The 57,671-nt window shown below is 44.6% G+C and carries 59 protein-coding genes, 1 tRNA gene and 1 other RNA gene (2 of these 61 running past the window's edge); 48 read left to right on the plus strand and 13 right to left on the minus strand.

Annotated features, from left to right (window positions below; all coding sequences use genetic code 11):
* The 25 genes from J3L18_RS09705 to J3L18_RS09825 all read left to right on the plus strand — a co-directional run.
* Positions 1–50 carry the 3' end of a phosphoadenosine phosphosulfate reductase domain-containing protein gene (locus tag J3L18_RS09705; protein WP_129569911.1) on the plus strand. 1,150 nt of this gene lie to the left of the window's left edge, so 50 of the gene's 1,200 nt are visible here — the last part of the coding sequence; the start codon falls outside the window, past its left edge; it ends in the stop codon at positions 48–50.
* Positions 50–877 carry a DNA adenine methylase gene (locus tag J3L18_RS09710; protein ID WP_129569912.1) on the plus strand — a complete coding sequence of 276 codons (828 nt, stop codon included), beginning with the start codon at positions 50–52 and terminating at the stop codon, positions 875–877. Before J3L18_RS09705 ends, J3L18_RS09710 begins: the two co-directional genes overlap by 1 nt.
* A gap of 4 nt (positions 878–881) precedes the next feature.
* Positions 882–1,163 carry a hypothetical protein gene (locus J3L18_RS09715; protein WP_129569913.1) on the plus strand — a complete coding sequence of 94 codons (282 nt, stop codon included), beginning with the start codon at positions 882–884 and terminating at the stop codon, positions 1,161–1,163.
* A gap of 4 nt (positions 1,164–1,167) precedes the next feature.
* Positions 1,168–1,530 carry a hypothetical protein gene (locus J3L18_RS09720; protein ID WP_129569914.1) on the plus strand — a complete coding sequence of 121 codons (363 nt, stop codon included), beginning with the start codon at positions 1,168–1,170 and terminating at the stop codon, positions 1,528–1,530.
* Between the two features lie 463 nt (positions 1,531–1,993).
* Positions 1,994–2,293: a hypothetical protein gene (locus J3L18_RS09725; protein WP_129569915.1), complete on the plus strand. Its 300-nt coding sequence runs from the start codon at positions 1,994–1,996 to the stop codon at positions 2,291–2,293.
* Between the two features lie 69 nt (positions 2,294–2,362).
* Positions 2,363–2,899, plus strand: coding sequence for a hypothetical protein (locus tag J3L18_RS09730; protein WP_129569916.1), 537 nt, complete (start codon positions 2,363–2,365; stop codon positions 2,897–2,899).
* A gap of 134 nt (positions 2,900–3,033) precedes the next feature.
* On the plus strand, positions 3,034–3,471 hold the full coding sequence (locus J3L18_RS09735) for a hypothetical protein (RefSeq protein ID WP_129569917.1): 438 nt from the start codon (positions 3,034–3,036) through the stop codon (positions 3,469–3,471).
* A 77-nt stretch (positions 3,472–3,548) separates the two neighbouring features.
* The gene (locus J3L18_RS09740; protein WP_129569918.1) at positions 3,549–4,949 is read left to right on the plus strand and encodes a S49 family peptidase; all 1,401 of its coding nucleotides are present in this window, start codon (positions 3,549–3,551) and stop codon (positions 4,947–4,949) included.
* Between the two features lie 59 nt (positions 4,950–5,008).
* Positions 5,009–6,088, plus strand: a complete 1,080-nt coding sequence (locus J3L18_RS09745) for a hypothetical protein (RefSeq protein ID WP_129569919.1) — start codon at positions 5,009–5,011, stop codon at positions 6,086–6,088.
* Between the two features lie 84 nt (positions 6,089–6,172).
* Positions 6,173–6,553: a hypothetical protein gene (locus J3L18_RS09750; RefSeq protein ID WP_129569920.1), complete on the plus strand. Its 381-nt coding sequence runs from the start codon at positions 6,173–6,175 to the stop codon at positions 6,551–6,553.
* Positions 6,554–6,591: 38 nt separating this feature from the next.
* A complete protein-coding gene (locus tag J3L18_RS09755) occupies positions 6,592–7,134 on the plus strand; it encodes a hypothetical protein (RefSeq protein ID WP_129569921.1) in 543 nt (180 codons plus the stop codon).
* Between the two features lie 65 nt (positions 7,135–7,199).
* Positions 7,200–7,415 carry a hypothetical protein gene (locus tag J3L18_RS09760; protein ID WP_129569922.1) on the plus strand — a complete coding sequence of 72 codons (216 nt, stop codon included), beginning with the start codon at positions 7,200–7,202 and terminating at the stop codon, positions 7,413–7,415.
* 127 nt (positions 7,416–7,542) lie between these two features.
* Positions 7,543–8,295 carry a hypothetical protein gene (locus J3L18_RS09765; RefSeq protein WP_129569923.1) on the plus strand — a complete coding sequence of 251 codons (753 nt, stop codon included), beginning with the start codon at positions 7,543–7,545 and terminating at the stop codon, positions 8,293–8,295.
* The gene (locus J3L18_RS09770; protein ID WP_129569924.1) at positions 8,292–8,918 is read left to right on the plus strand and encodes a hypothetical protein; all 627 of its coding nucleotides are present in this window, start codon (positions 8,292–8,294) and stop codon (positions 8,916–8,918) included. The genes J3L18_RS09765 and J3L18_RS09770 overlap by 4 nt, the downstream gene beginning before the upstream one ends.
* Entirely contained in the window at positions 8,905–10,578 is a 1,674-nt protein-coding gene (locus tag J3L18_RS09775; RefSeq protein WP_129569925.1) for a hypothetical protein, read from the plus strand. The genes J3L18_RS09770 and J3L18_RS09775 overlap by 14 nt, the downstream gene beginning before the upstream one ends.
* 233 nt (positions 10,579–10,811) lie before the next feature.
* The gene (locus J3L18_RS09780; protein ID WP_129569926.1) at positions 10,812–11,000 is read left to right on the plus strand and encodes a hypothetical protein; all 189 of its coding nucleotides are present in this window, start codon (positions 10,812–10,814) and stop codon (positions 10,998–11,000) included.
* A gap of 44 nt (positions 11,001–11,044) precedes the next feature.
* Complete coding sequence (locus tag J3L18_RS09785; protein WP_129569927.1) at positions 11,045–11,350, plus strand: hypothetical protein; 306 nt, start codon at positions 11,045–11,047, stop codon at positions 11,348–11,350.
* On the plus strand, positions 11,347–12,690 hold the full coding sequence (locus tag J3L18_RS09790) for a hypothetical protein (RefSeq protein ID WP_129569928.1): 1,344 nt from the start codon (positions 11,347–11,349) through the stop codon (positions 12,688–12,690). The genes J3L18_RS09785 and J3L18_RS09790 overlap by 4 nt, the downstream gene beginning before the upstream one ends.
* Complete coding sequence (locus J3L18_RS09795; RefSeq protein WP_129569929.1) at positions 12,690–13,685, plus strand: DUF6712 family protein; 996 nt, start codon at positions 12,690–12,692, stop codon at positions 13,683–13,685. The genes J3L18_RS09790 and J3L18_RS09795 overlap by 1 nt, the downstream gene beginning before the upstream one ends.
* Positions 13,679–14,236: an N-acetylmuramidase family protein gene (locus J3L18_RS09800; protein WP_129569930.1), complete on the plus strand. Its 558-nt coding sequence runs from the start codon at positions 13,679–13,681 to the stop codon at positions 14,234–14,236. The genes J3L18_RS09795 and J3L18_RS09800 overlap by 7 nt, the downstream gene beginning before the upstream one ends.
* Positions 14,237–14,240: 4 nt before the next feature.
* Positions 14,241–14,591 (plus strand): hypothetical protein, encoded by a 351-nt coding sequence (locus J3L18_RS09805; RefSeq protein WP_129569931.1) that lies wholly within the window; start codon positions 14,241–14,243, stop codon positions 14,589–14,591.
* A 10-nt stretch (positions 14,592–14,601) separates the two neighbouring features.
* Positions 14,602–14,814: a hypothetical protein gene (locus tag J3L18_RS09810; protein ID WP_129569932.1), complete on the plus strand. Its 213-nt coding sequence runs from the start codon at positions 14,602–14,604 to the stop codon at positions 14,812–14,814.
* 1 nt (position 14,815) lies between these two features.
* Positions 14,816–15,271: a hypothetical protein gene (locus tag J3L18_RS09815; RefSeq protein WP_129569933.1), complete on the plus strand. Its 456-nt coding sequence runs from the start codon at positions 14,816–14,818 to the stop codon at positions 15,269–15,271.
* Positions 15,268–16,083: a hypothetical protein gene (locus J3L18_RS09820; protein WP_129569934.1), complete on the plus strand. Its 816-nt coding sequence runs from the start codon at positions 15,268–15,270 to the stop codon at positions 16,081–16,083. The genes J3L18_RS09815 and J3L18_RS09820 overlap by 4 nt, the downstream gene beginning before the upstream one ends.
* Positions 16,083–16,598 (plus strand): hypothetical protein, encoded by a 516-nt coding sequence (locus J3L18_RS09825; RefSeq protein WP_129569935.1) that lies wholly within the window; start codon positions 16,083–16,085, stop codon positions 16,596–16,598. Before J3L18_RS09820 ends, J3L18_RS09825 begins: the two co-directional genes overlap by 1 nt.
* A 28-nt stretch (positions 16,599–16,626) precedes the next feature.
* On the opposite strand, the gene J3L18_RS09830 is transcribed toward J3L18_RS09825, so the two are convergent.
* Complete coding sequence (locus J3L18_RS09830; RefSeq protein ID WP_129569936.1) at positions 16,627–16,911, minus strand: helix-turn-helix domain-containing protein; 285 nt, start codon at positions 16,909–16,911, stop codon at positions 16,627–16,629.
* A gap of 78 nt (positions 16,912–16,989) precedes the next feature.
* Positions 16,990–17,190 carry a hypothetical protein gene (locus tag J3L18_RS09835; RefSeq protein ID WP_129569937.1) on the minus strand — a complete coding sequence of 67 codons (201 nt, stop codon included), beginning with the start codon at positions 17,188–17,190 and terminating at the stop codon, positions 16,990–16,992.
* A gap of 312 nt (positions 17,191–17,502) precedes the next feature.
* Here J3L18_RS09835 and J3L18_RS09840 point away from each other — a divergent pair, with 312 nt between their 5' ends.
* The 7 genes from J3L18_RS09840 (at position 17,503) to J3L18_RS09870 (ending at position 31,261) form a co-directional block, all read left to right on the plus strand.
* Positions 17,503–19,173: a hypothetical protein gene (locus J3L18_RS09840; protein ID WP_129569938.1), complete on the plus strand. Its 1,671-nt coding sequence runs from the start codon at positions 17,503–17,505 to the stop codon at positions 19,171–19,173.
* Entirely contained in the window at positions 19,163–20,119 is a 957-nt protein-coding gene (locus J3L18_RS09845; RefSeq protein ID WP_129569939.1) for a phage baseplate protein, read from the plus strand. The genes J3L18_RS09840 and J3L18_RS09845 overlap by 11 nt, the downstream gene beginning before the upstream one ends.
* Before the next feature lie 12 nt (positions 20,120–20,131).
* The gene (locus J3L18_RS09850; protein WP_311085921.1) at positions 20,132–24,514 is read left to right on the plus strand and encodes a hypothetical protein; all 4,383 of its coding nucleotides are present in this window, start codon (positions 20,132–20,134) and stop codon (positions 24,512–24,514) included.
* 5 nt (positions 24,515–24,519) lie between these two features.
* Positions 24,520–26,568, plus strand: a complete 2,049-nt coding sequence (locus J3L18_RS09855; RefSeq protein WP_129568017.1) for a hypothetical protein — start codon at positions 24,520–24,522, stop codon at positions 26,566–26,568.
* A 3-nt stretch (positions 26,569–26,571) separates the two neighbouring features.
* Positions 26,572–27,027, plus strand: coding sequence for a hypothetical protein (locus J3L18_RS09860; protein ID WP_129568018.1), 456 nt, complete (start codon positions 26,572–26,574; stop codon positions 27,025–27,027).
* Positions 27,027–30,311 (plus strand): hypothetical protein, encoded by a 3,285-nt coding sequence (locus tag J3L18_RS09865; protein WP_129568019.1) that lies wholly within the window; start codon positions 27,027–27,029, stop codon positions 30,309–30,311. The genes J3L18_RS09860 and J3L18_RS09865 overlap by 1 nt, the downstream gene beginning before the upstream one ends.
* A gap of 125 nt (positions 30,312–30,436) precedes the next feature.
* Positions 30,437–31,261, plus strand: coding sequence for a 3'-5' exonuclease (locus J3L18_RS09870; RefSeq protein ID WP_129568020.1), 825 nt, complete (start codon positions 30,437–30,439; stop codon positions 31,259–31,261).
* 114 nt (positions 31,262–31,375) lie between these two features.
* Here J3L18_RS09870 and J3L18_RS09875 read toward each other — a convergent pair whose 3' ends face one another.
* The gene (locus J3L18_RS09875) at positions 31,376–32,560 is read right to left on the minus strand and encodes a site-specific integrase (RefSeq protein WP_129568021.1); all 1,185 of its coding nucleotides are present in this window, start codon (positions 32,558–32,560) and stop codon (positions 31,376–31,378) included.
* Between the two features lie 151 nt (positions 32,561–32,711).
* Positions 32,712–32,785: transfer RNA gene (locus tag J3L18_RS09880), tRNA-Ile, on the minus strand.
* A 65-nt stretch (positions 32,786–32,850) separates the two neighbouring features.
* Between J3L18_RS09880 and J3L18_RS09885 the strand changes: the two genes are divergently transcribed.
* Positions 32,851–33,483, plus strand: coding sequence for an HAD family hydrolase (locus J3L18_RS09885; protein WP_189549061.1), 633 nt, complete (start codon positions 32,851–32,853; stop codon positions 33,481–33,483).
* A 25-nt stretch (positions 33,484–33,508) separates the two neighbouring features.
* On the opposite strand, the gene J3L18_RS09890 is transcribed toward J3L18_RS09885, so the two are convergent.
* Positions 33,509–34,717, minus strand: coding sequence for a proline dehydrogenase family protein (locus J3L18_RS09890; RefSeq protein WP_129568023.1), 1,209 nt, complete (start codon positions 34,715–34,717; stop codon positions 33,509–33,511).
* Positions 34,718–34,775: 58 nt separating this feature from the next.
* On the opposite strand from J3L18_RS09890, the gene J3L18_RS09895 reads away from it, so the two are divergent.
* From J3L18_RS09895 to J3L18_RS09940, 10 genes are all read left to right on the plus strand, one after another.
* Entirely contained in the window at positions 34,776–34,982 is a 207-nt protein-coding gene (locus tag J3L18_RS09895; protein WP_091176598.1) for an RNA-binding S4 domain-containing protein, read from the plus strand.
* A gap of 2 nt (positions 34,983–34,984) precedes the next feature.
* Complete coding sequence (gene aroB, locus J3L18_RS09900; RefSeq protein ID WP_129568024.1) at positions 34,985–36,043, plus strand: 3-dehydroquinate synthase; 1,059 nt, start codon at positions 34,985–34,987, stop codon at positions 36,041–36,043.
* A 1-nt stretch (position 36,044) separates the two neighbouring features.
* Complete coding sequence (locus tag J3L18_RS09905) at positions 36,045–36,971, plus strand: sterol desaturase family protein (RefSeq protein WP_129568025.1); 927 nt, start codon at positions 36,045–36,047, stop codon at positions 36,969–36,971.
* A gap of 42 nt (positions 36,972–37,013) precedes the next feature.
* On the plus strand, positions 37,014–37,886 hold the full coding sequence (locus J3L18_RS09910) for a PH domain-containing protein (RefSeq protein WP_129568026.1): 873 nt from the start codon (positions 37,014–37,016) through the stop codon (positions 37,884–37,886).
* Positions 37,887–38,134: 248 nt separating this feature from the next.
* Positions 38,135–39,043 (plus strand): prephenate dehydratase, encoded by a 909-nt coding sequence (locus J3L18_RS09915; protein WP_129568027.1) that lies wholly within the window; start codon positions 38,135–38,137, stop codon positions 39,041–39,043.
* A gap of 91 nt (positions 39,044–39,134) precedes the next feature.
* Positions 39,135–40,265: a chorismate mutase gene (locus J3L18_RS09920; protein WP_129568028.1), complete on the plus strand. Its 1,131-nt coding sequence runs from the start codon at positions 39,135–39,137 to the stop codon at positions 40,263–40,265.
* Between the two features lie 8 nt (positions 40,266–40,273).
* Positions 40,274–41,590 (plus strand): 3-phosphoshikimate 1-carboxyvinyltransferase, encoded by a 1,317-nt coding sequence (gene aroA, locus J3L18_RS09925; RefSeq protein WP_129568029.1) that lies wholly within the window; start codon positions 40,274–40,276, stop codon positions 41,588–41,590.
* A gap of 183 nt (positions 41,591–41,773) precedes the next feature.
* Positions 41,774–42,868: a chorismate synthase gene (gene aroC / locus J3L18_RS09930; protein WP_129568030.1), complete on the plus strand. Its 1,095-nt coding sequence runs from the start codon at positions 41,774–41,776 to the stop codon at positions 42,866–42,868.
* 151 nt (positions 42,869–43,019) lie between these two features.
* Entirely contained in the window at positions 43,020–44,252 is a 1,233-nt protein-coding gene (locus tag J3L18_RS09935) for an MFS transporter (RefSeq protein ID WP_129568031.1), read from the plus strand.
* 9 nt (positions 44,253–44,261) lie between these two features.
* Entirely contained in the window at positions 44,262–44,888 is a 627-nt protein-coding gene (locus tag J3L18_RS09940) for an HAD family hydrolase (protein ID WP_129568032.1), read from the plus strand.
* On the opposite strand, the gene J3L18_RS09945 is transcribed toward J3L18_RS09940, so the two are convergent.
* Complete coding sequence (locus tag J3L18_RS09945; protein ID WP_129568033.1) at positions 44,875–45,390, minus strand: DinB family protein; 516 nt, start codon at positions 45,388–45,390, stop codon at positions 44,875–44,877. The genes J3L18_RS09940 and J3L18_RS09945 overlap by 14 nt on opposite strands.
* Complete coding sequence (locus J3L18_RS09950) at positions 45,390–46,400, minus strand: glycosyl hydrolase (RefSeq protein WP_129568034.1); 1,011 nt, start codon at positions 46,398–46,400, stop codon at positions 45,390–45,392. The genes J3L18_RS09945 and J3L18_RS09950 overlap by 1 nt, the downstream gene beginning before the upstream one ends.
* A 225-nt stretch (positions 46,401–46,625) precedes the next feature.
* On the opposite strand from J3L18_RS09950, the gene J3L18_RS09955 reads away from it, so the two are divergent.
* On the plus strand, positions 46,626–48,068 hold the full coding sequence (locus J3L18_RS09955) for a L,D-transpeptidase scaffold domain-containing protein (RefSeq protein WP_243771461.1): 1,443 nt from the start codon (positions 46,626–46,628) through the stop codon (positions 48,066–48,068).
* A 63-nt stretch (positions 48,069–48,131) separates the two neighbouring features.
* Here J3L18_RS09955 and J3L18_RS09960 read toward each other — a convergent pair whose 3' ends face one another.
* From J3L18_RS09960 to J3L18_RS09970, 3 genes are all read right to left on the minus strand, one after another.
* The gene (locus J3L18_RS09960; protein ID WP_129568035.1) at positions 48,132–48,923 is read right to left on the minus strand and encodes a murein L,D-transpeptidase catalytic domain family protein; all 792 of its coding nucleotides are present in this window, start codon (positions 48,921–48,923) and stop codon (positions 48,132–48,134) included.
* Between the two features lie 222 nt (positions 48,924–49,145).
* Positions 49,146–49,724, minus strand: a complete 579-nt coding sequence (locus tag J3L18_RS09965) for a nitroreductase family protein (RefSeq protein ID WP_129568036.1) — start codon at positions 49,722–49,724, stop codon at positions 49,146–49,148.
* A gap of 70 nt (positions 49,725–49,794) precedes the next feature.
* Positions 49,795–52,230: an alpha-ketoacid dehydrogenase subunit alpha/beta gene (locus J3L18_RS09970; RefSeq protein ID WP_129568037.1), complete on the minus strand. Its 2,436-nt coding sequence runs from the start codon at positions 52,228–52,230 to the stop codon at positions 49,795–49,797.
* A 136-nt stretch (positions 52,231–52,366) separates the two neighbouring features.
* On the opposite strand from J3L18_RS09970, the gene J3L18_RS09975 reads away from it, so the two are divergent.
* From J3L18_RS09975 to J3L18_RS09990, 4 genes are all read left to right on the plus strand, one after another.
* Positions 52,367–52,765, plus strand: a complete 399-nt coding sequence (locus tag J3L18_RS09975; RefSeq protein ID WP_091168388.1) for a DUF1573 domain-containing protein — start codon at positions 52,367–52,369, stop codon at positions 52,763–52,765.
* A gap of 135 nt (positions 52,766–52,900) precedes the next feature.
* Positions 52,901–54,130, plus strand: a complete 1,230-nt coding sequence (locus J3L18_RS09980) for a pyridoxal phosphate-dependent aminotransferase (RefSeq protein WP_129568038.1) — start codon at positions 52,901–52,903, stop codon at positions 54,128–54,130.
* A 128-nt stretch (positions 54,131–54,258) separates the two neighbouring features.
* Positions 54,259–54,627: a transfer-messenger RNA gene (gene ssrA / locus J3L18_RS09985) on the plus strand.
* Positions 54,628–54,884: 257 nt separating this feature from the next.
* Positions 54,885–55,028 (plus strand): Arm DNA-binding domain-containing protein, encoded by a 144-nt coding sequence (locus J3L18_RS09990; protein ID WP_189549063.1) that lies wholly within the window; start codon positions 54,885–54,887, stop codon positions 55,026–55,028.
* 422 nt (positions 55,029–55,450) lie between these two features.
* Here the strand turns inward: J3L18_RS09990 and J3L18_RS09995 are convergent, their stop codons facing one another.
* The 3 genes from J3L18_RS09995 to J3L18_RS10005 form a co-directional block, all read right to left on the minus strand.
* Entirely contained in the window at positions 55,451–56,632 is a 1,182-nt protein-coding gene (locus J3L18_RS09995) for an MFS transporter (protein ID WP_129568039.1), read from the minus strand.
* A gap of 64 nt (positions 56,633–56,696) precedes the next feature.
* Positions 56,697–57,152 carry a heme-binding domain-containing protein gene (locus J3L18_RS10000; protein ID WP_129568040.1) on the minus strand — a complete coding sequence of 152 codons (456 nt, stop codon included), beginning with the start codon at positions 57,150–57,152 and terminating at the stop codon, positions 56,697–56,699.
* Positions 57,153–57,161: 9 nt separating this feature from the next.
* Positions 57,162–57,671 carry the 3' portion of a VIT1/CCC1 transporter family protein gene (locus J3L18_RS10005; RefSeq protein ID WP_112652532.1) on the minus strand. 192 nt of this gene lie beyond the right edge of the window, so 510 of the gene's 702 nt are visible here — the last part of the coding sequence; the start codon falls outside the window, past its right edge; its stop codon occupies positions 57,162–57,164.

The raw sequence follows: 57,671 nt of genomic DNA on the forward strand, positions 1-57,671 counted from the left end.
ATACAGTTTATGCCGATGGTAGTGTTCAACCCTTATTATTCGGAAAGTAATGGCAAGGATAAAGGTAGACGCCTACAGCAGCTATTTCGGCGGGAAATCCGGTTCGGGGACTTACCAAAGTATCATAAACCGGATACCCCCGCACGAGGTATTCTTTAGCCTGTGCCTGGGCAATTGCGGCATCACACGGCATATCAAACCGGCCAAGCTTAATTATCTCAATGATATCGACCCGCAGGTAATAGCATCGTGGCAAAATGCGGTACGTGATCATGATCATTACCATCTGCTGAATATGGATGCCGAAGACGTGATCCGGTACCTCATCGCACATAAATACGATACTGCAGCCACGTTTATTTACATTGATCTGCCTTATTTATTCAGCACCAGGAAAGGCCAGCGCCCTGTATACCGCTTTGAATCCGATGAGTTTAAGCATATAGCGGTGATCAAAGCGGCCAGGGCCTTGAAACATACCCGGGTAATGTTTAGCCATTATCCAAATGATCTGTACGATGAACTATTGGCCGGATGGCAAACGTTTGACTTTCCCAGCACCACCCGTAAAGGCCAGGTTTTGGAGCGGATCTATTATAACTATGAGCTTACCGATCAGCTGCATGATTACAGCTATATTGGCGAAGACTTTAGGGAGCGTGAAGCATTAAGCCGGGTAAAGAAAAACTTTATCCGTAAGCTAAAGCGCCTCGATCCGCAATTACGCAACGCCATATTGCAAGATCTCACATCGCAAAAAAATGCGCTGGCAGCTGTACCCAAAAAGATAGGCGAAAATTTAAACGGGTACTCAATTGATTTCATCTACGTTGACGAAGCCCGTCACCTGGTTTCATCGCAAAAAAAGGAGGTGTGATATCATGAGTAACCAGGGCTTATTATTCAACGTGCCGGAGAAACTCATTTTCAAGGCCAATAAAAAGAAACCGGCCGATGTGGAGATCAACCGGATAAACCGGAAGGTGGCCCGGCGGCGCTACTACCTGCATAAGCAGTTACCGAATGAGTTTACAGTGTTTGCTGCCGAGCGCCGGATCAAATGCCAATACGAAAGCTTTATGGACATACCTGTCGGCCCGCGGTGGTATGTAAGCGAACTGATCAAAATGGGCTACGAAATACAGTTTAAACTTAATTTTTAATTATATGAGCGAGATCAACAAAAGAGCATTCACAACAATCATCCCAGGGCACCACTATCAGGTACCGGTTTACGAAGTAGCACCCAACATCGGTATCCAGGCAACCGGCGAAATGTGGGATATCGGCTTTGTAAGGGGCAGTAAAGTGATCAACGAAAACCGGGAGCCCGCACTGGAAGGTACATTGCATGAACACCTGGTTACCGTAATGATTGAAGACCTGAAGCTAAAGCACGCCGAATTTCCGTCGAAAGAAACTGCCTGCGCTATCACAAACCTTGAACAGGCCCGCCAATGGATGGAAGAGCGCGAAAAGGCCCGCGCTGCCCAGGGCGTGTTAGGCACCTATCAACCGCATAAATATTGACAAGTATGCCCCTATAAAATAAGAGCCCCGAAAGGGGCTTTTTTATTTTATAAAAATAAAGACTACCAAGTTTGTAGGCAATCAGCTTTTTTCCTGAAAACCACCCAAAATGCCGGTTTCACTCCAACAGCTCCAATAAAATAGCCCCTGTTTCCAATCAAATTGGAAATTTGCTACTGTGCCGTTTTTTATACAAAAGTGCGTTTTTAGCCAAAAAACAGGGGTATAGAGAGAAAAACGTAAAAGCTGATAAAAAAGTAAAAAAGCACTCCAATCGCTCCAACAGCTCCAATAATAATAAAAAAGTTTGTTTTTAATATATATAAGGCACTTTTTACCTGTTAAAAGCTGTTGGAGTAAATTGGAACTGTTGGAACTGTTGGAGTGTTGGAGTGAAAAATCATAAAAAAGGGTGTGCCCTCGGTTTCCGAAAAAAAAACTTGAAATTTGATACCCTAAAAGCATGGAATCAACGCAAACAGGAACCAGCGGAGCGCCCACTTGGTGGACGTACCTGCAATATAATTTCCGGGATAAAACCAGGATTTGTCATATGGCTGTGGTCACCTGCCAGGGCGGGCCTTATTATTTCTTTTCGTTTAAAAAATACACACCCGCGTCCCTGGTTAAAAAGGATGGCCTTTGGTACGATGGATTAGTCCCGATTGCCGATAGGTTTAACGCTTCATTGCTTCAGGCATTAGCCGCCGCCATTGATGCCGGTACATACGGCGACAACTATACGCCTGATGCAGCCGTTTAAAGGGTGTTTTTAGGGTATTTTTTTTGTTATAATTAAAATTTACCTTTAAGCAGCTAATTAATTGGACTCATGGATGTAACCCTGCACATACCTGTACGCAGGTATGTATTTAAGTACTGCAAAACCTTATTTGGCGATCCCTGGCGCTTAACTACCAGGCATAAAGAAGGCATCGTTTTACACGCTATGTTAAAGCGGATGCCCCATCGGTATGAAAAGTACCATCGCGATGACGAAATACTATCGCTTCAAATCCCTGCAAAAATTGTCTGCCAAAAAGGTGTTTACCTCACCCAGGAAGATATCGATGCTTTTAACGACTATATCAAACAGGTAATACTGGATGAAATATTTCAATTTCATACGGCTATCCAGTCTCGTGTAGGTCTAAAAGCAATCGACAAAGTTTCGGTTAACCAATACATGGCAGATAAGCGGGTACGATTGATCCGTTTGCAGCCAGCCGAGGCTACTAAATTCTTTTGGCAAAAGCAGATCATAACCGACATTTTGAGCAAGTATGACATCACCGAAGACGATTTAAGCAGCGATTCAGTGGTAAAACACTTGCAGCGATATAGCTCTGCACGCTATTTAGCCTCATAATGAGTTAGTTGCAAATGTTTTTACCTTTTTGTCCTCTGCCTGACAGCCTTAACCCGGCTGCCAGGCTTTTTTTTGCGTCAAAGTTTCGTTTACGTGTCCTTTATCTGCCCCTCTTATGCCCGCAACTTAAGGGCATGGAAATTATCACCAACAATCAGGACGACAACATTGGCGGCATTGCTACGCTCCGTTTCGCCCCGGGCTATTTCTTCAGCTCGTTAAACCCGCTAACCTTCAATACCGGTTACGATTGGATCACCGTAGAGGTAACGACCGAAAGCGTAAGCTTCACCGAAAAAGCTTCGGACAGCGTTAACCTCACCTACCAGGATACGCAGATCAGTTACACCCTGCCTAAAATCCGTCCCGAAGTACATACCATATTAAATAAGTATCGCGGGCAGCGCTGCATAGTGGAGTGTGAGGATAATAACGGTTACCTGCGCCGCGCCGGCATAACCGGTTTGCTTACACTGCTTGATCAAAGCGCATCAGGTCAGCAAGCAGCCGACGTCAATGGTTACGGCATCACCTTCGCGGGCCAGCAACTACAACCGGCTATTTTCATATAACCGCGCCCTTTTTCCTGTCCTTTATAGGGCTCCCCATCGCCCCGAACATTGGATCACGCTATCGCGGTACGTATCCAATGATCAATGAACTAATCGTAAATGAAATTTTATTAAGCCCCCTGTGCATCGAACCCCACTTTGCACAGGCGTTGGCTATGTCGCATTTATTGTCGTTTAGCCAGCCGAAATCTTCAGCCGCTCCCGGCTACATAAAATACTACACCGTAAACGCCGCCACCGGCAAACAGCAGACAGCGCCGCAACCCGGCGCCGTTGGCATTGTGGTGATCGAGGGCGCTATCGTTAGCGCCTCTGATCCCTGGTATGGCTTAAAAGGTACGCTCGAGGCCGCACAGGAATTGCAGGCGTTTGAGGCCGATCCTAATATCATCGGTACGGTACTGGTGCTCGAGAGCGGCGGCGGGGCCGTTTACGCTATCAAGCCTATTGCCGATGTAATGAACCAGCTTACTAAGCCGGTGGTTACCTACAGCCGCACCATTTTGGCCAGTGCAGCCTATCGCATCGCTGCTAATACCGATTACATCCTGATGTATCATCAGCATGGCATTGTTGGCAGCCTGGGCACAATGGCCAGCTTCAGCGACATGCAACCCATGTTTGAAAAATGGGGCATGAAGTTCAACGAGTATTACGCCTCAGCTTCCGTCCTTAAAAACAAAACCTACAACGACGCCAAAAACGGCGACGGTAAAGCACTGATCGAAAAAGTGCTTAACCCGATGAACGACCAGTTTATCGGCGATATCAAAAGTTTACGGGGCGATAAGCTCGACGCTAAAACCCCTGCCATTTACCAGGGCGAAACCTTCATGGCTTCCCCACAAGCGATAAGCCTCGGCCTGATCGACGCGCTCGGCAACCTCTCGGATGCCATAGCAATGGTTTCGGCCCTGGCAAATGGCGATACCTCATCCAGCATCAATTCAACTCACACCAAATCAAATAATCCAATGTGGTCAATTAAAAACAAATTTTCGGCACTTGCCGGCATGTCCGGTTTAGCTACCGAACAGGTAACAGCGGCTCATGTCGAGGCTGTTAACAAAGAAATAGCGGAGCAAAAAATCCCGGGTGTAACCCTTGCATTAGACAGCGATTTATCTGCCGCAGATGACGCCGTTAGTGCAAACGCCTCGGCCTTAACCGCTTTAAACGCCGTTTTAGGCAAAGGCAACGAAAAGCAAACCCTTGCTGAAGCCGTAACCGCAGTTACTGCCTTAAACCTTACCGCTACCGAGGCTACCGCCGAAATCGTGGCTTTGAAAGCCGATCGCGACCAATGGAAAGCTAAAGCGGTTTCATACGGCGCCAAACCTGATGCAGAGCCAACAGGCGGCAAAAAGGACGGTACAGACGTGATTGAGCAAACCAACGCTAAACCAAGCTTCTACAGCGAAGCCGATGCAGAGCTCGACGCCATTCGCGCCAAAATGCCAAAAATGCCGGCTAAATAAGGCCAACGCCCCACTAATCAGACTATCAACAAGTTTTTAATACCCCTAAAAATTTAACCATGCCTAACCCTACCAACAATGTGGCCGCGCTTGAAACCTACGCGGGCACATACAGCCAGGCGCTTATCGGCGGATTACTTAACGGCCTGGACATTGCCCAGGACATTTATGTAATGCGCAATGTGCGCGGCCCGGTAAACCTTACCAAACTGACTATCACCAAAGGCATCCGTCCGTTGGATTTATCCATTGATGACGTAGATGAAACCGGCCGCGTTTGGAGCGGTCGTAAAATTTCGGTTCAACCCGCAATGAAAGTGTTTAAAGTGATTCCTGATGAATTGCTGAAAACATGGATGAGCGAGATGCTCGATATCAACGCCATCCAGGAGCCTTTCGCGCAATGGTGCTGGAACCAGGAATTTGCTACCGTTGCCGAAGAGATCAACGAAAGCGTTTTTTATGCCGAATATCACGCTGATGCGGCCGCGTTTAACGCCGGTACAGTTTATAATGCCGGCGATGTAATTGTTTTTACCGACAAAAACTTTTACAAAGCCAACGCCACTACCACCGCGGGTCAGTCGCCATCTACTACCCCTGCAAAATGGGATAATATCAACGCGTCTGCCATTTGCGACGGTTTAGGTACCATCATCAAAGATGAGATCACCGGCGGCGGCATAGCAGCTGATCACATCATAGCTACCAACACCTTCAGCACTACCAACGCGGTAGCTGAGCTGCGCAAATTATACCTGGGCGCACCGGTAAAATTCCGCAGCAAAAAGGCCATCATGTACATAAGCCCGGCGGTAATGGAAATGTACCGTACCGACTATGATACCCGCTATGGTAAAGGCAATAGCATCAACGACAATACCGAGGATGCACCGGTAATTTACCTGAAGGGTACCCAACAGCGTGTATTGCTGAAGGAATGTACCTGGATGGGCGACAGCCAGCGCGTGATCTACACGTTCGATAAAAACCTGGTGATGGCGACTGATCAGTTAGACGCCGCTAACAGCATCGGCAAGATGATCCCGATCCTGCACGGTTACAAAGCTGTAATGAAATACCTGATCGGCTTCCAAATTCAGGATCTCGAAGTATTGTACGTGAACGACAAACTTTAAACTTTTCTCCTAAACCATAACACCGGGGTGGCCGCAAACGCTGCCGCCCCTTTTTGCAACAATTAACCCTTAAACACCATAGTCATGGATAAAAAAGAACTTTTAAGCGCCAAAGCATTACAGGACGCTTTAGCCGCTGCCAAAGGTGACCCCGACAAAATCGTGCAGATCACCACAAACGCAATCGCCGCACTGGCTAACCAGGAAAACAATGTTGAATCGGCCACACAGGTGATCAACGAGCTTCAGACGGCCAATGAGCGCCAAAAAAAGGCAGATAAAAATTATCGCCCTGAAGTAGCCATCAAAAACGATGTATACCGCGTGGTACATGGCATCACCGTTCACAAGGATGGTGCCGTGAAAGTGCTGGGCATAGATGAGATTGCCGGTGATCAAAAGCTGATTTTGGCACTTGTTAAAGAAGGCTCAACGGCTATAAAACAGCTGCCCAAAGCCGACTAAGTGAATTAACCCGATTTTTTACCCCTATTATAATAACAATGGATTTAACTACTGATGTGTTATTCGCCGATGGGCAGGATAACATGGCCGGTTTAACAAGGCGGTTGTTTTTAGCTTTTGCAAGCTCCTTCACAACCTTATCTACACCCGCTGCCAATCCTACAACCTACGCAGGCCGCGTAACAATCGCTGATGATCACGTTTTGGCCACAGGTAAAAAAGTTATCGAAGTGTACATCATGTACGACAAATCGATGCTTGAATCACCATCCGTAGGTGGCCGTAAAGGAAAAAGCTGGAAACCGAAAATCACGGCTTTTGCTCCAGGTACCGATATGGATACTACCGGCTTACTGGATACTATCAAAAATGCCGATTTGATTGGTTTTGCTGAACCGCAGGAAGACGCAGCCTATTACCTACAGGTGGGCACCAAGAAACTGCCGCTTAGCCTGGTTAACGGATCATGGAAAAGCGGTACCGGCCCTGAAGGCGAAAAAGGCATCACCTTTGAACTGGAAGCACCGAGCCAACGCCCTGTTTACTTCTACACCGGTGACCTGCCTCGCGTAGGCGCTTAACCTCATCCCCTGCCATAAGGCTGGGGCTTTTAATTAACTGATTTTTTCATTTAATAACCATAACAATGGACGCTCCAAAATTTGAACTAAACCCGGAGGTAGCTAAAAACTACAATGTGGTCGATGGATGCCCACCGGTATTTGAAAACCCAGTGCACGGCACCATCGATATCCGCACGGTATCAACCTCAACTGTTGACGCCCTGATCAAGGCCGGCAACAATAAATTTTCGGTAAAAGCTTTAGTAGCCGCCAAAGGCAAGGCCGATGCCGCCGCTTAATAAGCTAATTAGTTAATGTTTTCATAAGTAGATTTAGTTGTAAATCCCCCGGGGCGCGAGGCTTCCGGGGGATTTTTGTTTGTTAACTGTCCTTTATTAAAAATACCGCAGCGCCCTTTTTTGGGGCATGTTTGAAGCGATACGAAACTGGCTAAATAACGGCCGCAACTACCAGGAAGGGCTAAGCATTTATTGCCATTACGGCGATAATGATTTTCTCAAATCCATGCTCCAACGGAGCGAAACCCCATACAATCGGCAAAAACTTAGCGATCTGCTTACGGAGCTGATGGAAGGCGCTGCACCTGGTAACATCGCAGATCAGAGCGATGATCATCCCTCGCAAAAAAATGAGGTGCCGGATCTGATTGATCCGCCTGCAGCATCGCAAAATAACGCGGTGCAGGCCTTGGTATCACCGGTAACACCGCAAAAAAATGCGGTGCAAGCAGCTACTAACCCCGCCGAACTGCCGGCAGTGCTCAATGTTACCCGCCAACGCGATCAAACATTTGCCGAACTACGAGCCCTGCAACCTCATTTAGACACCACACCCGAAGGTGAGCCGCTCCGTATCCTGGCTACGCGCCTGGTTAAGTTGGCCAAAAAGAACGCCGAGTTATGGCAGCGCTACAACTACATGACCGAAACCGGCATCGATCCACACGCGCCGAAGCCGAAAGCTGAGCCAGTGAATATTGACCTTAACCTGGTTAATGAACGCGAAAATGTACGTAAAGCGCTGAATAAAGCCGAGCAGCGCCTCAAAAAGCAGGATAAACCCAAACAGAAAACGCTCGATCTGATCCAGCTTAAGCGCCAATTACTTGCCGATATCGACCTGAAGATCGCTAACATAAAAGCCGGAGGTAAGCCATGAGCGACACCGGATTAACCCCATTTAACGACAAACGCCGCGATGACGCACTCGACCGTATTTACAAAGCCTGGTTAGCGCACCGGATTGAGGAGGATTTAAGCCTTCAGGATCTTTGGATACTCGAGCGTATGGAGTTCATCGATGCGCGGTTAAGGTATGGCGGCAAAAGGGCTATTTATAAGAACCTGGTCGAAGATACTTACGAGTATTTTAAAGGTACTCATGGCATAACCAGGCGTACTATTGAAAGCGATATAGCACGTACACGTCGTTTTTTCCTGGTTACACGCCCACGCGCTGACAAAGAGTATGGACGCGGCATAGCCATCGAACAAGGCCGGCGAATGCTTGCCAAAATGGAGAAAGCCGAGAAATTTAAAGAGTGGGCGATGCTATACAAAGAGCTCAATCACCTCGAAGGCTTTTACGACAAGGATATCGACGTGCCTAACATGGCCGAAATTCAACCGCCGCCGCTTATGGTGGTTATGGATCCCGGGCAGATCGGCATTCCTGTCATCGATAACCTGGATGAAGAGATCCGCATTTTATCGATCCCGAAAAGCAAGCCCCGCAATGCTGATAACATAGAAGACGTGGAGGCTGAAGATGTTAGCGAATGATATTTACTACCATCCCGGGCAGCTGCGCTCTATTTTAGCCAGTACAAACACCGAATACATCGTTTGCGGTCGTGGTTGGGGCAAGTCTGAAGGCCCCGGCGCTCGCCGTACGGCCGATTGGGCTAACAACATGCCCCGGGCGTCGATAGGCATCGTCGGCGCTACTTACATGCAGTTGCTTGACCGTACGCTCCCGCCGCTCTTCCGCGCCTGGGAGCGCATCGGCTATAAACGAGGGGTACATTTTTGGCCACGCGTTAAACCGCCAAAAGAGCTCAAAATTCCGCTCCCTTACTATGCACCGGATACCGATCAAAATACCATTTACTGGTATAACGGGGCGTGTTTTAAACTGATCAGCCAGGACAGGCCTGGATCAGCCAACGGTACAACGCTCGACGCGCTGTATGGTGATGAGGCCAAATTGTTGAACAAAGTAAAATTCGACCTCGAGATCGACAAGGCTAACCGTGGTAACGTGCGTGAGTTTGGCGACTACGCCGGGCATCACGGCATATTGTTCATGACAGATATGCCCACAACGCCCGATGCCAAATGGATCCTCGAGAAAAAGAACGATCTGAACCTCGATATACTGAAGGGTGACAAGCTGATTAAAATGCAGGAATTGGTTCACCTGATCCAAAACTGGCAGCTGTACATCAATAAGCTTTACTATTTCCGTTACCAGGCTAAGGATAAAGAAACGGTCGATAAGTATTCGAGTCAAATCCGCTCAGCTGAGCGCAAGATCAACGAGCTCCGCAAAGAAACAGTTAACTACACGGCCGGGCCTTCCCTCGAAAACATTCACTTCCTGGGCCTCGACACGGTAAAGAAGTGGAAGCGTGATAACCTGGACGTCGACTTCCGTACCCAGGTGATGAATGAGCAGATATACATGGTGCCTGATTCATTCTATGCCCGGTTCGATGACGCGGTACACTGTACCCAGGATAACTATAACTATGGCTACATCGAAACCCAGGGCTTGTATCTACCCACCGGCCTGATCAAAGATAGCCGCATTGATGCGGATTGCATCAGCAATCAACCCCTTGATATTGGCATGGACGCTAATGCCTCTATCAATAGCTTGGTGATAGGTCAGGAGAAACCGGATCATTACCGCTTCCTTAAGAGCATGTTCGTTAAGAAGCCTAAGCTTATCCAGGATGTAATCGAAGACTTCTGCAAGTACTATGAGCATCACGCTTGCAAGGTGGTTAACTTCTACTATGACCACACCTTTAATCATGTCGATGCTACCCGTACCTACACCTACGCCGATGCGGTAACCGAGGTGCTGCGCAAACACAAATGGACTGTTAACCATTGCTACATCGGTCAGCAGCCCGGCCATAAGACACGCTATGACATGTGGGGCGCCGTATATGAGGGCACCGGTGAGCGGGTGATGCCGGTACGTTACAACCGCAATGGCTGTGCCCAGCTCATCATCGCAGTGCAATGCACCGGCAGCCGTGAAACCAGGAACGGGATCACTAAAGACAAGCGCCCCGAGTTACGCTCCGATGTTAACCAGGAAGACGCTCCCCACTTAACCGATGCCATGGACACCCTGTACATAGGCAAATACCAAACAACCCTGGGCTATGCCCTGCCTTCTCTCTCTGCTTTCTTCTCTGATGCTGCCTAACCCTGGGCAGCATCAAACCTAATCCCCTCAAACCTTAATGGCAGATATCGGGATCGAACGGGTGTGCGCAGCGCACTTTTTCGATAGTGCGTGTCGTGGTCAAACCTGTGACCGGGTGATTGCTAAAAAAAATATAAGGGGTTAAATGGTTTATTTTAAGCTTTTTAGCTTTTTTTCGCTTTCGGTGAGCTGTTTGTGATTTTAAAGCTCATTTTGTCGCCCTATTTTTGTGTATGGATAAAGATCACTGCATTAAATTTTTTAACGGTTCAGAATACATAGATCTGCTAACCGAAAAAAATGCGAGGGGGAATGATCCCTCTGATAAATTCATCCATCCCCGCACATCCGGCATCAACCTGGAAGAAATCCGCGCCCAACTTCAGGAGCTGCACCGCAGCAATATGAAGGTTATATCCTGATCCCTGTCCTTTATTAGATAGCCCTGTCCGGCCATGTTTGGAACATGGAAGGATTTATCTTTTTAAGCGATGTGCTCCGGATCATGGCCATGGTCGACGAGCAGGGAAACTTCATCCCGTTCAGCATCACATTCATTACCTGCAACCTTACCGAAGAAACTGGCGGCAAGCGGATGACCTGCGATAATGTCACCCTGGCCGGGCACCCGTTCGGCAAAAAGAACAGCCCCAAAAATGCCAATCACTGGATGAACGGCACCCGCAATATGCTCATTCCAGGCAGGCCGCGCCCTACAACTGTCCATAATGTACTGATAACCCGGTTCAACGGAGAAAGGGTGATCATATGACAGATGAACTACTGATCGAAGACAACGTCGCGCTAATGAGCGGCGTCGGTGTGGCTGTCCACATGGAGCCGGCCGCAAAGCCTACCAGCGGTACGGTTTCCGATATCAATTCGATGGGCGGGCCTTTTAAGGTAGCCTATTGGGGCGCTGATAACAATTTCCCCAATACTATCCGCGATATCCTGGCTAAAGATGCCGAGATGAAAGAGCTAATCAACTGGTGTGTTCGCTCATCAATGGGCAAAGGATTGGTTTGTTTGAACGAAATCGACAGGGATAACCAGGGCAATCCTATCTACGAGGCCATTAAAGACCGCGCTATAACAGACTGGTTTTACTCCAAACAAACCCGTAAATACTGCCTTGAGGCCTTTATCGACCTGTTTACCTACTTCAACGTATTCCCGGAAATGATCGTAACCAAAGATCGTTCCCGCATCTACAGTATCGCCACAAACGAGGCCATACACTGCCGTTGGGAGCTGATGGGCGATGACGGTCGGTTAAAAAACGTGATCCATAACAAAAACTGGCCTTACGTTAATCTCGAGGATACCTTTCAAACCACCCGAATACCAGCTATTGACCCTTACGATTACGATATCGTAAACAATGTCAAGTCCGATCCGAGCCAAAAGAAGTTTATATATCCCCTCAACTATCCCACCATTGGGTCTACCTATTACCAGGTAGCCCATTGGGATGGCTTGCGTGTGAGCGGTTGGCTTGATATCGCCGCCAAAATCCCCGAGTTTAAGATGGCTTTGCTTAAAAACCAAATGACCATCAAATACCTGATCCGAATCCCGAATGCTTACTGGCCATCAGTCTACAAAAATTGGGATAGACTGGACGAAAAAGCCCAGGCAGGTTTGAAAAAGGCAAAGCTTAAAGAAATCAACGATAGCCTGAGCGATGTAAAGAACGCCGGCAAATCGATACTTAACGAGGTCGGTATCGATCCGGTGACAAAAGAGAAAATCCCGGGATGGGAGATCGTGGTTATTGATGATAAAACCAAAGCCGGAGCGTTCCTGGAAGATTCAAGGGAAGCATCATCTCACAAGATGCGGGCGCTCGGTCTCGATCCGGTATTACCCGGCTCATTGCAAACCGGCAGCTCCATGGGGGCAGGTTCGGGATCAGACAAACAGGTTGCACAAAATATCAGTCTGTCAATGATCGACCCTTACCGCGATATCGTGCTCGATCCACTGCACTTCGCTGCTCAGTTCAACGGGCATTATGACCAATACCCTGGCTTTACCATCAAATTCCGCGATAGTATCATGGACACGGTGAACGGGCATAACCAAACTAAAACGGAGGGCCTTAGCTAATGAACCTGGTTAACAACATTAACGAAGTAAAAGCGATGTTTTCCAACATCGATAAGGACTATAACATCAATTCGCTGAAGTCATTTATCGATGATGCCGAAAAAAACATCCTGGTTAACTGGATCGGGCAGGCATTTTACGATAACATGGTTGCCGCTTACAACGCTCCGGGCATTACAGGCAAAAAAGCGGCTCTATTACCTTACCTGCAAAAGGCTGTCATTCATTTGGCATTATGGAAATCGGCCGATTCGGGCAGCTTCAGGATCAATGATGCCGGCTTTTATGTCACCGTTACCGCGACAAACAAACCGGTATCCGATAAAAAGCTCGAAAAGTTTGAGCTCGGCCGGCGCGAAGATGGTTACCGCGGCTTAGAGCAGGCCATCGCTTTCCTGGAAGGCAATATCGGCGAAGCTGATTTTTCGCTGTACGCCAACTCCGATGAGCGCCTGATCAACAAGGGCAATTTCATCAATAGCGCGGCCGAGTTCACCCGGTACTATACCATGATGGACGGGTCGGCATTTATGTTTTACAAACTACGTGTTGCCCTGGCCTTTGCCGAGCGGAAATTTATCATCCCTGTTTTGGGCGCTGCCTTTGCCGCCTCGCTTCAGGATAATATTTTCAGCAACTCGCTTACCCTGGCTCAAAAAAAGCTGATGCCCTATATCAACCGGGCATTAGCAAATTACACTATGGCTTACGGCGCGTCGGCCATCGGCTTACAGTTCGACGGATCAGGGATCATTGTACAAAGCCAACCGAGTACCGGCACATATGATGTGGCAGTGATGAAAACGGCGGCCACACCGGCGCAGCTTGCCCCGATGGTTACCGATGCCCTGTCAATGGCGCAAACCGAACTCCGTAACCTCGAAGATTATTTGATCGCAAACGCCGGCTCCCTGCCTGGCTTTGTCCCGCCAACCGATACCGGTGATGACCTCGATGTAAACGATCCTAACTCTCCAACTTATTTCGTATGCTAACAGAACATGACTATAAGGATGCGGCCGGCATAATAGGTTGCAGCGTTGCGGCGATCAAAGCGGTAAACGCTGTAGAGAGCGGCGGATCAGGTTTTTTGAAATCGGGAAAAATCAAACTTAAGTTTGAGGGCCACGTATTTCATAAGCTCACCAAAGGCCGGTTCGCGGCTCAATATCCTACGTTATCATATCCGGCCTGGACAGAAAAGTACAGTCAGTTTGGCGAAGACAGCTATACCCGCTTTAACCAGGCTTATATACTTGACTCCAATGCTGCTATGAAAGCCACGAGCTGGGGCGCGTTCCAGGTGATGGGATTCAATTATTCGAGCTGCGGATTTAAATCTGTTGAAGAGTTGGTCGACTACCTGAAGCGCGGCGAAAGCTACCAGTTAAAAGCCTTTTGCATGTACATCAAATCACAGGGACTTGCCGTCTACCTGCAAAAACAGCAATGGGCTTCTTTCGCCTACCGGTACAACGGTGCCGACTATAAAAAACACCATTATGACCTGCAATTACAGGCCGAGTTTGAAAAATTTAACCCCTAATATCATGATTAAAGATTCAACCATTTGGAAGCGGTTTATCGCTGAAACGCCTGATTTTTTCAAAAAAGTGCAGATCGTTTGTTTCATTTTACAGCTAATCATTAATTCCCTTGGGACGGTTGTACCGATAAACCATTTTGTAGCAACCTTCAATGATATTGCCCTGGGCGTTATTCTCATTAGTCAATTTGCTGTAAAGGACATCGCGATCATTCAAAACAGCCCCGACCCATTGAAAGCTGCTGTCGAGTTGATCCCCGAACTTATGGAGCAAAAGGAGGCTATAATAAAGTCATTAAAGCCGATGACAGACGAATATCCCGAGACACCGGTCGATAAACCCCAGGCCGCCTAACCCTAAAGCCATGTTAAAGCACATGTATAATTACCTGCAAGAAAAGCCGCTGGTCGGCATTATATCCGGCTTTGCAACGCTTGGTTTACGCGTGCAAACGCTGTTTACCGATGATCATATTTTAAAAATTGTTTCGGGCGTAGGCACCTGGGCCGGTGCTACGCTTGCGGTGTTCACCCTGGGCATCCGCATTTATGCAAGTTTCAAACGCAAATCACAATAAAATGAGTTTAAAATCAGTCCTGGGCAAAATAGTAGGCTTTATAGCAAAGCTGTTCGGAGCCATGCCCGCCGAAATCAAACGCGCTGTACATACCGGCGTTGTTGTAGTCGAGAACCTTAAAACGGCCATTGATTCGCCTTTTGCTGATATCTTAACGGCGCTTATCCCGGGCGGTATCGATGACCTGGTTAAGGATAAGATCAGGCAGGCGTTGCCGGTATTCCTGGTCGAACTGAAATTATTTGAGGGCACACTTAATTTAAGTGATCCCGAAGCCATCTGTCAGGCGGCAATAAAGTACATCAGTCAGCTTGATCCGGTGATCAAACCCGGTGTGTTGCATCAGCTCGCTATCCTCATCGCCCAGGTTGCGGCCGATGGAAAATTAAGTTGGAGCGATGCCGTATATGTGCTCGAGTATTATTATAAAAACGAGTATCAGCCATTAGCAGCATGAACCGCGCCGACATCCATATCAAAAGCAGCAAAGGCGCAACCCTGTATCGCGAAACGCATACAGCCCCCGCTTCCTGGGCAGAAATGACCAGGAAGCACTTAATCATTTGGGCGGCATCGTTGTCATCTAAGCTTACAATTGAACTCGCTTCGCGTATAATGGCCGCAATGCTTTACAGGATCCCGGAAAAATTATTCATTTGTATTCCCGATAACGCGGCTGATGACCTGGTTAAGTCTGTAAAATTTCTTTTCGGTAAAAACCTGCTCAGCAACTGGCTTATATCTTCCATTTGGCAGGGCGTGTTTAAATATCACGGCCCCAAAAACGGCCTTGCCAATGTCACCATTTATGAATTTGGGCTTTGTGAGCATTGCTATGATAAGTTTCAGCTTACTAAAAACCACGAGTACATTGATACGCTGATGGCTATTTTATACAGGCCGCGCAGGTTTTGGGGCATTGATGATGATATCCGGGTTAAACTAACCACGTTCGGTTACGTAAGGCGGGCAAAACGCTTTAAAAGTGTATCAATAGGTGTAAAAGTAGCCGTTCTGCTCAATTATGAAGGTTGCCGAAATGCGCTGCACCTCAAGTATAAAGAGGTGTTTACACCGGGTAAAAAGGCTAAAAAAGGCGCTGAAAAGCAACAAAAGCCCGAAATAACGCCATGGCCAAAGATTATTGAAGCCGGTGCCAACGACATTTTCGGCACCTTAGCCGACACCAAAACCAGTAACCTGCATGACTTTTTAAGCCGGTTAAACACCCGCAATAAGCTGCAAAAAGAATTGGAGGCAAACAAGTAATGAGAAAGTTTTATAAAGGCTATTTCGAGCAAAGCGCTACCGCAAACGTCGATATCGCGCACACGCCCGAATCAAAGGCGTTTTTTTACATTAAGGACATCTATAACCCTGATGAATTTGATAAAGCTATCCGCAACCTGGATAAAAACATCTGCTTTTTGTTGGAGAACCCCAGCACCAAAGGGCGCAGCGCAAATCGAAACAAGATCGACTACATCTACGGGCGTTTCGATATTGTGGGTTTAACCGAAAGCGGCGACAGTGCTACTATTGAAGCGATGCAGGATCAGTGCGAAGATATCGCCAACGAATTTTTAGCCAAAATGAGCGACCAGTTTTTGCAGGGCGGTCATATAACCGTCGATAATACCATATCGCCCAAAGTGTTTTTCCCCGAGCAGGAAACGACAATTGATCCTATCGGCCCTATCAGTACCAACTATTGGGGCGTTTCCGTAGGGTTTTACTGGAAAGTGCAGGGCAAGGGAAGCCCGACCGCCGGCAAATGGGTATAAAAAAAGCGCTACTTAAGCGCTTTTTTACTCAGTTTTTATTAACAGGGGGGAAACCTACTGGATTGTCACCATCTTTCGCCATGAGATCGATATGCATATCCAAACAACCTAAAATCGCTATAAACAGCCTGAAGCCAATATTTTGCTTTCCCGATTCAAACAACTGGATATATTGCTGAGATGTACCTGCCTTGTCGGCAATTTCTTTTTGAGTATATCCTAACTCTTTACGCCTATCTGCGCAGGCTTTACCAATAAGTTGCTGAGCAATGTCTGCAACCCCATAATTAAATTTATCGTTGTTTTTTGCCATGATTATGAAAATTAAAAAGGCCCGTTAGAGTGGGCCAATCTCCCCGTGAAAACTTCTCACGGTTAAAACACAGGTTCTTTATGCAGGGTAATAATCGTTAGTTAATTTTAAGAAATTTTGCCAATCATTACCGGTGTTGTTTAAGTTTTCGTTGAACTCTTCTTTGTTCATTTTTGTAGTGCGATATTTTCCAGATTCGGTTCTGATAGTAAATGTTCTTGCTGAATGATTTGCTTTTACATTGATTTCGCGGCCTGTAATTGTTTTGTAAGTTGTCATGATGTGAGAAGTTTTAATATCATCAGCTTCATTGCCTTTGATGAATCAAATATACATAATATACTATGTATTCAAAATTTATTTTCACTTTTTTTGATCATGCATCGCATAAAACTTTGGTGTTGGCCAACATCGGTTTTTTATGCGATGAAACCAGGTGCAGGATCCTATCGCATTTTTATCCGGTGCCGGCAGCTATCGCATAATCCTGCGTTACCAGATGCCCCCGCCTGCAGTACCGCAATTTCCTGCGATAACAGATCTGCATATGCTGTCCTTTATTAGACATCCCCGGCCGGGCAATTTCGTTTCATGCCCGGTATCACCATTCCCACATCCTTACCAGCCATCGCGTTTAGCAGAAACTACCTGCCTTTCGCGCCATTGTCCGACAATTACCAGGCGGCAGCGCCCGCTAAATCTGTCAACCGGCTCTCTTTTACCGGCGCTATTGTAGCCGACGCCGTAGTTAACCTGGTATGGACAGCAGCAGCCGCCGAGATGACCGCCAAAGCCGAGCCTGATGATAGCGGGCTGCAATTCCCTGCCGGCGACGGCGGCAACGACTATGTTACTTCCCTTGTCGATTGGTTTGCCGGAAACTATTTTATCCAGGAATATTATGCCGTTACCGTTGACCTTGCGGCCGCCCACCCGGCGCTCATCTTTACCGCGCTCGATGCCGGGCCCGATGGTGACATGAACCCTTTCGCAGTCGGAAACATACAGCTCACCATCGATACGGAGGGCGTAACCGAATTACCGCTCGAGGGTTTCGCGCATTATGTGAGCCTTTGGATCGCTAACGATGCCGGTACAGGTTTTAACCTGGCATACGAGGCAAATGTGCCGCTGGATGAAAACCCTGTTACCGGATTCAGCACTATCGATATCAGCAACGCGCTGGATGCTTTCCTTACTACCGACAAGCCTGTTTTCGCCAATAATTTTTTCAATTGCCCGGGCACGCTCAGGCAGTACTATGCCAAATACGCGCAGGTTTACGGCGCTGATCCGTCGATAAAGCGGGTTTACAAAACAGCGCCGGCATTTATCAACTTCGGTGGCCTCGATATCATGACCGAAAACGGTAAAACCATGACTGGTTACCTTCGCCCGGGCGGTAATAACGCCAATACGCTTTGCCTTAAACAGGGTAGCAAGGCCGTTTTAGTTCAAAAAGAGCAACCCGAATGGCTGTACTGGATCAACCTAACCGGTGCCGATATTGATATCCGGGTGCGCATCGAGTTGTTTTTTACCGATAATACGGGCGTCCCTTTTCTTTTAGGCGCAAAAACGGCGCTTGCCTATAACAAATATGCCGTTTGCGTGGGGTACAACTTCCTTAACCTCGATGCTTCCGTTCCTTCAGGCAAAACGCCGGCTTATTATACCGCTCGCATCGTTAGCAGTACCGGCTCGTATTTATCTGCGATATACACTTATACCCTCGATGTTTATCGCGAATGGCCGCGCTATTTCGTGTACCTCAATAGCCTGGGAGGCTATCAAACGCTTTATTGCTGGGGCAAAGGCCAGGATACCACATCCCGTACCGCCGATACGGGCGAAAGAAACGCCAACAATATCCAGGCGGCAAACAGCGGCAGGCTATTGGAAGCGAATATCAAGTTAAGCAATGGTACTAAAGTTAATACAGGGTATACCTCCAAACGGGCGATCCAACTGCTTAAAGATTTTTTAGCCAGCGAGGATAAGTATGTATATCAGGATGGCCGGCTTATCCCCATCGGCATCAAAGCCGATAGCCTGGATCAGCCGGCCGACGGTGCCAACCTCAATGCCGGTACCTTTGAATATTACCCGCTTTTTGATGAGGTAACCTATACTGACAATGCCGATCAGCCTGATGACACCCACAACAGCGGCGGCCTGATCCCGACATCAAATACCTATGATGCCATTTGGGACGATGACAATAACGACGATGATTTAGCCTACGACGACGATGACCTATAAATTACCAAAAACACGGCAGGCCGCGCTTATCCCGATATGCAAGCCCCTGTCCGACCTTCAGGCCGAAAACAAGATCTATTTTAAAGGGCAGTTGATCATGGTCGAACATGACGGGTTAACCGGCCTTAAACGCGGGGATTGGGATTGGTTAACACAGGCGCCTGAAGAAGCTACGCCCTTTAATGACCTGCCATGGCTTATTCCGTTTACAAACGGCGAATCAACTGTTGTACCGGTAAAGCTTCGCAACAGCACTACCGGCTATGATATCAGCACCGGCGAAGTAAAGTTTACACACCCTGCACTCGCCAATATTTCAAACCCCGTAGTAATCTGCACGCAAATAGGCGGCGAATTAAGGGATTCGGCCTTTACGCACGATGGCGCCGCAGGCACGCTTGTTATCCATGTCCTCGATTCGCTAAATGATGATGATCATGTATCGGTGATCGCAGCCACAAAAATGCCTTTATCAGATGTTGCCGCCGATCAGGAGGCCCGTATCGCCAAATTGGAGATATATGCCCAGCCCTTCAGTATTGCCGGCGGCGGCGGTATGATCCTTTGGATGCGGCCGGCAACCCAAATCCCGGCCGGTTGGCAGGAAGTAGAACTGATGCGAGGCATGATGGCCATGGGATGGAACCCGGATGACCCCGATTTTGATACCGTTTGGACGAAGTTCGGAGGTGCAAAAGACGTTACGATGGCGCCGGAAAATCTCATAGGACACGAGCATGACCAATATTTATCCGTTTCGGATATTCCACCATTTCCAGATGATACTCCAATTGAGGGCAATCGTTTTAAAAACGGAGGTGATCGCGGACTATACAAAAAGAAAATCGCGAAAACCAGTAAAACGGGTTCAGATACGCCTGAACCTATGAAAACACTCAATCCTTATCGTGTGGTCGTATTCATCGAGCCAAAACCAATTGCATAACCCTTTTTAATTATGAAATATATCTTAAACCTTTTACTCGTTTTATGCCTGGCAACAACTTTGCAGGCACAGCAAAAACCACCGTACGACCGTACGACAACCAACCAGGTAATGGCCGACCGCTCTACCTGGTCGCGTTATCACATGTCAATTCCTAAAGGCACTACACCGGGTTTTCCGTCTTACGTGCCTGATAGCCTTAAATGCGGGGCATTATATTATCGCACTACAGACACAACGCTATACGTTTACAACTGCGTTACTAACAAATGGGATAAGCAGCAAAAAGTAACCGTATCAAACAAAAGGGTTGATAGCGTTGCAAAAACCATTTTACCATTTGGCAAATCAGGCGAGACGTTAAAATTAACAGGCGATAATTTAAATACCTATAAAACACAGCCAGCGGTTACTTTTGGTAATTATGTTACTACTGCTACCGAGCTGGATAGTGCAAAAACAACTTACGTAAGCAATGCCACTATATATTCAACATTTAAACATATAGTTCACGGTGGGCGATCCGGTGATATTACTAACCAGTCTTTAAACGATACCTTATTGGTTAACCCCCAGCAGTCTAATTCATGGCTTTATGATACACCTGGAAACTTTTTTTACAACACCAACAATTCAGGAAGCCTCTTAGGGCTTGTTTCACCTAAAGCAGTTCCGTCATATACATTTAAAGCAACCTTATCGGCTAATGATGCAGATAATGACAGAGTGGGTCTAATAGCTGGATATACAGAAACGAGCAAACAGGTTATAAATAAAGCCTATGGCATGAGTTCAGGCGATTTCAACTGGCCGATAGATGTTACTTCCCATACTATACCAGAGCAATATACATTGACAGCAATCCGGAACCGGGACGATATCACGCAATCATTTGTTATTTGGTATAACTATAGAAAAACCAATCAAAAAATTATAGCGAATGGCAGTTCAATGCCGGGCTTATATAATACTACTGCGGGATGGTCGGGCGTGACAGTAGACCTACAGTTAATAATGCGTAACGATACTTTATATGCTTCAACAAGTAACTTCTCTGACGCTCCAGGCGGTAAGGGAGCATTAGCGTACACATTGGTAGTACCGCTTGCTTCGGATACTGTTTTAAATAAGTTTAGGGGATCAACCAGATATGGCTTTGCATCGCAGTCACAGGCCGCCGCTAAGTTTACCAACGTGTCATTTGCGGGGGCGGGGGTTAATGAGATATACGATCTTGCAAATAAAACAGTGTGGGTAGCCAATTCATCGGGTGTGTATACAATTGCACCTGGAAGGTCGCCATATAAAGAGATAACGCCGCAGAGCCTCGTTTTTAATCCGGCAACCAAAAAGCAGATTTATATTAATTCTGACAGCACGTTCACTGTACAAGGTGGGGTTAATCTCGACAGTGTTTATAATTCTAATACTTTCGCAAGTAAAGATTATGTTGATGCCGTAGTTGCTGGCAAGGCTGATACAGCAAATGTTGTGAAGCCATATAATTTATATACTGCGCCGGTAGGAAATATTTCCCCTTCAACAATTACTTACGATGGCGCTTATGATAAGGTACCGTTAGTAGGAAATGTTGAAGATAACCCAAATCTTATACTCCATAACTTTAACAGAGATGAGCATTTTAAAGATGTCTCAAAGTTTAAAGTAACCAATATTTCGGCCACATCTGCAACTGTAACTGCCTACAAAGGCGGTATAACAGTAGTGAAAAATGGTACGGGTGTCGCTTATATCTCCCTAAGCAATTTCATTAAAGCGGGAGCCGGATGCCTTGAGGTTTCTATCGATACAGCTTACGTTAGAGGCACAGGAACACGTGCCGAGATAAGGTATGGAATGATTAAAGATGGCAGCACTTCTGATAATTTTATTGGCAGCACGCTTGGCGGTAATATCGTTGGAACCGATAATAAAAATTACGCAATCATAAATGGGGTTTTAAATACCTCTACTAACAGCACTACGCCTGCTTTTTTTAACGGGAGCTCCTACACTTACTATTTTACGTTTAATAACGACTATATCAATGCTTACCGTAAAGATGCGTATGGTAACTACGTGTATGCTGGTCAAATGAATGTTGGATCATATATTAATTCAAATGACACCACCACGTTCAAAAATTGGAGATTTGCAATAGGCCTTAATTCTGACTATACAACGTCTACCACAATCCACATTAAATCAATAAAAGCTGGCTACTGGAAGGGTCTCGGGGCTTCGGATTATAATTTAGTTACCACTCTTAACGGATCGCCATATATCTCAAATGGTAAAGCATTTTTCAGCTCGACGGCTCACGGCTTCGGTGCTACAACGGGATTAGCTTATAATAACTCATGGGTACGTGTTATTGCGATGGATTTAGCTACCAGGCATATTGATAATTCGGGTATTATATTTAGGAAAAACGGGGCGAAGATATGCGGAGATTATAGCCCGCAGATTATTTACAATGACAGCACCAATACCTTTAGTTATTTCGTCGGTAATTATGCTGACAGCACAGTAATAGCCGGTAGCCTTAATAACCTAAAAACCATGTACCGGCATGGGATTAAGCAGAATATCCTACAGGGTGTTAATCTTATAGATAGCATGCAGGTATACGATCCATATCCCGGCGTTGGTACTTTGGATGCTTCGTTTGTACGTAAAAACGGCTATTGGTACGGAATATTGAGCAAAATAAATTCATCAACTGTTTCAGAACAGGTCAATATAGTAAAGACAAAAGACTTTGCCACCACCACAACCTTGTTTACCGAGGATACGCTTGTAAGGCGGGAGGGCAATAAGGTTGTTTTATTCGGCGGGAAGTCCTATTTTATGTCAACCGGGCTTAACACTAACTCTATTTATTATTATAATATCGACGGAAGCGGAGGCCGGTTAGGAACATTTGCCCCGCCGATTAACAATGGTGCATCGCCACCAATGCACCCGGCAATATTAGGTATTCAAAGCAATAACCAAACTCGATATTTTATCGTTGCCAATGATAATACCAAATATTTGACAACCGGCGGTACTTATACATATTCGCCAAATCTTTACGTGTTTCAAATTTCACAAAAACTATCGGGTATGGATTACCCGATGCGACCTTACCAAGTACAGACATCCGTCCCACAAACTACGTCTGATCAGTCTAATGCTGTACAGTCATTGGCGGACGTTGTCTCAAGGGGCAATATACTTAGCCATGATGGTATTAACTTTAATGGCGTAACCAATAGGGGGAGCCTATTATTAACACAAGCGGGTAATAATGTTCAGGCTATTCAAAGTCTATCCGGATCCAGCTCATTACGATCAGATATTCAAATTGGCCGTACTGCTACAGAACTTACAATTGGCGTTGCCGCCAGTGCTAATCAATACATAACAGGTACGGCTGCGGGGGATGTTGCATTTTATAGACAATCCGGGTCGGGTTCGTTTTATTTTAATTTAAACAATAATTCAGGGGCCAACGAAGTAGTTATAGGTAATGGACTTGTTACCTTTAATAGGGTTGTTAATCTTTCAACCCAAACAGCAAGTTCTATATTAGGAACAGATGCGAGTAAAAATATAACCACTTTAACAGCTTTGCCTAATGGCACAACAGCTACTACGCAAGCGGCAGGGGATAATAGTAATAAAATATCTACCGATGCTTTTGTTTTCGCTGAAAGATCTTCAGTAAATGCTATTGGAAATAAAACATTTTCAATTACAAATTCATATCAGGGAACCACCGGAACGACATTAGATAGTATGCGTTTTGCATCCGGCGGCAAAATGGTAGAAAAGGCTATTGTGGTTCAATCAGGTACGGGAATTTCGATAACACAAGCCGCAAACACAGTAACTTTTGCAAACGATACGGTATCAACATTACTTACTAAAGCTAATGGGTACACCCGGGCACAGTTACAGACAAAATTAAACAGCATTTTTGGAACTGTAAATACATGGTCAGCTTCTCAAATATTTAATGGAGCCTCTGTTTTCAATGGCGGTATTGGGGTTACTAATTCATTTGGGTATCAATTCAATGATAATTCCAGTTCTAATTACGGCACGCTAAATGTAGGGGCGCTATCTTCAAATGTTTTTTGGTATATGCCTACTTACGGTGGTAGTGTAGCTTTACGCGAAGATTTTCCTTCAGGTAGTTACTCAACATCTGCAACATCCCAAACAACGTTTACGGTAAGCATAGGAAGCACCCAAGCTAACACGACGTATAAAATAAATGTTACCCCTACTTCTTTATTAGCAGCAGCGCCATATTACGTAACTAATAAAACCACTACTACTTTTGACGTGGTATTTACTTCTGCAATAACCGGCACTGTGTCATTTGATTGGTCACTTTTTAAATAAACGTCATGATCAGGATCCAGCAGCTTTCATCCTGCTTGTTTTTCGTAAACAAGCGCGACGCCGTTTTAACTATCGAACGGCATACCACTACGTTCAACAACCAGGATGAGCTGCTGGGTGTCCTGAGCATGCCCGGCGAACACCCGCTTGAGCCTAACCGTGCCATCATCCAAAACAGCCATTACATCCTTACGCCAAACGGTCGCCGTTCATTTGAGGTGCTCGTTTGGTTTGATGATGAGCCGTACAAGCGGGCTACTTACGTGTATACCATCGAAAACGGGGTTATCAAATACACCCTGTTTTTTGATGCCGGAACTATTGCTACATTTTTAAAGAATACGTCATTAACCTCGGCTTTCAAATTCACCGGTAACCTATATGCTTTTGAAAGTTATGCTGCACTGCAAGCATTCATGACCGAAACTACAACCGGCACGGCCGCTACTTATCCCCTTGTATTTTTTCCATTCAAAAATGACGGCGCATATAAAGAGGTGACTGGCGATGCCGAAGCCGGCTATCCTGATATCCATTTCCCGGTATCAACCATTATCAACCGTTGGGAAATGAACGAAACCGGCGACGGTAGCTTTGTAGTCGATGATGGCCTTACGCCCAAAAGCCAAACCCAAATTCCATTCTTTTACCTGGTATACGTTTTAAAGCGCGTTTGGGAAGGTTTGGGTTATAAGGTAATAGGCAAATGGTGCAACCAGGAAACCTCACAGCGCATCACCATAGGCAGCACCATTGCCATACAAAACAATATCATTGCCGATTACTGGTTTTACATGCCCGATATCACCCTGGCCGACTTATTTAAAGAGGTACGCAGCTCATTAGGTGTTTTTATGGACCCTGATGCGACCAATAAAACGGTGCTTATCGAAAGTATCACCAACCTCAAACGAACCGCAAAAACAGTCGACCTGCGCGGCGCTCAGCTCATCAACTACCGCGAAACCGGAACCATCCCCGCCGGCTACGTGATCAGCAGGCCCATTGATGATAAGGACGAAGCATTTGACGACAGCGAAAAGGCCAATCTGCCTAAGCTTACCGTAGGTGTAACCAGCCTGGCTAACCCCGAATTGCAGGATATCCCGCTAAAATCGGTCATCACCAAAATGATCAAAGAGGCAGCGCCTTCGCATCCGGACATCGAAACCCCGGTGAGTGCACAATGGCGTATCCCGTATATGAAACAGCCGGTAACGGCCGGAGCGCCGCTTAATCAGCTGGCATCGCAGGACTATGCGGATCGTAATGCCTTTAAATTGCGGCTACTGTACTACCATGGCATGAAAGCCAACGAGGGCGGTTACCTATATCCATACGGTAGTGCCGATAACATTGGCTTGACCGGCAACATCATCAGCGATTACACGCTGGGGCTGGATGGCAGCGCCGACAGTTTACTTGAGGTGCGCAATTATTTCACCTTCATGTACAACAGCCGGCCGTTCGAAATGACGTTCCTGCTCAGCCGCCGGCAACTGTTTAATATTGGTGCCGACTGCCGTATCCTGGTAAAGGATTTTAACGGGCCTGTCGTGAACTGCTTTTTAGATCAGTTTACAGCAGATCTGAGCGATAAGCCCGAAAATTTTGCAGCTATAACGCTATATCCGCTCATTACGCCGAACAATACCCGGCAAATTGACGGCCTTTCGCCCGTTGAGCCCGAAGAACCGCCGTTTGATAACGGTACGGTTTACGCCCGCCTCGGCGGCACTAACTTCCAAACGGTTGATCATACCGTACCGCCGCCGGCGTACCTGTACTTTACCCAGGATGTGGGCGTAGCCTTCTTTTCCGATTCGGCAGGTACCATACCTAAAGATGTAACCAGGCTAAATATCCGTATCAGGCAGCGCCGTGTAAGCCGCGAACCTGACGGTATTGTAACAGATACCATTTTCCCGTTCGAGGTTTCCGGCACATATGTAGTACCGCTCACGAGCGTGCTCGAAAGCACCAATCAGCCCGGATCATCTGCCGATTGGGCCTATGCCTTACTGGATAGCGCCGATTACCATATCATTTTTTAAGTCATGGATCAGCAGTACCCTATAAATGTCACCCTCAACACCGAGCAATTTGCCCTGAAATGGGCCGAGATACTCACTGACCGGCTGCACAACGCGCTCGATAAGTACAATATCGGCAAGCTCGACGGCCCTTTGTGGATGAGTATTCACGCGGCCGTCATCGCAGCCGGCGGCGATGCCGAAAAGGTGATCACCCGCTTTTTGCAGTACGGCCGCTTCATTGATATGGGGGTAGGGCGTGGTGTGCCGATAGGCTTAGCCGGCACCGGCGCGTTTTCGGCCGCGCGCAATGATGACGGCACGCTCAGGCGCAACCGCCGGCGCAAAAAGGTTTGGTATAGCAAAACCTACTATGCCGATGTAATGCGCTTTAAAGAACTCTATCTCCAAATTTTTAACCAGCAGGTACCCGGGCAAATCACTGAAGCCCTTGCCGGCGATATCTCAATGTCAATATAATGAGCAACAGATTAGACACTACCAGTACCGTTACCCTGGTCATTAACGGCGAACAATCAAAAACATCGCTCCGGGATATCACCACCGCGCTCAACGCCGTGCGCGCTGCCCGCGCGCGTATGAACCAGGAAGAAGATCCTGCGCGTTACCAGGAACTGATCAGACAGGAACAAGCTTTGACGGCTGCACAGCGGGCAAGGCGCAACGAGATCATGACAACTACCAACGCCATTGAAGATCAAGATGAAAAACAAAAAGGGTTCTTTGCTGACTTCAAAAAAGGGTTTAGCGAAATATCGGAAATGGCTGGGAATATCACCGCCGGTACGCTTATATATAAAGCCGTAGGGTCAGTTATTGAGGGGTTCAAAAGCGTTATTTCAGGTTCTGAAGAAGCCTTTAAGGAGGCAGATCTAACACAAACAGCCCTGCAAAACAAGCTGAGACAAACGGGTAACGCAGCCGGCGAAAACATCAAAAAGCTTCAGGACCTGCAAAAGGCCGAAATGGACTTGACCGGGGTTGATGATGACGTTATCGCAAAGGGCGAAGATATGTTGCTTACGTTTACCAATGTACGCGGCAAAATATACGAGCAGTCGATACCGGCCATTGTTGATTACGCAGTTGCCATGAATAACGGTAAGGTTACAATGGAGAGTATCCAGGCAGCTGCCGAAACGTTGGGTAAGGGCCTTGATGACCTAACTAAAATCAAGAAAACGGCCAAAGCTATGGACGTTACACTGACAGAGGAAGAGTATAAGCAAATCGAAGCGCACCGCAAAAACAATGAGGTGATGGCTGGGCAGCAAATATTTATCGATGCCCTCAATAAACGCTATGGCGATTTAGGCCGAACCTTAGCAGAAACGGATACAGGAAGTCTTCAACGCTTTGAAACCCGCCTGGGCAACATTCAGGAAGTCATTGGCCAGTGGATTGTTAAAGGCAAAACACTTTGGGCATCCGTATTAAATCCGTTTCTGGGCTTTGTAGAAGATGTAGTGAGCAGCAAACTGTCCGATACGCTGGAAGATGAGCGCCTTAAAATGAATGAACTGGTTTTGCAGATCACCGATGCTAACACGAAACAGGACGAGCGGGTAAAGCTGATCAACAAATTAAAGGATATGTATCCTGATTATTTGAAAGACCTCGATTCGGAAAAAACATCTAATGAAAAAATGGTTGAGATCGGCGAAAAGCTCAACGATGTTTACATTAACCGTATTATCCTGGCAAAAAAAGACCAGGAAATTGAAAGTCAGAACCAAACCACTGCCGATTTAAAAATGAAGCGCCTCGAGGCGGAAAGAACCATGAGGCAGGAACTTGCAAAGTTGCATGACAAGTTGCCTGAGCTTGAGGTACCAACCGACGGAACTACCTACGAAAAGTTAAGCGCCGTGCTCAACCAATACGAAAAGACAATGAATGCCGCGCACCGTACAACCGGCGGTATTTTTGATCCGGCATTTTCAGCAGGAAGGGCTTTGAACGAATATAAAGCGCTTTTGGAATTTGCTCAGAATGCAGAAAACAAAGGAAACGCGATGTTAAAGGCCAGGGCTCAACTGATAAAAGAACTTGGAATAGATGAAAAATTTAACGGCGCAACCCCCGACGGAGGCAATAAACCGCCTTCAAACCCGGTTGGAGGCGAAACTGATGCCGAAAGAGATGCGCGAATAAAAGCTGCTGAAGCCAAGAGAAAGGCTCAGTCTGAAGCTGAAGCGATGTCTAAGGAGTTTACCGAAAAAATTATCCAGTTTAATGCCGAAGTGTTTGCCGATACCCTTGATAAAAATGATAAAGAGATTAAGGCGACCGAAAACAAGTTTAATGCGCTAATCACCACCCAGCAAACGGCGCTCGAAAAATACAAAGCCAATAAATATGCTAACGACGATGAGGTTAAAAAGCACGAAGAGGAACTAAGGCAGTTAGGCGTATCCCGGGATGCCGCGGTAGCACAAATTAAAGAACGGCAGGCGCAGGAACTTGAAGATAAAATCGAGCAATTACGCGACCATGCGGGTGTTAACCTCAAAAACGACTATCAAAAAGAAGTTGATACTATCAACGGCCAATTTGACCAACTGTCAAAAGATGCCGGTGATAACCAGGATGCGCAAAACCGCATTTATTACGAGCGTGTGGCTGCACTGGCGGATGCACGAATCCGCCTGGAAAAAAAGCTACAGGACGAAATTAAGCGGATTAAAGACGAGGGTGCTACAACCGACGAGGACAAAAAGAAAGTTGAGCTCGAAAAAATCAACCAGCAATATGATAAGCAGCTCGATGAATTAAAAAAGCAATACGGCGCAGAGCTTGAGGCTACCCAGGAGTACCAGGATGCAAAGAATGCGATACTGGCCAACAAGAAAAAGGCAATTGATGTAGTAAACGGCGGCGATGATGAGAAAAAGGCCAAGGAAAAGGCCAAAGAGGAAAAACAATTCGCCATCGACGCGGCTCAAAACATATCCAATTCAATATTTGAAATTGGAAAAAACCGCAGGCAGGCTGAAACGGATGCCGAATTAAGCGCCCTCGACCGTAAGCGCGACGCCGAACTGAATAATGACAGCTTAACAGCCGCCCAGCGTACCGCCATACAGGAGAAATACGCAAAACAGGAAGCTGAAATAAAACGCAAAGCATGGGAAGCCGATAAACAGGCAGCTTTAAGCCAGGCTATTATTAACGGCGCGTTAGCGGTTGTTAAAGCATTGCCTAACTTTTACCTGGCAGCAGCGGCCGGCGTAGCTGCCGCCGCGCAGATCATCACCATCGAAAGCGAAAAAGCCCCTGAGTTTGCAAAGGGCGGTATTATCGACGGCCCATCACACGCAAACGGAGGTGTAGATATGATTGATACACAAACCGGGCGCAAAATTGCAAATGTTGAAGGTGGTGAGCCATTGATGGTTCTAAGTAAAGATACGTATGCTAATAACCGTATGCTGATCAACGAGCTGCTTTATAATAGCCAGTACCGCAACGGTGCGCCGGTTAAAGTAAACACCGAATTAAGCACGCGCCCGGCAAGTGCAACTTTTGCCAATGGTGGTATAATTGATCTGCCGAGATCATCAACCCCGGCCGGATCAACGCCAAAGGAGACAGATATTGAGGTTTACGAACGCTTAGCGCGCCTGGAAGCGTTTCAACAAATGCAAACATACTTCAATAAAAAACCGGTTGTTATTTCCCGCCGTGCCTGGGACAATGAAGCCAACCGTGTTGACGAAGACAGGAGCGCTGCCGCCGCTTAACAGATCTTGCACCAACAAAAAAAGCGATGCGTACCGGTACGTATCGCTTTTTTCGTTGGTGCTGCAGACGAGTTTGATCATATCGCTTTTTTTTGCGATGTTTAACGGAACCAATACTAAATCACATGACATTGCTCGTTATTATTTCACTTTTCGTCATTATTGCTGTTTTTTCGATCAAATCGGGAAGCACCCCTAAATCAACAAATACAATATATTACAGCGACGAAGCATACCGCAAAAAATACAATGCAGACCAGGAGGAAAAGAGGCAGAGGCAGCAACGGGCTATAGAAGAATTTCCTGAAAAACTCAGATCGCCATTTGTTAAGGCTCAAACTGATTTTGTTGCAAAGTATATCATTATCGACTTTGAAACAACCGACCTCCCTATTGACTACCGTTTACCAACACTTCAAAGCATTCATTTATACCCTTATCCTGTACAAGCAGCTGCATTAGTTTTTAATGAAGCATGTGAACTAATTGATAATTATTCAAGTATAATCAGTTTGCCGCCTGATGCCAGGATACACCCGGCTGCGCTGAAGGCACACGGGATAACAAAAGCCAAAAGTTTTAATGAGGGCCGCCCAATTGCAGAATTTTTTGAGTTTTTAAACAAATACCTCCGTGAAAACACCTGCCTTGTATCACACAACATAAAATTTGATAATTTCATACTACAACTTGAGGCTAAACGGCAAAAGATCAAATTGCCTAAATATGCAAAGTACTGTACGATGGAGGGAAGTAAGGACGATGTATTAGTCTTCATGAACGATGGACGCCGGCTGAAAAACCCCAATTTAATAGAGATGGTTGAACATTGCTTTTTTGAGAAAGGCAAAGCGCCTGAATTTGAGCGCCATGATGCGTTACATGATGCTAAGTTATGCGCTATGTGCTTTTTTAAAATGGGAATGCATAAGCATGTCGAATTTCTATAGTTCCAACAACTCCAATTTGTTCAACCGCTTAATTTGGCCAAAAACACACATTTTAGCTAAATTGGAGTGTTGGAGTGAAAAAATAAAAAGCCGGCTCACTGCCCGGCTTTTGTTTTATAATTGAAACCTATCGTCGAATTTACCCATTGCCCGGGCTTTTTCAGCGTCACTCATTTTTAAGTAAATACTGGTTGTTTTGAGGCTGCTATGCCCCATCATGTCGCTGATTAGCTTGATATGAATTCCCATTTCAACCGCCTGGGTACCGAACGTATCCCGGGCACAATGATAAGTTAGGCGTTTATAAATACCGGCGTATGCGCCAATGATCTTAAGCCGCTCATTGATGTAACTATGGCTAAAATCGGCAAATAAAAGCCCCCTCCTGCCTTCTATCAGTTGTAAGGCGATATTTTGAAGCGGCAACCTTAAGCGTTTGCCTTTGCCCCTGCCCTTGTAAGGGATAAAAACCAATACATTCCCCTGAATCATATTGCTGTGAACCAGTGAAGTGTCCGATATCCGAAGCCCGGTAAAGCAACTAAACAAAAACCTGCGCAATATTTCATGGTCGTTTGCTTCTAAATTCGGGTGCTTGAATACTTTAAGTAATGCGTTGATTTCATCCTGGTTGAGGGCTTGCCGGTCGCCGTCAACGTAGGCGAAAGAAAAATCTTCATAAGGATTTTTACTGATCAGACATTTACGAACGGCTATCGAAAGGTATTTTTTAATGTCTTTATGGTATCCGCAAACCGTGTTGTGTGCTGCTTTGTGTTTTTTTCGAGCCCACGCGTCGAATTTTTCGATAAAATCAAGGTTTATCCGGCCAATTGGCAGGGTGAATGCCTTGACATAAGTTTGTAAAATCGATAAGCTGGCCTTATGCCTCATCCAGGTCGGCCGTTGAATCGTATCCTGGTTGTACAGCTCATTGGCCTGCCCGAGCATAAAAGCAAAAAAGTCTTCAGAAATATAAAGTTTGTTAAACTCGTCAATTACTTCATCGATGCTGATATCCGTTTTATCAAGATATCCGCTCAATTGTAGCCGGTGCGCACGCGTTTTAAACTCCCCGATCTGTAAGTTATAAGGCAAAACGTCCGGATCATCTACGAACCGGGGTAGTAATAATTGCGTTTGCGGGTTAAAAAACTCCTTCGGCCACTTCACGCCGGTATAAACATCCCGCTTAACCCGTGCCTGGTGTATTCGGAAATAAATTTTCGATAATCCCTTTGGATTAACCTTACTATCAATAGCAATGTACCACGACAATGCAGCTTTAGGCCTTTTCATAATTGCGAAGCAAAAAATATAGTGTGCGAAAATTTGGGCGAAAAACTAAAAGCGATTCGCTGATTTGACGAGTATAACTGTTTTGGGAATTTTTTGCGAAGCATAAAAACGGCCTTTGCGATACAGCTAAGGCCGTTTTTGACTTCTTAAGTGCGCCCACCTGGGCTCGAACCAGGGACCAAAAGATTATGAGTCTTCTACTCTAACCGACTGAGCTATAGGCGCGGTTATTTTGTTTTTGTTTGCGGGTGCAATTTTACATATTTGCGGCCATATCTCAAACTCTTTTTATGGAAAATATTAAAAATATCATCTTTGATTATGGTAACGTTATTTTCAGTATCGACTTTCTCCGGGTTCAACAATCATGGAATCAATTAGGTATAAGTAACCCCGAAGCGTTTTTTGGCCACAAAACTCAGGATGAAATTTTTGATAAATTTGATCGTGGCGAGGTTACTGCAGCACAATTCAGGGATTACGTAAGGGAAAAAACAAACAACCTATCCCTTACGGATGATCAGATTGATGCCGCATGGAACAGTATCCTGGTCGGAATTGCCGAAGGAAATCACGAATTACTGTTAAAGCTGAAAGACAAATACCGTACTTTTTTGCTTAGTAATATTAACGCTATCCATTACGATTATATCATGAACTATCTTAAAACCGATTTCGGTTTTGACGGAAACGATCACCTGTTCGAAAAAACATATTACTCGCACCTTACAGGCAAACGCAAGCCAGAGCCTGCCATTTTTGAACAGGTACTTAAGGAAAATAATTTAATATCCGAAGAAACCTTATTTATTGACGATAGTCCGCAGCATTTGGAGGCCGCAAAAAAGTTGGGTATCCAAACCTTTCTAATGACAGCTCCAGATACCATACAGTCCTTTGCAAAAAGAGAGCAATTAATTTAATAAATGCCCTCTTTGTATGGTAGTTTTATAAGTTAGCGCTTCGGCGCTTTCTTTCTTTTGTTATTAAACTTAACTCGCGGCTCATTTGCCCGGCTATAGCCGTATTTTCCTGTGCACGGCGAAATAAATATGGCAGTACAGCCTTTACCGGTCCATAAGGCACATATTTAGCCACATTATAATCGGCATGGGCGAGGTTAAAGCTCAAGTTATCGCTCATGCCAAGCAATTGCGAAAAATAAACATGTGGATGTTTATGATCAATACCTTTATTGTCCAGTAATTCGGCCAGCAAACGGCAGCTTTCTTCATTGTGTGTACCTGCAATAAAAGCTATTTCATTGATATGACTGGTACAATAATCAAGCGCCGAATCATAATCAAGATCAGCAGATTTTTTATCGGGCTGAATTGGCGATGGGTAGCCCTTTTCTTCAGCACGTTTACGTTCTTTTTCCATGTAAGCACCGCGTACTATTTTTGCTCCCAATATAAAGCCTTCGCTTTGAGCAATGGCATGATCATTTAACATCGAAGCCAGTTTATCATGCCTGTACATTTGATAGGTATTATAAACTATCGGCCTTTGCTTGTTAAACTGAGTCATCATGGTAAGCGCCAAAAGATCAATGGTATCCTGGATCCAGCTTTCTTCGGCATCTATCATTACAGGTACGTTGTTTTTGAACGCTTTATCACAAATGGCCAGCACGCGGTTTTGTACCCTTCTCCACTCATCTTCTTCAGTATCGGTTAATTTAAGACGGGCATCCAATTTTTCAAGCAGGCCAAAGCGGCCTACACCAGTTACTTTAAATACGGTAAGGGGGATGGCTTTATCTTTCGCTGCACGCTCAATGGTTCGGATAATCTCATCGCGGGTATTATCAAATACGGTTTCTTCATCCTCTCCCTCTACTGAATAATCCAAGATAGTACCTACCCTGCCGCTGTAAAGATTTGTAATGGTATTATCACATTCGGCAATGGTTTCACCGCCGCAAAAATGTTTAAATATGGTAGCTTTGATAATATTCTTTATCGGCAAACCAATCTTCATGGCAAAATTGGTAACTGGCGGGCCTATCTTTACCAAAAAGTTAACATTGATCATCCTGAACAGCCAGTAGGCCCGGTTAAGATCGGTATTGGATGAATGGCGAAAAGCTATTTCTGTATTTTCGAACGAGGGCGTATTTCGTCCTTGATTATTGTTAGTTTCAAAAGAGGTCATCTGCAAAATTATAAAATGATAACTCATAATTGCATGAATAGTTTATTTTTGCCATCCCATGATCGAATTTAAGTTAGAAGGGGACTTTATCCCCATGATCCAGCTACTCAAGGCTGCGAACTTAGTGCAAACCGGCGGCGAGGCGCAAATAGTTGTAACTGAAGGCCTCGTGAAGTACAACGGCGTAGTTGACTACAGAAAACGCCTCAAAGTAAAAAGAGGTGACGCAGTTGAGTTCGACGGAAATAAAATTATAGTCATATAATAATGAACACTATTTTAAGCGATAATTACTCGGTTTATTTTGATAATAGCCTTGATGAATTAGTTGATTTTGTTAAAAAAGGCAACTATTCAAAATTCTTTATTTTAACCGACGAAAATACAGGCGAACACTGCCTGCCCTTACTTACCAGCAAACTTACAGATTTTAATAATTACGACCTGATCGAGGTTTCATCGGGCGAGGAAAGCAAAAACATTGATTTTTGTTTGGGCGTTTGGAAAATGCTGATTGACTTTGGTGCCGATCGTAAAAGCCTCATGATTAACTTAGGTGGCGGTGTTATTACAGACATGGGAGGCTTTGCCGCTTCTACCTATAAAAGAGGGATAGATTTTGTACAGGTGCCAACTACCCTCCTTTCACAGGTTGATGCCTCTGTGGGCGGCAAAACAGGTATCGATGTTGACGGCATAAAAAATATTATCGGGACATTTACTATGCCTAAAGCTGTGTTTATAGCGCACGAGTTTTTACAAAGCCTTCCGCCTCGCCAGATCCTTTCGGGTTTGGCCGAAATGCTGAAACATGGTTTAATTGTTGATGCCAGTTATTGGAATCAACTTAAAAACAGCGACCTGAAAAATCCTTCGGTTGAACTTGTTCACCGCTCCGTAGAAATCAAGAATAAAATCACTATTGAGGACCCGCACGAGAAAGGCATCCGCAAGGCGTTAAACTTTGGGCACACTATCGGGCATGCGGTTGAAACATACTCTCTATTACATGACGAAGACAGCCTTTCGCACGGTGAAGCAGTAGCTATCGGCATGATCTGCGAATCATACCTCGCCCACAAAAAAGCGGGATTGTCTTCAGGCGAACTTCATGAAATTGTAACAGTATTAACCGATCTTTATCCGAGATATACCATCGACGAAAACAGTTTTGATGAGTTGTTACTGAACATGAAAAAGGACAAAAAGAACGTTGGAGACGAAATTAATTGCACCCTGTTAACACATATAGGTGAGTTTAGTATTGATAATGTGTGTACTGCCGACGAACTTTGTGAAAGTTTGAGATATTACATTAACCTGTAACATGCTGCAACATTTGGATCCGCGAAATCAGGCAGCCCTTGTTTTAATGGGCTTATTAGTTGTTTTAACACTTGTTGAAATGGCTCTGAGCTATTGGGAAGATCGCAAGTACTATGAAACCCGTGATACACTAACCAATATTTATCTTACTTCGCTGGCTGTTATTACTAATCTCTGCGTTAAGGTATTTACCTTTTTTATACTTGATTATACCTACCAGCATTACAGGCTTTTTCAAATTCAGAATGTTTTTTTGTACTGGTTTGTGTTGGTTGTTGTACAGGACTTTTTATACTGGGTACTGCATTATACGGGGCATTACTGTCGTATTTTTTGGGCAATGCATGTTACCCATCATTCGTCCGAGCATTTTAACTTCACCACGGGCTTTCGGTCAACAGTATTTGAACCGCTTTACCGGGTATTCTTTTACCTCCCGCTTGCTTTAATGGGCTTTACCGCTTTAGATATCCTGTACGCATACCTTATTACCCAGCTTTATGGCAATCTGGTGCATACGCAGTACAAAATTCCCTTGCCAAAATGGTATGGGTGGATTTTTGTAACGCCCGCGCATCACCGGGTTCACCATGCTTCAAACATCCCTTATCTTGACAAAAATATGGGAATGGTGCTTATCATCTGGGATAGGCTATTCGGCACTTTCCGTGATGAAGATTTGCCCGAGCCTGTTAAATATGGCCTGACCAAACAACCGGAAGATATGGGACCAGTAAACGTTTTGTTCCATGAATGGAAAGCCCTGCTGCATGATGTAAAAAATGCCCCCGATCTTAAATCAAAAATCGGCTATTTCCTAAATCCACCGGGCTGGAGCCATGACGGTAGTACCCAAACTGCGCGTGTGCTGCAACGGGAATATAAGGAAATGGAAGAGGCTCATAAAAAACACGAAACTGCCGCGTAACAATATTATATTTGGCGTGACACTTTTGTGTCGCACTAAACCATGTTGCAATTAATATCCAAACTCCAGCACAACACTTACGAAAAAAGCGAATATTCTGACGAGCAACTTCGTAATGCTGATGAGACTATCCAAGTCATTAAAGATTTCCCGTGGGACGCAGAGCGGGCATTAACTGATATCCAGTTAACCGGGCCATCGGTAGTTATTCAGGATAATAACCTGAACTACCTCAAGCTTGGCCTTTACTTTAATAGTAAATTCTGCGTTTATTATCTTGATAACGGTAATCATTTATATGAATATCATGCCTCCACCATTGATAAGGCTTGCGATCTGGTAAAAGACTTTTTTGAGCAGGCACTCAATCTGAGTTCATTTGAAAAACACTTCTTTAATATCGGGAATCAACCACATTTCATAACCAGTGACTTTATCTATAGAGTTAACCCGGCGAGAATATTTGTTCTTGCAGCCTTTTTTTCAATATATCTATTATTTGCCATTTCAGTATTTTGTGCAAGCGTACTTCATGTTGGCGGCGGTTCGTATCCTATAGCGCTTCTTTTAATAATTCTTGGACTGGGGATATTTATTGGCAGTATAGCCTCTGTGGCGATAAAAGGCCGCAATCAGTATTTGCAAATATCACGCGGCAATCACATATTCTATTACGGGATTGACGAAAAACACATTAAGGAGTACAATAAAGCCGACGTAGCAGAACTTGTTCATAGAACAGCGACGAGCGACCGGAATATGGGTAACGTACAAATCAGGTTCAAAAACGGAGAATTTATACAACCTAAAATGTTAATCCATGATATGGATCTTATTCAGAAGTTTCCGGAAAATTTGGGAATAAAGATAATCTATCCCCAAAATTCTCTTTTCAAACGCTCTCAAAGCGCCTAACACAGAATTTAATTTGGTTGACCTATTATTTTTTACAAAAAATAAAATTTTCTATTGACAAACTCTTTTTTTACCGTACATTTACGTCGTAATAAAGAAACAACAAATGAAATTAACAGGTGCATATTTTTTTGGCTACTACTTTTACTTTACCAGTAAGAGCCGGGACTAATATGTACAAAACAAACATATAAAGAAACTAAAAAGTCCCGGCCTACCAGCCGGGACTTTTTGCTTTAAGCAGGTTTATGAAAATAGAACAACCAAAAGTCGCAATTCAGGGTATCCGGGCCTCTTTTCACGAAGAAGCTGCATTGAAATACTTCGGCGAAAACACCGAGACCATTGAATGCAACTCTTTCAAACAAACGTTTGAAAGTTTAAAAAACCGTGAGGCCGATTATGTGGTAATGGCTATCGAAAACAGCATTGCCGGCAGCATCCTGCCAAACTATACCTTGCTGCTTGATTATGGCTTTCCCGTAGTTGGTGAAATTTACCTGCCCATCCAGCTGCACCTGATGGCTTTGCCCGGGGTAAAATTCGAGGATATTAAATATGTAACCTCCCACCCCATTGCCTTACGCCAGTGTGTTGATTTTTTTGACGAATATCCACACCTCAAAATTGTGGAGAGCAGTGATACCGCGGCCTGTGCTAAACGCATCAGAGATGAGCAACTAACAGATACGGTTGCTATTGCAAATTCCTTAGCCGCGAAACTTTACGGCCTGGATGTTTTGGAGCGTCGAATCGAATCGAACAAAAGAAACTTTACCCGTTTTCTGATCCTTACCCATCATGATAATATCGAGAAGAAACCGGCTAACAAAGCTTCTTTATGCTTCCAGGTGAGTAACAAAGTTGGTGCATTAGCTAAAGTGCTTAATATTTTTGCCGAAGAAGGCGTAAATATGAGCAAAATTCAGTCGATGCCAATTTTGGGCAAGCGCAACGAGTACAATTTTTATGTAGACATAGAATGGGAGGAGCAAAAACAATATGACGCTTCCATAAGGCAAATCCTTAAGTACACCCATAACTTCAATATCCTTGGCGAGTACGAAAGGCACGATGATGAGCATACGGTGAGCCCAAAACCTCGCCGGGCCGAACGGAGTATCCGCAAGTATATCAATATCAGGCGTAATGTATAATAAAGACAATTGGCAAACAGAACCCAAAAAACTAACATAATTTAAATTATCAACTAACATTCCCGGCTACCACCGGACAAACAAAAAAACGATGAAACTAAATTTAAACATACAGCCGCTTAATACCTGGATTAAAACAGGTAAGGAACCTCTGGTTATTTCAGGCCCTTGCAGCGCTGAAACAGAAGAACAATTAGTAGCTACAGCTCATTTATTAGCCCAAACCGGTAAAATCTCAGCTTTGCGTGCAGGTATTTGGAAACCACGTACCCGTCCAGGTGAGTTTGAAGGTATTGGCAGCATTGGTTTGGAGTGGTTAAAACGCGCCAAAGAAGAAACAGGCTTGCCAACAGCTGTTGAGGTTGCTACTGCAAAACACGTTGAAGAAGCTTTAAAAGCGGGTGTTGATATCCTTTGGGTAGGCGCACGTTCAACCGCTAACCCTTTTACAGTTCAGGAAATTGCTGATGCTTTAAAAGGTGTTGATGTGCCTGTAATGGTTAAAAACCCGGTAAATCCTGACCTTTCATTATGGGTGGGCGCTTTAGAGCGTATCAACAACGCAGGTATCACCAAATTGGCTGCCATTCATCGTGGTTTCTCATCTTATGAAAAATCAGCTTTCCGTAACGAACCGATGTGGGATGTTGCTATCGCCTTAAAAACCCTGGCCCCTGAACTGCCTCTTATTAATGACCCGAGCCATATTTCAGGTAATCGCGATCTGATCGGTTATGTTTCACAAAAAGCATTAGATCTTGATATGCAGGGCTTAATGATCGAATCACATATCGACCCAAGCGTAGCCTGGACAGATGCTAAACAACAGGTTACCCCTGCTGCTCTTGCCGATATCATTGACCACTTAACTTTGCGTAAAGCGGAAGTTAGAAATTCTGAAGTAAACGATAAACTGGCTGAACTACGTAATCAAATCGACAAGATAGACGACTTGGTAATCCAGAAAATTGCTGAGCGTATGCAGATTGCCGAAAAAATCGGTCAGTACAAAAAAGATAATAACATTACCATTTTACAGGTTGGCCGTTGGGATGAGATCCTTCAAAAACGTACAACTTACGGTAAAGCATTAAAATTAAGCGCCGAGTTTACTGAAAAATTGCTTGAATTAGTTCACAACGAATCTATCCGCAGGCAAACAGAAGTAATGAACACCGACGCCGCTCAGGGCCAGGCAGCAGAAAAACTTACACACGCCTAATATTTTAAATGATGCATAACATCATTCTGAAAAGAAACAACAAGTTCATTAACGGCACGGTTAACCTCACCGGTTCAAAAAGTGAGTGTAACCGCGCCCTGATCATCGAAGCGTTAAGCAAAGGTAAAGTAAGAGTTGAAAACGTATCTGACGCCGCTGACGCTGTTTTACTGGCAGGTATTTTAAGGGAGAACCAAGAGTCAAGAGCTAAGAGCCAGGAGGTTCTGGCAGGAAACGCTTCTCCTGATAATTCCGAAATCGAAAATTGCAAATCCGAAATCGTAGACATCGGTCCGGCGGGTACGGCTATGCGTTTTTTGACGGCTTACTATGCTATACAGGAAGATGAAGTGATCTTAACCGGTAGTAAACGCATGAAGGAACGGCCAATAGGTATACTGGTTGATGCATTACGGGAGCTGGGCGCCAATATTGATTATGAAGAGAATGATGGCTATCCTCCTATCAAATTAAAAGGCGGCTTTAAACAACAAACCGGTCAAATCAGTATCGAAGGCAATATCAGCAGTCAATATATTACCGCTTTGTTACTTATTGCCCCTGCTTTACCTTTAGGCCTGGAATTGCATATTGAAGGTGAGTTAACTTCACGTCCTTATGTTGAAATGACCCTGGCCATGCTTGAAACTTCTGGTATCAAGCACACTTGGGAAGGTAATGTTATTGCAATTTCAAATCAGGAATTCACGACAACATCATTGTACGTTGAACCGGACTGGAGCGCTGCCTCATATTGGTACGCTATTGCAGCACTTGCTGATGAGGCCGAGCTATTTTTAACTGGTTTAACACCATATAGCTTACAGGGCGACAGCGTGATCACCGAGATTATGGCTAACTTTGGTATCACTTCGCAATTCAGGGACGGCGGTGTTCATTTGAAAAAAGAGAACAAACCTATCTCCCGCCGTGAGTTTGACCTGAAAGAATGCCCCGACCTGGCACAAACAGTAATTGTTGTTTGCGCAGCGCTTAATCATGAAGCGTCTTTTACCGGCCTTGAAACTTTAAAGATCAAAGAAACCGACCGCATCCTGGCCCTGCAAACAGAGCTTGGCAAAATGGGTGTTAAGCTGATTGAAAAAGATGAAGTTTACACGCTTGATTGCAGCGGGAAATTTATCCCTGATAGTATCTTCATCAATACTTATCATGACCACCGAATGGCAATGGCCTTCGCGCCTTTGGCCCTCGTTCTTCCGCAAATGGAATTTGAGAACGGGCCGGTAGTTGATAAATCATATCCCGCTTTCTGGAATGACCTGGAAAAACAGGGGTTTGAAGTAAGTGAGGCTAAAGGCTAAAGCTAAAAGGTTCTTTTCATCCCGTTGTTGCAAGGAAGAAAGTAATCCCAATGCGACTTAAGACTTACGAAGTTTTAAAACTTCGTAAGTCTGTATCTACAATGACAGTTATAAAACAACCAATTAAAGATATTTAGATTAGGTTTTCTCCTATCTCATATCTAACATCTCATATCTAAAACTATGGCAGGCAATTCATTCGGGCAATTATTCAGGATAACTACTTTTGGCGAATCACATGGCGAGGCCATCGGTGTAATTATTGACGGATGCCCGGCCGGCTTACAGGTTGATCTTGATTACATCCAGGGCGAACTGGATAAACGCAAACCAGGCCAGTCAAAGATCACTACCCAACGTAAAGAAAGCGACACGGTAAGAATCCTTTCAGGTGTATTTGAAGATAAAACTACGGGTACCCCTATTGCAATGCTGATCCCCAATGAAGATCAGCGTTCGAAAGATTATAGCCACAATGTGGATGTTTTCCGTCCATCGCATGCAGACTATACCTACGAAGCTAAATATGGTATCCGCGACCATCGCGGTGGTGGCCGTTCCTCTGCCCGTGAAACTGCGGCCCGTGTTGCTGCCGGCGCTTTGGCTAAACTGCTGCTTAAAACACGGGGTATAGAAATTGTTGCCCATGTAAGTAGCGTAGGTAAGATCAATGCACCCAATGTATTTATAAACGATCCGATTGAGTTTATTGCAGAGCGCGAAAAAAATATTGTACGCTGTGCCGATCCGGCCACTGCGGAAGAGATGATCGAATTTATTGATAGTGTGCGAAAAGATGGTGACACAGTTGGTGGCAAAATCAGCTGCTATGTAAAAAACTGCCCGGTTGGCCTTGGCGACCCTGTGTTTGATAAATTGCATGCCGATTTAGGCAAAGCGATGCTAAGCATCAACGCCGTTCACGGTTTTGAGTTTGGCTCGGGCTTTGAAGGTAGCGAAATGCGCGGGTCTGAGCATAACGACATCTTTGTAAAATCACATCTGGGTGATATACAAACCATTACCAATTTTTCGGGCGGAATCCAGGGAGGCATCAGCAATGGCATGCCTATCGAATTTAAGGTAGCCTTTAAACCCGTAGCCACCATCATGAAAAACCAGGCAACTATCGACAGCCAGGGAAATGCTGCCGAAATATCAGGCAAAGGCCGTCACGATCCTTGTGTGGTTCCGCGCGCCGTACCTATTGTTGAAGCTATGGCAGCCCTCGTTTTGGCCGATCATTGGTTGAGGAACAGAAACGCCCGTTTAAGCTAAAAGCGCTCAGTTAGCCGAAAGCAAAAAGCCGAAAGCTTAAAGCGTTCCACTGAGAACATTTGAGTTTTCGGCCTTTTATTTTCACCAAGCTTCTTTTGCTTTTGGCTTTCTGCTTTAAGCTTTCAGCCCAATAACCTACCTTTGTAAAGCCATGCTTACCTCAATTATCCAATTATACAAACAAGCCTATAGCGGACTTTCAAAAAACAGCTGGTACCTGAGCATCGTAATGCTTATTAACCGCAGCGGTACCATGGTTGTACCTTTCATGACCATTTATACCATCAGGCAACTGCATTTTACGATTGAACAGTCGGGTTATATCATGGCAATTTTTGGCGTGGGTGCTGTATCCGGCGGCTTTATTGGCGGTAAGCTGATCAATAAAATAGGCTTTTATGATTTACAGGTGGGTGCATTACTTACCGGTGGCTTGCTGTTTCTTGTACTGGGTTACCAAACAAGTTTCATCAGCATGGCTATCTTCACGTTAGTTTTAAGCATCTGCAATGAATCATTCCGACCCGCAAACTCAACTGCTATAGCGCACTACAGTACTGAAGAAAACAAAACGCGCTCCTACTCGCTTAACCGGTTAGCTACAAACTTAGGCTGGGCCTTTGGCGGCGGGTTAGGGGGATTATTGGCGGCTATAAATTATCATTTACTTTTTTGGGTAGATGGTTGTACCAATATAGCAGCAGGCATACTGTTGCTTACTTTGATGCCCCGTTCAAAAGTAGCCAAAACCATTAAAGAAGCAGTGGCCGGTTTTGATGAAGTGGTTTCATCGGCTTATAAAGATGGTGTTTACCTGCTGTTTATCCTATTGGCAACCCTGTTCGCAACTTGCTTTTTCCAGTTCTTTATTATGCAGCCTGTATTTTATAAAATACAATGGCATTTTAATGAGCGTTTTATCGGTTTCCTGCTGGCGCTAAACGGGATACTTATCGTTTTGATTGAAATGATATTGATTAACTGGCTTGAAGGCAAGCGCCATGCGCTAACCTATATTATCTCGGGTATCCTGGTTACCGGGGCTGGTTTTGTTTTGCTTAACGTAATGCCGCATGTGCCTTTGGTAGCCATATTAATTGTATGCATGATAACATTGGGTGAAATGCTTTCCATGCCATTTATGAACACGTTTTGGATAAGCCGTTCAAATGTGCGCAACCGGGGTGAGTATGCTGCGCTATATAGCATGTCATGGGCCGGTGCGCAGATCATCGCTCCATTTTTGGGTAGCCAGGTTATCGCCTATGGAGGGTTTGAAATGCTTTGGTGGCTATTGGGTGGTGTCTGCCTGATTGTGGCCTGCGGCTATTTGATCATGAAACGTTCAATACATACCACTAAACGCGTGCCTGTTTTACCTTAATTTGCTATCATGAAAAAAGCCATCATATTAGATCTTGATAATACCATATACCCTGTAAGTTCCATTGCCGATCATTTGTTTAATGAATTGTTCAACTTTCTTGATCAGCATATTGCCGGCGAGGGTATCGAGCATATCAATAAAGCAAAGGAGGATTTAAAGAGGATTCCCTATCAAAAGGTGGCAGACAAATATCAATTCAGCGAACTCGTTAAAAACAAAGGGCTCGAACTATTAAATAACATTGAGTACAACCGGCCGATGCAGCCTTTTGATGATTATAAACAGATCCGCGAAGCAGAGGTCACCAAATTTTTGGTTACCACAGGTTTTACCAAACTGCAATGGAGCAAAGTTAAAATGCTGAACATTGAAGCAGATTTTGAAGCCATCCACATTGTTGACCCTGAACTTTCGCCCCTAACCAAGAAAGATATTTTCGCGTCAATATTAGAGAAATACGATTATAAAACGCGAGACGTACTCATTATTGGTGACGATCCCGAATCTGAAATAAAAGCAGCAAGCGATTTGGGTATCGATACTTTCTTATACGATCCGGAAAATAAATATCCAAACGCCCGGGTAACCTATCGCTCACAAAATCTTAAAGACGCGGCTGCTATTGTTGCTTAAGCACCTTTACCGTAACCAAAAGCTGCCCAAGATGGCGCATGGTATGCTCAGCCGAATGCGTGTACAAGCCGATAACTGTGGATGGTAATTGCCCCCGGCCTACTCCTCGCCATTCAGTTAACATCGCCTCGTCGGTAGCTTTGAGTTGATCGATAGCGCCGTCAACCTGGGTATTAAACGCTTTTATCAAAGCAACAACAGTAATTTCATGTTCACCAGGTTCACCTTCGGCTGCAAGATAATTTAGTTGTGCCGCGCTAAGCCCCTCCCCTTTTGCATAAGTAAAAAGTCGGTTGAGTACCCCGGTGAGGTGTTGCAAGTGAAAACCCGGCGATGCCATGCCGGCAAGCTTTTGCCACAGCAGCTTTTCCGGAAAATCGATCATCAATTCATTAAGTTCTTCCCTTGCCTGTAAAAGCGCGTGTGCAACAGGTTGAAGCAGGGCCGGCACATCATCCAGCGGCCCGCGAAGCCAAACTTCAGGTAATTTTTGAGTAGACATTAGTTTTTATTTAGCATAGTTTTCACTTGTTCATGATTCAACGTTTGAGGCAGACCATAAATGGCTCTTACGCGCTCATGTGTATTATCAGTCCAAAGCCAGCTCGTCCAAACCATAAACCAGGCCCATTCGGGTTGGGCTGCCAGAATTTCGGGTTTTGGAAGTTCGCCGGTCTCTGTCAGCGCAATGATCTTGCCATTAGCAACCTTTAGCAAATCGTTATAATCCCGTTGTTCATAATCGAAATGATAGATATCAGCACCTAAAATGTCTACGTAATCGGCACCTGGATAAAAGTCTTTATAGTCATACGCTTCATCTAATGGAAGGTCGCGCAAACCGTTTGGGCCCCATACCCAAATCAGATTATTTAAATGATGATAATTGGTATACCGATCGTACATCATTTTCCAAAGCTTGATGATCCCGTCGTTCCCTTTTTTGTTTCCCCACCAAAACCATACGCCGTTCATTTCATGGTAAGGCCGCCACAAAACAGGCACATGGGCATCCCTGAGCTGCTTCAGGTAACCGGCTACTACGTCAATTTGGGCAAGCCATTTTTTATTCAGATCGGTATTGGGTGTAATTAACTCTTTCCATTGGGCATCAGTTATTTTGCCCTGAATGCTTTGCTTCCAATCATATGGCGGGTTATCCAAAGGGCGTCCCTGGTGCCACATGAGTGTTACCAGATAGCCATCCTGCCATTTTTGTTTAGCTTCGTTTACAAGGTCCTGCCCCAGGTCTTTGTCTCCCCAAAGCATGAAATCAGAGCCCCAAACGGCAGGATATTGTCCTGTAATTGCTTTGGCGCTGTCTGAAAAAACGTCACGATCGCTGTTATAATTTTGTTGACCCGATAAAATATGTTTGCCTTTTATACTATAAAGGAAGCTAAGCAATTTATTTACTTCAGGCGATGCTTCTTTATTTACTGGTTTAAAACTTTGTGCTAATGCCATGAAAGGCAATGATATGATTAAAGTAAGCGGGAATAGTTTTTTCATTTTAATTAAACTGGCTATTCGGGTTAAAGGAGATAACAGGCTTTGTTCAAAAATAAATAAAAAGCACGGCCGTTTATGGTATGGCTATTGCTATTCATAAGCAATATTTAACTATCTTTCGTCTATATGATACCTATTCCCTTTAGGAAACACTTTATCCCGATTATACTTTCCACGTGTTTGGTTTTGCCTGCTGTATTACAAAGCTGCAAGAAAAAGCATGAAATGATTGCTGAAGATATGTTCAGGATCACACAAAATGAAATTTTTAAAAAGGCCGATACTGAAGGATACATCCCTGTTTTTAAAAGAGTATTCACAAAATACCGGTCTAAGACTGCCAATCCGCTGGTTATCGAATCGTTTTTCAAAAAGAACGAATACCAGCCACTTCTAGTTATAAACCATTTAAACAATGGCGATCTCGAAGCTTTACCAGAGTATCTTGATAAGATCAATGAACACGGTCTTGATCCAACGGTATATCCATCGGCAGAGATCAAAGCACTTGTAGCCAAACTTAAAGACAAAAAGGCGATAAAAACAATTAATGAAGCCTATGAAACTGTTGCCAAACTTGAGGTGTTAACAGCGGGCGCATTAATAAAATATTCCAATGCCCTGCAATACGGTGTGATCAATCCTAAAAAGATCTACTCGAGATATTTTATGGCCACCCGCCGGCCCGATAGCACAACGATGCTTGCCACTTTAAACCGGGCAGACTTTAAGACATTCCTTGACAGTATCCAACCCAAAAGCCCTCAATATTTAGCGTTGCAAAAAGCATACAGGGACAGTGTAACTATCGAAGGCCTTTCCCGCGAGGAGAGCAAACGCTACTTATTGGTTAGCCTGGAGCGGCTGCGTTGGAGAAATAAACCTTTCGAACCCAAATACGTGATAGTAAATATCCCCGATTTCAGGCTCGACGTTATCGAAGATGGCAAATCGGTTTTAAATATGAAAGTTTGTGTAGGCCAGGGACGAAACATGAAAAACCAAAACACGCTTGAACATTTTGATGATACAGCGAGAGCCGATAAACCTTTTCCGCGAGAAACGCCGATACTGAACAGCCTGATCCATAGCGTTGAGGTAAATCCTATTTGGAATATTCCCCGCAGTATTGCAACAAAAGAGATCATTGTTGAGGCTGCCGACGACCGTTACTATCTCTCAAATAAAAACATAGATGTTTTTAAGGACGGTAAAAAGATTGAGGATCCGGAAACTATCGACTGGTCGCAGGTTACGCCCGACAATCTGGAATACGAGTTTAAACAACGCCCCGGAGAAGACAACTCGCTGGGTAAAATAAAGTTTCTGTTTAAAAACCGCAGCAGCGTTTACCTGCACGATACACCTAATAAAGAAGCATTCAGGCATGCTATGCGTGCAGTAAGTCACGGCTGTGTACGATTAGGTGATCCGCTTGGCCTGGCACAAAACCTATTTGGAGAAGGTGCAGACCTCGATACCATTTCGAAAGATATGGTTGAAGATAAACCGAACCCTACCAATATCGGCTTGCCAAAGAAAACGCCTATTTACATCACCTATGTAACCTGCTGGGCAGATGATAATGGCACCATTCAATACCGCCCGGATGTTTATGGTTTAGATATAGTGCTTTACGCACATCTGCAAAGTTTTTTGGCCAAATAAAAAAAGCCCGGCAAACTTTTCGGTAAGCCGGGCTTCATGATTTGGTTTATAGTTGGGTTGGATTTAAAACTTTGTAAAATTGAATGACGTATCGGTGCTCGCCATTAAGTTAAGCGGCCCCGTTTCATCCAGGTATTTTGAATAGTACGACTCATCGTTTCCATTAATAAATAAAACGGTTTTGCCGGCAATGGTATTGATAACTTTATTAACCACTTTCGGCGATACAGCAGGGCAACCAAAGCTTCTGCCGATATATCCCTGCTCATTGATAGCAGCCGGCCCAACATAATTAGCGCCATGTACAACAATGCTGCGCATACGGGCATTCCCGTTAAAGCCTTCATCCATACCGTCAAGGTATAGTGAACGGCCATGTTTACCATTATAAACCTTATCAGTTACATAAAATCCGAGACTACTTTCATGTGAATCGTTAGCATCCGAAAAATGATTTGCCATTTCCTGACCGCTGCCTGATCCATGTGCAACCCATGTATTGAGCACCAACTGCTTGTTTAACAAATTTATAATCCACATACGCTTTTCACGGCTTGATTTGGAGAAATCAACCACGGTAAGCACCTCACTGCTTTGAGGTACTAAATGTGAAAGCTTTAAATTGGTATAACCAGTAACCGCTTTTTCAAATACGTTGAAAGCTAAACCGGCATCCTTAAGGCGCGCTGCCTCGTATAAATTATTAACGTATTGCTCAAATAGTTCCTTTGTTGTAAACGCTACATTTTTTTTCTTTACACTCACTGATCTATTTGCACCATCCGATCTCCAGCTTAAAATTGTTGCCGAAAGGAAAAAGATCGCCATAGTAACCCACAAAAAATGTTTCCTCATACGCTTGCCTGAGTTTAATTTAATTTTAATTAATTAGGGTATAGTAACAGGGTTTGGATAAAAGGTTAACCTGCCATTAACAGATTAATACAAAAATATACTTTAAAACTTGAAATCCAAATTAGCAATATGATATATTTACTAAAATGAAAATAAATTTAAAAATAAGCAATATTTTAAACTCTTATACGGAGCGAAAAAAGGAAAGGTTATAGATTAAATTTATTTAACCCATTTAATTTTATTTTCAAGCGGAATAGTGCGTTTACCTTCGGGATACTGGTCGGCATAACCAAGATATAATACGCCCATTACATTATCTTCATCCCGCAAATTCAAAAATTCTTTAAAAGTGGGTTTCAAGATAGCACCGCCGGTACTCCAGAAGGAGGCCATATTTAAGGCGGTTGCACCTAAAAGGATACTCTGAATAGCGCTCGACACAGCTGCAACTTCCTCGAACGGCGGTATTTTAGGCAAATCGCCGCGCTGCATTATCGTAATGATTACATGCGAAACTTTGTTGCCAAGGGTTTTCAGGTTATTGTATGCAGCCTCATTAAATTCTTCGGCAGATACACTCTGTTTATAAACTTCGGCATGTTCGGCACAAAACTGATCGGGGTTTTCATAAACAATAAAGCGCCAGGGTTCGGTGAAACCATGTGTCGGCGCCCAGTCGGCAAGTTCCAGAAGTGCAGCGATATGACCATTTGGAGCCTTATGACCATTCATCATGGCTGGTTTTACGGTACGGCGGGTTTTGATATTCTCGGCGACTGTTAAAAAAGTATTGTCCATAAACAGATAAAAAACGGTTGTTGAAAGCGGGATTATGAATCACTGATTTCAACAACCTGTAGTTATGTTATTAATAAATAGCGGGATATTTTGAAGGGTTAGCCTCATTCATCATAGCGTAAACGGTTTCAACAACATCATCAACAGAAGGCTTGCTGAAGTAGTCTCCGTCCGAACCATAAGGCGGTCTGTGTTCTTTTGCGGTAAGCGTTTTTGGCTGGGCATCAAGTGCATAATAGCCATTTTGGCCTTCCATTATCTTTTGCAGGATATAAGCTGAACCCGCTCCCGGTAAATCCTCATCAACTACAAGTAGCTTGCTGGTTTTCTTTAACGAAACAGCACAAATCCCCTCTGTATCAAAAGGGTATAAAGTTTGCGGATCGATAATTTCGATATTGATACCCATTGCTGCAAGCTCTTCCGATGCTTCCTGCACGATGCGCAGCGTTGAACCATAAGATACAACCGTAATATCGTTGCCTTCGCGTAAAACCTCGGCTTTACCAAGCGGTACAGTAAATTCGCCGACATTGGCAGGTAACTTTTCCTTCAAGCGGTAACCGTTCAGGCATTCTATTACCAGCGCAGGTTCGTCGCCCCTTAACAGCGTATTATACATACCTGCTGCCTGGGTCATGTTACGGGGCACACAAATATGAAAGCCGCGCATCGACCCTAGAATAACACTCATTGGCGAACCTGAATGCCAGATCCCTTCTAAACGATGGCCCCGGGTACGGATAATAAGCGGAGCTTTTTGCCCGCCCATAGTACGGTAACTTAAACTTGCTATATCATCACTGATGATGGTTATTGCATAGATCAGATAGTCAAGGTACTGGATCTCTGCAATCGGCCTTAGGCCGCGCATAGCAAGGCCCATACCCTGCCCTATGATACTTGTTTCGCGAATGCCCGTATCTGTAATGCGGATTTCGCCATATTTTGCCTGTAAACCGGCGAAACCCTGGTTAACATCGCCTATCGCACCCAAATCTTCGCCAAATGCAACGATGCTTTTATCGCGTGCAAAATTGGCGTCGAAAGCTGCGTTCAATACTTCTCTTCCGTCCAATAACTTTGCATCATCGTTATAAATAGCGGGCACAACAGGAACATACCGAGGTGATTCAGGAGTTCCGGTAAACAGCTTTGAGTTATAACGTTCCGTATTTTTTGCTTTCTCAACTTTTAACCATTCTGTTAAAAGCTGGCGTTCAACATTATTTTCGGTAGTAGTTAACCGTAATGTTTTGCGGATGGCTGAAAAGATTTCGCGACGCCCGGCATCAATACTGGAGCGCAAACCAACTGATAATGCTGATATTGCTTCTTTTTTACCCGGTACTGTTTCGGCAAAGGCTTCGATCAATGCTGCAGCTTCTTCTATTTCGCTTTTTATTACGACTGCCAATTCATTAGCGGCCTCACGCTGGCATTCGCGTACATACCTTTTCGCTTCAGCTTCAAGCTCTTCCAGTTCTATTTCGGTCGAGATAGCCGATGTAACCATCCACTCGCGCATTTTTAACAAACAATCGTGCTCATCTTCCCAGGTAAGGCGTTCCCTACTTTTATATCGCTCATGTGAGCCCGAAGTTGAGTGCCCCTGTGGTTGGGTCATTTCGGTAACATGGATCAGTACAGGCACATGTTCCTCACGGCAAATATTAATGGCACGCTCGTAAGTTTCACAAAGGGCTATATAATCCCAGCCACGCACTTTAAAGATCTCGTAACCGTTGCTTCCGTTTTCGCGCTGAAAGCCTTTTAATATTTCAGAAATATCTTCTTTGGTGGTTTGCAGGTTCGCTGGCACCGAAATAGCATAAGCGTCATCCCAAATAGAGATGGCCATAGGTACCTGTAGTACACCCCCTGCATTAAAAGTTTCAAAAAACGAACCTTCGGATGTAGCGCCGTTACCAACGCTGCCAAAAGCAACTTCATTACCATTAACCGAAAATTGTTTCAGGTAATCCAGTTCTTTATTTTGGCGATATAGCTTTGACGCGTAAGCTAAACCTAATAAGCGAGGGATTTGTCCGGCAGTGGTTGAGATATCCGACGAACTGTTCATTGTTTCGGCCTGGTTAACCCAACTGCCATCAGTATTTACAAAACGCGTAGCGTAGTGGCAGTTCATTTGTCTGCCACCAGAGGCTGGATCTTTTTCAATATCGGGGTTAGCATATAACTGGGCAAAAAACTCTTTCATATTGCTCATGCCCGTAGCAAACATAAAAGTTTGATCGCGGTAGTAGCCCGCGCGCCAGTCGCCGGCGCGGAAAGCCTTGGCCATCGCCAGTTGCGCAACCTCTTTACCGTCGCCGAAAATACCGAACTTTGCCTTGCCCGTTAGCACTTCCCTGCGGCCTATTAAACTGGCCTGACGGCTCTCATAACCAATGCGGTAATCATCAATAACAATCTTCTTGAAATCATCAAAACTGAGCTCGGCAGTATTAAATTTACTGGTAGCGCGTGTTGTAGTTTCAGGCATATAAAATTCTGTTTAGACGGTAAAAGTATAAAATTCTATTCTGTATTAAGCAAACTAACAGATAAAACCCCGAGTTTGAGTAATAGTTTTGTAATTACATTAAACCTTTTATATTTGTAATAATCAAATATAACGTATGAAAAAGATATTAATGATTTGCGCTGTAATATTAGGCTTTGCCTTCACCGCATCAGCACAAGATAGCGGAAAAGCTGAGTTTAAATTTAACGAAGAAAAGCATGATTTTGGTAAAATACCACAAGGCACTCCCGTTACTACTGTGTTTGAATTTACCAACATTGGTAAAGAACCGCTTATTTTAACAGAAGTAAGGCCAACCTGCGGCTGCACCATCGCCGATTACACTAAAACACCGGTAAAAAGCGGTGATAAAGGCATGATCAAGATCACTTACAATGCTGCTGCTGCTGCTCCGTTTAACAAAACTATCGTAGTTAAATCAAACGCAGTAACACCCGAAAAATATTTGAACATTGTTGGTGAAGTAGTAGCTAAACCCGCGGCGAGCAAATAACTGATTACATGCTTGATATATCCCGTATATCAACCGGGATATTAAAAAATAATATTTAAAAGACCCGGTTTCGGGTCTTTTTTCGTTTACAAAGGTTTTACAAAACAGTATTTTGATTTTTAGTAATTTTGCAGGATGCCAAAAATATCTGAAAAAGGGCAACGGATGCCCGCATCACCGATAAGAAAATTAACACCTTACGCTGATAAAGCTAAGCAGGATGGAAAAAAGGTGTATCATCTCAACATCGGCCAACCCGATATTGCTACACCCGAAGGCATGCTGAATGCCATTAAAAATATTGATTTTAAGGTTTGGGCTTATACCCCGAGCGAAGGTACATTAAGCTATCGCAAAAAGCTTACTGAATATTATAACAAGCTGGATTATAATATTACTCCCGAGGATATTATTGTTACCACTGGAGGCTCAGAAGCAATTACTATTGCCATGATGGCCTGCCTTGATTCGGGCGGTGAAGTGATCATCCCTGAACCTTTTTATGCCAATTATAATGGATTTGCAAGCCAGGGCGATGTTGTGGTTAAGCCTATATTGTCATACATTGATAATGGTTTCGCGCTCCCTCCTATCAGCGAATTTGAAAAGCTAATAACGCATAAAACCAGGGCCATCATCATATGCAATCCTAACAACCCTACCGGGTATTTATACTCAAAAGAAGAGATGGAAGCATTGAAGCAATTGGTTTTAAAGCATGACCTGTACCTGTTTTCGGACGAAGCTTACCGCGAGTTTTGCTATGATGGCCGTTCATTTATATCACCGATGCACATGGATGGGCTTGAAGAAAACGTTGTAATACTGGATACAGTAAGCAAACGCTATAGCGCGTGCGGTGCCCGGTTAGGATGCCTGATCACTAAAAATAAAGAGTTGCGTGCCACAGCTTTAAAATTTGCCCAGGCCCGTTTAAGCGCAGGCATGGTAGAACAAATTGCAGGCGAAGCTGCCGTTGATACTCCGGATAGGTATTTTGAAGCTGTAAATAAAGAATATACCAGCAGGCGTAACACACTTGTTAGTGCATTAAACAAAATGGATGGCGTTTATTGCCCTAATCCCGGCGGGGCTTTTTATGTGGTTGCCAAACTGCCTATTGACAATGCCGACAAGTTTTGCCAATGGATGCTTGAATGCTTCAGCCTCAACAACGAAACTGTGATGATGGCCCCTGCCACCGGCTTTTACAGCACACCGGGCGCGGGACTCAATGAAGTGCGTATGGCATACGTTTTAAATAACAACGAGCTTGAAAAAGCGATGATTTGTTTGGATGAAGCATTGAAAGTTTATCCGGGCAGGACGGTTAGCAGTGAGCAATTATCAGTTGGCAGTTTGTAACAGGCGGTTGCAGCAGGCAGTCGCTTAATTTATAAATGGGAAAACCACTGCTTAAAACTGCGAACTATTTCCGTATATTTGTAACGGCTTTACTGCAACTGCCTACCGGCTAATACAAACTAAAAAATGGGGTCGACCGGAATTGACAGGATGGAGATAAGTAGGTAAGCATGCAGCGCGTTGGGTGAATTAGCGCTTTAATCTGAACGCTCAAACTTACAAATGGCGAAAATAACTACGCCTTAGCTGCCTAATTTAGAATTAGCATAGCTTTTGTCCCGCCGGTTTTCCGTTTCATCGGATCGGCAACCGGGGCATCGAAAGATGAAACTGGCCTGCTTAGGGTGTGATAAGCGGGTAAGATAAAGCACCTAAGGAAGACGGTACAGGTAAGCGGCTGACCTTCCCCTTCCCTACAATTAAACAGAAGCTAAGCATGTAGAAAGCTTACCTTATACCATGTTTGGACGAGGGTTCGAATCCCTCCGGCTCCACCAGAAGGGATTTTCTCAGGAAAATCCCTTTTTTTTATACAAAAAAGCTGCCCCTTGAGACAGCCTCTTTCTGTTTTTAGACCTCACCAAACTAAACCAATCAATCGCTTTATTCTAGTACCCTGTAGGTGACCTTTTTCAAGGTAATCTTACTGGTTACCGGAATCCTTATAAGTCACTTTTATTGAGAATTTTCAGTATTAAACGTCTTGATTTCAGCAGGATATGTAATTAATTTCATTCACTTAAGCGCTTCAACGATGAACAAAGCATTTAACCTTCTCTTTTATGTAAAGAGATTAAAAACAAATGCCAAAGGCCTCGCCCTCATTTACCTGCATATTACTGTTAATGGCGTGTACATCGAAATCTCCTCTAAACGTTATATCAATCCCGACAAATGAAATACAAATGGACAAAAGTTAACCGAAGATAGCGAAGAAAAAAAGCCCATAAATGCCTACCTGAAAACTTTAGAACACAAGGTGTATGATGTTCACCGGGATATGACAGGGCGAAAGTTGTTCATCACCACACCAAATTTGAAAGACAGATCTCTTGGTGGCAAACCTTCACCTGACAAAAAGCAGGTATCTATATTTCAGGAACGCAACCGGCAGGTTGCCGCGCGGTAGATTTCTACAATTCATTAGGCAATGGCAGGAACTGATGTTACGGACCATCAGTGAGTTAACGTAAGATGATCTATAAGAATTTGAACAATACTGTTTCTTAGTTGGACAGATCATTTAAGAAGTTGATTTTCAATTGACTGTGCAATTTCAACTACACGATAGCAAGAGGAAAGAATCCGTTAATATATACCTTACCCAACAGCTTTCCAAGGTTCAGCCATGGCCCGTGAAAGATAAAAAGCAACAATCAGCGTCATTAAAGCTGAAACTGTAAATGCAGGCCCGGCCCCGAACCGGAACCATAACCAGCCGGTAAGTGTGCTGGCCAACATTGTGCAGATGCTTTGGAATCCTGTATAAGTTCCAATGGCGGTTGCTGTATCGTTCTTTTCAGTGATATTGCTTATCCAAGCCTTAGATATACCTTCAGTCGCGGCCGCATACAGGCCATACATAAAGAATAAGAGGCCATACCAGTACCAAACCCCGGTCACCGTCATGCCGCTATACACCACCACAAAAAGTAGTAGTCCGGTAATAAATACTTTCTTCAGGCCTATCCTGTCTGCCAGTATACCAAGCGGAAAAGCTGCAATAGCGTACACTATATTGTAAAAAATATACACCCCTATTGTGGCCGTGTCACTTAGTCCGGCCTGCTTTATCCTCAACAGAAGGAATACATCAGAACTGTTGAACAAAGTAAACATCAATAATCCGCCAACCAGTTTTCGGTAACTGGCGGGGCTGGTTTTCCAGTATTGTAAAAAAGAGAAAAATGAAACTGTAGCCTTATTCTCTTTTGGCTTTGCTTTGCTGTCTTTTAAAAAAAATGACAAGCCTATAGCCAATACTCCGGGAATAAATGCCAGCAGGAACAGAGGGCGATAACTGGTAGGATAAACATATAAATACAATAATGCCAGCGAAGGGCCGGCCACAGCTCCTATTGTGTCCATCGAACGATGAAAGCCAAACACACGACCCTTTGTATCTGGCGTGGCTTCATCAGACAACAGGGCATCTCGTGCACCGGTTCTTATTCCTTTTCCCAGGCGGTCAACTGTGCGGGTAAGAAAGATCCATACCGGAAAAATAGTTACGGCCATCAAGGGTTTTGACAAAGCGCTTAACGTATAGCCCATGCGGATTAATGGGGCACGTCTTCCGCTACTGTCAGACACCTTTCCAAAATAACCCTTGCTCAATCCTGCGGTAGCCTCGGCAATCCCCTCTAATATGCCAATTAATAATACAGAAAAGCCTATACTCTTCAGATAAATGGGCATAATAGGATAAAGCATCTCACTGGCAACATCCGTCAGCAAACTTATAAAAGAGAGAATCCAGACAGTCCGCGTTAAAAGTTTCATGTAGGTCTATTATCCGGGATATATAAATAACACTTCCATTGGGTAGATGCCGATTGCTCAGCTGTTAATTCAATGTACCCTTCAGGCTATCGGCCCAAGTAATAAGCCTTTGCTTTTCGACCTGTGAAAGAACGGCATTGCGATGAATTACTGTATATATGCCCATTGGCATTTCTCCCTCCTTCACCTCTTTGGAAAGATCGCTTAACTTATGCCGTTTTTGGGAAAGGCTATAGTTGTTAAATTCGTCGAAATTAATTTCCTCCTTACCTTCATTAACGTCATGTGCAAGCAGCCAGGCCACCGGCTGGATGTTATTATACCAGGGATAATAGGTATTGTTTGAATGGCAATCGTAACAGCTCCGCTTTAGCACAACCTGAACATCCTTAGGCACGGTATAGTGTTTATCTATGCCATTGGCATACGGCCCGGAAGAAATATTTTTCTTTAGGTGGATGAATTGGATTGCGACCAGTATCACCAATAGCGCAAGGAGTATTTTTTTTATTGCTTTCATAATGTATGCCTAAATTTTCACACCAAATAAATAACCGACTATTGCAGATAGTCCCATCGCCAGTGTTCCCCATATCGTGATGCGTAAAATTGCTTTACCAATGTTTGAACCTCCGGTTCTTGCTGCTATGGCACCCAATATGATTAGGAAAATAATCGTGAACCCATACAGGTAATATTCCATTTGTTTGACTGGAGAAAGCAGGATCACCAGCAGTGGCAGCACACCGCCTGCTGTAAAAGACGCCCCGGACGCTAATGCAGCTTGTATTGGTTTGGCCTGACTGATCTCATTAATTCCAAGTTCATCACGGATGTGCGTGCCTAGTGCGTCTGCTTCCGTCAATTCCTTTGCCACCTGCATGGCAGTTTCTTTTTTCAGTCCCCGTTTCTCATAAATCTGCGCCAGTATCCTGAGCTCATCTTCCGGCATCTCCCGGAGTTCCATCTCCTCGCGTTTTATGTCCGCCTTTTCTGTGTCCGTCTGCGAACTAACGGAAACGTATTCGCCTGCGGCCAT

This window comes from Mucilaginibacter gossypii (genome assembly GCF_017569325.2).
In the GTDB taxonomy this organism is placed as follows: Bacteria; Bacteroidota; Bacteroidia; order Sphingobacteriales; family Sphingobacteriaceae; genus Mucilaginibacter; species Mucilaginibacter gossypii.

Coding starts and splice junctions, on each gene's coding strand:
- J3L18_RS09885 (WP_189549061.1), top strand. CDS start 32,851: ATGGAAAATATTAAAAATATCATCTTTGATTATGGTAACGTTATTTTC.
- J3L18_RS09935 (WP_129568031.1), top strand. CDS start 43,020: ATGCTTACCTCAATTATCCAATTATACAAACAAGCCTATAGCGGACTT.
- J3L18_RS09860 (WP_129568018.1), top strand. CDS start 26,572: ATGGATCAGCAGTACCCTATAAATGTCACCCTCAACACCGAGCAATTT.
- J3L18_RS09790 (WP_129569928.1), top strand. CDS start 11,347: ATGACAGATGAACTACTGATCGAAGACAACGTCGCGCTAATGAGCGGC.
- J3L18_RS09995 (WP_129568039.1), bottom strand. CDS start 56,632: ATGAAACTTTTAACGCGGACTGTCTGGATTCTCTCTTTTATAAGTTTG.
- J3L18_RS09710 (WP_129569912.1), top strand. CDS start 50: ATGGCAAGGATAAAGGTAGACGCCTACAGCAGCTATTTCGGCGGGAAA.
- J3L18_RS09865 (WP_129568019.1), top strand. CDS start 27,027: ATGAGCAACAGATTAGACACTACCAGTACCGTTACCCTGGTCATTAAC.
- J3L18_RS09725 (WP_129569915.1), top strand. CDS start 1,994: ATGGAATCAACGCAAACAGGAACCAGCGGAGCGCCCACTTGGTGGACG.
- J3L18_RS09940 (WP_129568032.1), top strand. CDS start 44,262: ATGAAAAAAGCCATCATATTAGATCTTGATAATACCATATACCCTGTA.
- J3L18_RS09805 (WP_129569931.1), top strand. CDS start 14,241: ATGATTAAAGATTCAACCATTTGGAAGCGGTTTATCGCTGAAACGCCT.
- J3L18_RS09840 (WP_129569938.1), top strand. CDS start 17,503: ATGCCCGGTATCACCATTCCCACATCCTTACCAGCCATCGCGTTTAGC.
- aroB (WP_129568024.1), top strand. CDS start 34,985: ATGAACACTATTTTAAGCGATAATTACTCGGTTTATTTTGATAATAGC.
- J3L18_RS09770 (WP_129569924.1), top strand. CDS start 8,292: ATGAGCGACACCGGATTAACCCCATTTAACGACAAACGCCGCGATGAC.
- J3L18_RS09720 (WP_129569914.1), top strand. CDS start 1,168: ATGAGCGAGATCAACAAAAGAGCATTCACAACAATCATCCCAGGGCAC.
- J3L18_RS09775 (WP_129569925.1), top strand. CDS start 8,905: ATGTTAGCGAATGATATTTACTACCATCCCGGGCAGCTGCGCTCTATT.
- J3L18_RS09960 (WP_129568035.1), bottom strand. CDS start 48,923: ATGAGGAAACATTTTTTGTGGGTTACTATGGCGATCTTTTTCCTTTCG.
- J3L18_RS09830 (WP_129569936.1), bottom strand. CDS start 16,911: ATGGCAAAAAACAACGATAAATTTAATTATGGGGTTGCAGACATTGCT.
- aroA (WP_129568029.1), top strand. CDS start 40,274: ATGATGCATAACATCATTCTGAAAAGAAACAACAAGTTCATTAACGGC.
- J3L18_RS09785 (WP_129569927.1), top strand. CDS start 11,045: ATGGAAGGATTTATCTTTTTAAGCGATGTGCTCCGGATCATGGCCATG.
- aroC (WP_129568030.1), top strand. CDS start 41,774: ATGGCAGGCAATTCATTCGGGCAATTATTCAGGATAACTACTTTTGGC.
- J3L18_RS09920 (WP_129568028.1), top strand. CDS start 39,135: ATGAAACTAAATTTAAACATACAGCCGCTTAATACCTGGATTAAAACA.
- J3L18_RS09970 (WP_129568037.1), bottom strand. CDS start 52,230: ATGCCTGAAACTACAACACGCGCTACCAGTAAATTTAATACTGCCGAG.
- J3L18_RS09750 (WP_129569920.1), top strand. CDS start 6,173: ATGGATAAAAAAGAACTTTTAAGCGCCAAAGCATTACAGGACGCTTTA.
- J3L18_RS09825 (WP_129569935.1), top strand. CDS start 16,083: ATGAGAAAGTTTTATAAAGGCTATTTCGAGCAAAGCGCTACCGCAAAC.
- J3L18_RS09910 (WP_129568026.1), top strand. CDS start 37,014: ATGTTGCAATTAATATCCAAACTCCAGCACAACACTTACGAAAAAAGC.
- J3L18_RS09950 (WP_129568034.1), bottom strand. CDS start 46,400: ATGAAAAAACTATTCCCGCTTACTTTAATCATATCATTGCCTTTCATG.
- J3L18_RS09815 (WP_129569933.1), top strand. CDS start 14,816: ATGAGTTTAAAATCAGTCCTGGGCAAAATAGTAGGCTTTATAGCAAAG.
- J3L18_RS09980 (WP_129568038.1), top strand. CDS start 52,901: ATGCCAAAAATATCTGAAAAAGGGCAACGGATGCCCGCATCACCGATA.
- J3L18_RS09780 (WP_129569926.1), top strand. CDS start 10,812: ATGGATAAAGATCACTGCATTAAATTTTTTAACGGTTCAGAATACATA.
- J3L18_RS09905 (WP_129568025.1), top strand. CDS start 36,045: ATGCTGCAACATTTGGATCCGCGAAATCAGGCAGCCCTTGTTTTAATG.
- J3L18_RS09870 (WP_129568020.1), top strand. CDS start 30,437: ATGACATTGCTCGTTATTATTTCACTTTTCGTCATTATTGCTGTTTTT.
- J3L18_RS09855 (WP_129568017.1), top strand. CDS start 24,520: ATGATCAGGATCCAGCAGCTTTCATCCTGCTTGTTTTTCGTAAACAAG.
- J3L18_RS09875 (WP_129568021.1), bottom strand. CDS start 32,560: ATGAAAAGGCCTAAAGCTGCATTGTCGTGGTACATTGCTATTGATAGT.
- J3L18_RS09740 (WP_129569918.1), top strand. CDS start 3,549: ATGATCAATGAACTAATCGTAAATGAAATTTTATTAAGCCCCCTGTGC.
- J3L18_RS09945 (WP_129568033.1), bottom strand. CDS start 45,390: ATGTCTACTCAAAAATTACCTGAAGTTTGGCTTCGCGGGCCGCTGGAT.
- J3L18_RS09730 (WP_129569916.1), top strand. CDS start 2,363: ATGGATGTAACCCTGCACATACCTGTACGCAGGTATGTATTTAAGTAC.
- J3L18_RS09810 (WP_129569932.1), top strand. CDS start 14,602: ATGTTAAAGCACATGTATAATTACCTGCAAGAAAAGCCGCTGGTCGGC.
- J3L18_RS09835 (WP_129569937.1), bottom strand. CDS start 17,190: ATGACAACTTACAAAACAATTACAGGCCGCGAAATCAATGTAAAAGCA.
- J3L18_RS09795 (WP_129569929.1), top strand. CDS start 12,690: ATGAACCTGGTTAACAACATTAACGAAGTAAAAGCGATGTTTTCCAAC.
- J3L18_RS09820 (WP_129569934.1), top strand. CDS start 15,268: ATGAACCGCGCCGACATCCATATCAAAAGCAGCAAAGGCGCAACCCTG.
- J3L18_RS09765 (WP_129569923.1), top strand. CDS start 7,543: ATGTTTGAAGCGATACGAAACTGGCTAAATAACGGCCGCAACTACCAG.
- J3L18_RS09890 (WP_129568023.1), bottom strand. CDS start 34,717: ATGACCTCTTTTGAAACTAACAATAATCAAGGACGAAATACGCCCTCG.
- J3L18_RS09990 (WP_189549063.1), top strand. CDS start 54,885: ATGAACAAAGCATTTAACCTTCTCTTTTATGTAAAGAGATTAAAAACA.
- J3L18_RS09895 (WP_091176598.1), top strand. CDS start 34,776: ATGATCGAATTTAAGTTAGAAGGGGACTTTATCCCCATGATCCAGCTA.
- J3L18_RS10000 (WP_129568040.1), bottom strand. CDS start 57,152: ATGAAAGCAATAAAAAAAATACTCCTTGCGCTATTGGTGATACTGGTC.
- J3L18_RS09955 (WP_243771461.1), top strand. CDS start 46,626: ATGATTGCTGAAGATATGTTCAGGATCACACAAAATGAAATTTTTAAA.
- J3L18_RS09800 (WP_129569930.1), top strand. CDS start 13,679: ATGCTAACAGAACATGACTATAAGGATGCGGCCGGCATAATAGGTTGC.
- J3L18_RS09760 (WP_129569922.1), top strand. CDS start 7,200: ATGGACGCTCCAAAATTTGAACTAAACCCGGAGGTAGCTAAAAACTAC.
- J3L18_RS09975 (WP_091168388.1), top strand. CDS start 52,367: ATGAAAAAGATATTAATGATTTGCGCTGTAATATTAGGCTTTGCCTTC.
- J3L18_RS09850 (WP_311085921.1), top strand. CDS start 20,132: ATGAAATATATCTTAAACCTTTTACTCGTTTTATGCCTGGCAACAACT.
- J3L18_RS09965 (WP_129568036.1), bottom strand. CDS start 49,724: ATGGACAATACTTTTTTAACAGTCGCCGAGAATATCAAAACCCGCCGT.
- J3L18_RS09845 (WP_129569939.1), top strand. CDS start 19,163: ATGACCTATAAATTACCAAAAACACGGCAGGCCGCGCTTATCCCGATA.
- J3L18_RS09745 (WP_129569919.1), top strand. CDS start 5,009: ATGCCTAACCCTACCAACAATGTGGCCGCGCTTGAAACCTACGCGGGC.
- J3L18_RS09715 (WP_129569913.1), top strand. CDS start 882: ATGAGTAACCAGGGCTTATTATTCAACGTGCCGGAGAAACTCATTTTC.
- J3L18_RS09735 (WP_129569917.1), top strand. CDS start 3,034: ATGGAAATTATCACCAACAATCAGGACGACAACATTGGCGGCATTGCT.
- J3L18_RS09915 (WP_129568027.1), top strand. CDS start 38,135: ATGAAAATAGAACAACCAAAAGTCGCAATTCAGGGTATCCGGGCCTCT.
- J3L18_RS09755 (WP_129569921.1), top strand. CDS start 6,592: ATGGATTTAACTACTGATGTGTTATTCGCCGATGGGCAGGATAACATG.